Source organism: Epilithonimonas arachidiradicis (assembly GCF_003610695.1).
GTDB lineage: Bacteria > Bacteroidota > Bacteroidia > Flavobacteriales > Weeksellaceae > Epilithonimonas > Epilithonimonas arachidiradicis.
The window spans coordinates 115,343-157,057 of record NZ_RAQH01000011.1; the positions used below are offsets into that span (position 1 = coordinate 115,343).

The following is a 41,715-nucleotide window of genomic DNA, read 5'->3' on the forward strand; positions in this document are numbered from 1 at the left end:
AAGTAAAAAAATGCGTTTCATCTTCCAAAGAACGTAAAAAAGTACTATATTTGCAAACCTTTAAACAAGGCCTCGTGGCGCAACTGAATAGCGCATCTGATTACGGCTCAGAAGGTTACAGGTTTGAATCCTGTCGAGGTCACAAATAGCCAAATGGCGCCAATTGAAGACAATTGGTGCCGTTTTTATTTACAATGTAATTAGCTTATACTGAACGCAAAATAATTATAAGGTAATTCTCTATGCGTTCCGTCGACAGACTGTACGGTTCCGAAACTTCTGTTGTAATGCCACTGATTCCAGTCGAATGCACCAGGTTCTGAGGTTTGGAGAGCAATGTAAATCCCTCTTGCCATTTTGAGGTGGGAAGCAATATCATCAAAGTACAAACCCATTTTTGGTGAAGTGATCTCCCTGTTTCGATTACGACCTGCAATCAGCTTAGTAATACCAGTCGCATATTCGGATAAGATGGGGATTACTGGATTTAGAGTACCTAGAAGTGTGATGCCATTCTTTACAACGCCTTTTTCCATAGTATCGAGAAGTTGGTCATCGTTATCATTAGAGACATTGATAATCTCTACATCAAACTGCATCAGCTGTTTACCTGTATTTAAGCCGATGAATATAGGATAACCTGATATAGGAGCATTTTGACCTTCCTGAATAGCAAAAGTCTGATTAAAGCTCAAGTCCTGTTCAGCAGAATCTTTGAGATAATTCTTAGCATTGAACTTGAATAGGACACGATGTTTTCCTCTTCCTGGGTATTCATAAGCCCGGAAATAATCTAATGATATATTGATTTTAGCATCTTTGAGGGACTGGTCTGCAGTAATGCTTCTAGCCTCATGGATTTTAAGTTCATTGTCATTACTTCCGTTGGCTGGGATAAAGCCAAAGGCATAAGAACTGTGTTCCCAAGCTCTGGGTTTTCTGTTCCAGGGCCATGCAACAGTCTCCAGATCGGCAGCCTGATTATGCTCAAGAATTTCTTCGGCTTCTGTTTTAAGGTCCAAGGATTTGTAAAGCGTGACAGCTTCCAAGGCATTTAATTGTGAAAAGTCTTTCATAAAATGATACTTATGGATTTCGGGTAGGTAGTGTAATGATTTTGTCTTCTTTTCCAAATGTAAGTTACTGAAATTTCACTGAAGTTCAGTTAATGATTTAGGGTGAGAAATGTATCTTTGACCCATCTTTCATCGATGCTTATCTGTGACCAGCCTTTATCCTGTTTGTAGATAAAGACTTCCGTCCCTTTGGTAAGTGTTCCTGTTTTGGGGAATGTTGTTCCGGCACCTGATCTGACATTGAGAACATCAGCATTAACCAAAGCTCTTTGTACTGATGTGGTATAACGTGCTGCTACCCAGTGTTGAGCTGATGATGAAATCTTGTACCAGCCATTTTTTTCTTCATAAACTCTCAGTACATTGCCAAACAAGGCCGGGGTTCTATCTTTGACCTTGGCTTGTGATGCAGAAGGTCCTGTTCTGATATTAAGCGTATCGGAGGTAACTGATACATATTTTAAAGCCTCTTCTGAAGTATTGATGCCTGTTAGTTTTAATGCTTGATTGATTAAGGGAATTAAGTTCTTCTTGCAGTCTTCTATTTTATTACCACCAAAGAATTGGGTTCCGGGGCATGATTTGTTATTGCTGCTGCCGTTGTTTCTAGCACCTGTTGAAAGGTTGAACCAATTATGGTAAAGTATGGTATTGATGTTGGGGCTTAAACCAAACTTTTTAAGCAATGCCGCAGTTACTGTAATAATAGCTTCTTCCTGCTGGGCGGTCATCTGATCACCCCCCTTATCAAAATTACCTACATTTTCAATGCAGAAGCTATTGGCATTGTTTCCGTAAATGCACGCAGGAGATTTTTCGAAGCTTCGTCCTGTGACCACTGAGCCATCCGGGAATATGGATAAATGCTGCCCTATATCTGCCCAACCGTTGGCATTGATATGAGTATTCTTCATACTTTTCTGCAGTTCAAAGTGGTTACTGCCGTTGAAATGGATGTAAGATGGGATATAAGTATGGTGTTGCTGGACCGATAATACCGTTCTGGCTATTTTTAGTTTTGAAAAATAGGTTTCAAATGCTTTGGCGGTCATTTTTGTAAATCCATACTTGGTTTCCATGATGGTTTTATTTTAGCAGTTTATACTTGAATAGTTCTTCGATGATAATATTTGTCAGCTTATTGGACACTGTTCTGGCGATAAAGCGGTTACCGACTGTCTTCATAAATGTGTAACCCAGAATTTTCCAGATCTTAATTTTAAAATTCTTGATAAAGACAAGTTCGTTTCTTTTCTTGACAATAGGGATCGTAGCTTCATCATCTTTTTTTCTTAAGTAATCATAGGATATATCGACAATAGCTTTAACTCTTTGATTAAGGCTTTTTTCTAATGGGAGGATATCCTTATGGTAGTCTATGTTTGGAAATGTCAGTCCTTTGGTATTTTCTTCGTTGATATAAGGATAAAAGCGAGCTCTGTTGTTTTCAGTCTGCTTGTACTCAATCCTAAAATCAGGAATGATCGGTAGCATCATTTCTTTGGTCGAAGCATCTGTAAAGGCATATCGGTCTTTCAGTTCCGTGGTCCACTCTGATGATGAAGGGTGCTGCGCTTCATTGAGATGGAAATAATACCTGAGGAAACTCTGACAGTTTTTTCTTCCCAGCATATAGTCGTGAATCCTAAAGGATTTGTTGATGAAGCCTGCAAAGCCTGATAATGCACCACAGGCAATGGTATTTTTTAAAGGTTTATTGTTTTCATCATAGCGTGTCGGCCAAATCATATTCTTATCCGTATTGTCATCGAACATATCGCTGATATCCTTTTCTTTAAACGAGGCCTGTTGTCTTAATGTTGAAATCAATTGGGGAACAATATGAAATAAATCTTCTTTGACTTCTTTATCCTTAAATGGATTTTCGGGGATGTAATTGGGGAAAGGATCAATCATAATTAGTTTATAATTTTTGTTGAACTCCTTCCCAATAACGCTTAGGGCTTCTGCTATAGGTTCATTATTGGTCATTCCTCCATCTACAGCTATAAAACTGTAGTCATCCTCTACCCTTGGAATAAATTTAAAACCATCTCCGAAGATACGTTTAAGATTCGCACTGATATAGTCTTTGGGAATATTACTGAAGGAAATGCTTTTAAGTCCTATAGGAAAAGCGCCGCTGGCTCTGGCACATTTTAAAAAGAATCTGACCGAATGCTCATCACTCAGGTCAAGATTAAGCTTGGATAAATCGGAAGCAGGTTTATTATTTTGAAAGTAAGCAAATGCTTTGTGGTAGGACATTGTATGCGCTACCTTTCTTTTGTCTGAATCGAAGTATAAATCGATAGGAATGCCTTTTAAATTGCTAAGTGTGAAAAGCACGTCCAAATTAGGATTGATAAAGGTGGGAAGAATATTGACTTCTATGGATCGGGTTTTCATGACAACTTTATCTATCAGATGATCCATAAAGTCAACATTAAGCAGAGCATCCAATTTACCGGCTTTCAGATCTTCAGCAGAAAAAAGATGTTGGCAGATATCTTCTTCATTATTTAGTCCGAAATTAACCCAAGTATCAAAAAGAAGATTGTTGCTTGCTTCATCTGAGTAAGGGTCATTAACTTCTTTGAGAGAATCCTTAGCCAGTCCTATCAGCGATACTGCAGAAGCAATGCTTCCAGCTGATGCACCTGTGAAAATATCAATAACTACATTGGGTTGGGGTATATTTTCAGAATCTTTGAGGTATTGTTCTTCCCAAATGAATAATGTGTTGAAAAGATAATCCAGCACACCAGCGGTATAAGCACCGGCAGTTACAGCACCTGCCAGTACCAAACCGATATGGATTTTGTTGTCTGAATAATGATTTTTCATTAAAAAATATTAAAAATATTTTTTTTATTTAAAAATAAATGTACATTTGTGGTCTAGGATTGCCCTCCCATTTGGGAGGGTTGTCTTTTTTACAGCAAAAGAATCTCTTCTCGGGTGTAATGAGTTATCTCATCATTTACTATCAGGCTGATTCTTTTTATACCATTATCATTTCCTGACAATAAAGCTATTTTTAATGTTTCAATATTATTTTCAGCGGGATTGTTTCCAAAATTTATTATACATTCACTTGCTTCTGTTTTTCTGGCTTTCTTTACTGAATTCCTTAGAAAGCTATCAGAAGGAATGTCGTTAACCCAATTTTTTAAATAAGTGTAGTAACATGCAAACTCTTTAGTTCGTAAATTATAAGTATGAGGATTTTTGTCGCCATCTGTATTGATTTCAGGTAAGATTAAATATCGATCAGGCATCTTTTTATAAATTTCAAGATCTTCATCTTTATTTGATCCATTATGTTCGTTATTTCTCCTTCCGTCTGGACTTACAAATCTATATGGGGGTATTAAAAGATTCTGGTCTTTTATTAAATCTGATGTTTTTAAATAATTCCTGTATCTCTCTAATTTTGAATCTGTTTCAATCAAGAAAGGAAATTCATCAAAAACCTTTATTTCAATTGGCAGATTATAAAATTCGGGTCTAGCAGTTGGGTCTGGAAGTGTCACATCATCTTCCTTTATGGTAAACTTTAATCTTATACTATCGTCAGAGATTCTTGCGGACTCGGTTATCGAACTGAAGTTGAAGTCTTCGCGGATGGTTCCTAATATTATTAATCTTCTCTCGAAGGTCAACCTATTTTCACCTGAGAGGTCTGATATGATAATCTCATTCCCTCTTCCGAACTCAAAATTCAGTTCCCCGATGGTATTTTCCTCCAATAGCGTATGAGTAATTATATAATTAGGATTAAAAGGATCTAGGCTGTTATTCTCTACACTTAGCATTGCAGAAAACACTTTATAGGGTTTGTTTTCTATAGGTGCTGCCTCAGACTTTAATGCTACGCTGTCGATAAGGTCTCCAAAATTTGATTCGGTTGGACGCTTATTGGTTTTAAAATATTCTTTTAATTGATTTCTATCGTTGATTTCCATATGATGTGGTGTTTTACTTGATTATAAATGTTTTGCCGATGATCATGCCGTTAGTCTCTCCGTCTGAGGAGATTCCTGTAAGGGTATTCCAGATATCGTCTGTAAACAATGTAAGAATGTTCTCTTCTTTACTGAACATTGAAGACGTATTCTCTGCTAATACCTTGAAGTGATAATATTTCCTGTTGTTGGCAGAATCAAACAGTGGATATTCTGTATAATCAGCACCCAAAAGATCTGTTGCCAGAGTTATTTTCGAATCGATAATATCCAAGACCGCTTTGTTCTCCCACAGATTTTCCTCTGCCTCAGGATTGTAAACCTGAAGCTGGACTTTATCTTGAGTCTGGTTTGTAACCAAACGTGCAATCTCTTTCCAGTTGCCTTGTCCTGACATACTGTACAGATGATAAATTCCTCTGTAACATGTAACATCCCATTCAAAAACAACATTGCTTACAGAATCGGCATCATTATCAGGCCGTGTACCGGTACCTTTTAAAATAGGTGATACAGGATTCTGTGTCTCCACAAGCATCAATGCCAGAAGCTTTGATGATTGTGAGGATACGTAATCGATCACTACTGTATTCTCTCCATTCTTATATTCTGCATATTCAACCTGCTTATCGGCTGTAACCCGGTAATACAAAGTATCTCCATAAGGGATCTGTTCAAAATCGAATAACTCGTCATACAGTGTCCAGACCGTACCATCTGTCATCTCAAATTCTGACACATCAACCTGCTTTACCAAGGTCATCGACAGCACTGATTCTGCATCCAGCCTGCTGACAGACCTGTAAAGATTCAATCTTTTAATTCCCGCAAAAGAAGGATAGGCATGGACATCAATCTGAATCTTTGCCGTGATATCAAGTAATCTGTTCTCCAGAACAGGAAGACCGCTTAAGATTTTAGGAGCTTCAGGAGCATTAGTGCCAACCAGCTTAACAGGACCAAGAACGGGACTTAAGTCACTTACAGTCATCTGAGAGCCTACCTCACGTGAGGCATAAAAGTAAACATTATCGGTCGTTCCGTTCAGTGTAAAATCTGTAAATAATACAAGATTGTCGCTTTCATTTAAAATCGTCATCATAGGAGCCATATCAAACTCCTGATCCAGATTAGGATCTGATGGTGCTTTTAAAAGATAGCCTGAACCATCACGGATATTCTGCTTCTTATCCAAAGGCTGAACATAAGGGGCTATCTTATGGTGGTACCGCTTGATATGCTGATAAAGAACTGGAACCTCGGTCAACGGCACAAAAACCTGATCAAAAACTTCCTGAATGAAGTCAATGAGATACTTGGTCTCCGTATTAAGACCAGCTATAGGCGGCAGAACAATATGATTTAATTTAACTAATCCAAAGTCTGATTCGTCTATTAAATACTCTGAACCTGCATTTCCTATATAATCTTTGATAAATGTATTGATTCCTTTAAAAAATTCTTCTTTATCTGGAAGTGGTAATCTATATCTTGACTCGCCAGGGCGTACTATTTCAGGGTATTCTTTATACTGCTCGTGATCTTCAAGCGGGTCATTTGGATTATTCGGGATTCTATAATATTCAAAATCAAAGAAGTTCTTCCATCGGTTGGTCAGATATTCTTCATTATTACCACCATAAACAGACAAATTTTCATAAATCTCTTTCAACGTATCAGGTTGATACAAAGCATTCAACAGTGCATTATTGTCTGCCCTGCAGAACTGAACACCAAAAGGTCTCTGGCTGAACTTTGTTGTAAAGCTGTAAGTCGATCTTCCGTAAAAATCAGGACGGGTCGCATAAAGACTGCCTTCAGGAAGTTCAGGAATACCCGGTACAATAATCTTCTGTCCCAACATCAGACTCGGAGAAGAAAACTTCGATCTGTAAGGGGCTGAATTGGGAACCGGTGAAGATGCCACTGTTCTCAATCCAAAAACAGAATATTTCAGATGCTGGTCGCCTGTCGGAAGAACACTGCTTGCAACTAAATCATTGGACGCATCACTGTAAAGATAAAGATTGTATGATGGGTAATAATTAACCTTAATTTCACCGCCATCCTTAACCGGGAACACCCCGTCTGACGCATAAAGTTCATCATAAATATACAAAGTGAACGGATTGCGGTTTAGGAAACCAAAGTTCTCGGCTTTGATAACCTTAAAGTTATCTCTGGTTTTTTTAGGCCGTTCGTCTTCGCCTGTGAAACTGTCTGTCCTGAAAAGACGAACCATACCATTTGTAATATCCATAAAACCGGTCGCATCGCCTAAAACCTTCTGTTCAAGCTTGAGGTTATCAAATGTAATCCGGTAAACACCTTCGAAAACTCTACCGTTCCAGACTTGTGTTATATTAGCAGTATCCCAGTAACCTCTCGATTTTTCCAAGTAACGCTGCTCCTGACCTTTCTCGGATACAGAGGTAATAACTTCACGATGGATTCCCGGGAATATTAATGGAACTCTGTGTGAGTTAGGATTTGTAGCCTTACCCCACACGTCTACTGACTGCATATTCTCCATTACCACAAACAGATCATTCCCTGAAGTCTCCGGTAGCGTCAAAGAATTGAATTGCACGGAGATAGAACCTCCCGAAAGAATCGTATTGCTCACTTCTTCCTTGTATACCGTAAACTCTAAACCTGTGTAACCCAAACCTTGTCTTACTGATTTTATTACATAGGATTTATGGTTCACAACAAATACAGAACCTGTAAAATGTTCATAGCCTGTTCCGTCAGGAAGTTCCGATTTACCCTTATCTCCATTGCTAAAATCATAATTTCTGGTCTGAAAAACAGAGCACAACCTGTCATAATCCGGCAATATATTAAATAAGCTTGCCGTAATTTTCCTTGGCGTATCCTTACGGAAATAAACTTCTATATTACTTGCAAACACATCATACACATCCGGAAAATAAGCTGGGTCGCTCTCGTAGGTTTCATCTTTAATCCCCGCATCAAAAGGGATAGAGTGAACTACCATATCCTGTTTTGAATCATATCCAAAGTTGAGGCGTATCAAAGTCTTATCTTCTCCCAAGATATCTTGATAAGTATTCTGTTCAAACGCAGAAGTGAACATCAAAGGCTCTTCCGGCTGGATAAGCCAGGCCTTGATATCCGAAGGCGGCAGTAAGTTATTGGCTGGCTTAATATCCGTAACAATACTCAAACTGCTTTGGCTGGATGCAGCACGCGAGAATATATTAATACCATAAGTAGAATAAATATAAGTCCCGCTTTCAGTATGCCTGTGCACATATAAAGGATCCCCAAAGTTTTCAGGAAGCATAATAGCTGCCGTCTCAAAGCTGCCCTGCTCTAATCGCGAGTTAACATTATAATATTGATCTGAATGCGACAGCTCTGGCTTCTTCCAGCTTCGTGGAATTATCCCTCCCCTGGCAACAATCTTATGCTCCAAACCTGCATAAACAGGAAGCGTATAAAGTGAAGCATTCCAATAAACTTCATTCGGAAAAAAGGATGGGTTAACCTCTGCGGAAGGAACCGGCTTATTGATGATACTGATAAAACGGCTCTTACCGTCTAACGAATAACCTTCTTCGTCATATAGTATCGGTATATCCTCATTCTGGGAACGTGGCACCCCTTTATAAAGCTCATAAATCTCAATCGGTAAAGGAAGACGCTCTGTATTGGTCGATGTCGGTAAAGACATCGAGATCAGCTGGCAATCTTTAGCTTCCTTAACATTGTTCGGATCCCTGAAGGTTCTGTATTCTGTTAAGTAAATATATTCTGCTCCGGAAGCAGGATCGATATCCATAGCTCCCAATCCTAATAAACGTGCAAGATGATAATCCAAAGAAGATGCATTCAGCAAGTCTAGATAGGATACCAAAGTACCTTCCTCTTCTCCGGGCTCATCATCCCCACCTCCATCATCATCTTCGGTTTCTTCAACAGCAAAATTGATATCAATATATTCCTCAGCCCTAACATTAATACCATCTTGACTTAGTCTAAGATAATTCTCAACTAAACTGACAATCGGTAGATCAAACGGATTATCATCCCCTGATGGTTTACGCCATTTATCAAAGTAATTCAACTTGTTAACATACTCACCATCATTATAACGAAGCCATTTACCATGGATATTATCTAGCATACGATCAAGATATTTGTCCGTTGTCACTGTCGTAAGGGCAAAATCACTGTAATATTCCCAAGCCTGCCATGCGGATGCTGAAGCGATGAAGTCACTATAAAACTCAAAATCAAATGAGTATACTTTGAAATTAACTGCCTTATAACGGATACTTCTACCATTCTCTGATAAAATATTCGTCGAATTAAGCTCAACCTGCGTCATCTTACGGCGGAAAGAAAGGTATTTGGAGATAACCAGTTTGTTCTCCTCTACAGATAAAACTTCAAGGGATAAAGTACCGCGCTGCTTGGAGCCTACAACCGGGGTAACTTTAAAAAACAATTCTTCCTTACATTCTATTTCTATGATGTTTTCGCCATAAGAATCTATAAAGTTCTGAGTCTCAGTTCGTGGATCAAACCTGGCACGAACTTCATTGTAACGGGTCTTGTTTCGGAAATAAACATACATAACCCGTTTATCTATCTCAACTTTAGAAGAGCTGCCTGTGTCGGAACTCATACTTCCTGATATCCTGTAAAGCCAACGCTGGTTATCATCATCCGCAATAAAAGGCGTCTCCAATAAATTAAGACGGCATTTGGATACGACTTCAGATGTATAAGGAACCCTGTATAGCTTTACGTAGTCCTGATGTTTATTATAATGATCTCCATCCGTTATCATTTGATTCTCATCAAAATAATCACCTTTAGGAATATGCAGCCTCCCAAGATCTCCCGAAAATAACCAACGTAGCTGAATGCTCTTCGGACTGTCTGAACCACTCGACCCTACTGCCTGTAAAGTAAAATTAGGAGACTGTAATGAATAACCTTCATCGGTATCTATAGGTACCCCATTATTCAAAACATCAAAATGGATCATATAGGGATAGATATTCTTAACGCCTTCGATCCGGATAGGAACCTCCTGTCTTCCAAAACCGGTCGGAGTAACAACAGAAGGATTCAGGTAAATATCTATTTTCTTCGTTTCTCCTGCCGCAATCGGAGTAACTGTATTAATTGCTAACCTCAGACCTAATATATTATCTGCAGAATGAATCTTTGTATTAGCTCCTATCGAAGTAGGGGTAGCTTTGCTTTTATTTTCTATCCAGATATGCCCTACCTCTGTCTGTTGGGATACGGAAACACCTTTTTTCAATTCAGGAAAACTGAATATTGCATTGACTACTTCCAACTCCAAAATATCTGCTGCTACATTAAACGATATCGAATAATGATCAGGATTAGAAGCCACAGGAAGCATATCAATCTCAAAATTAAATCCGTTTCCTATATTCAATGCACCGCCTGTGGAATAGCCCTTGATATAAACTGCATACTCCTTAACTGCACTGCCTGCCGGTGAAGGTTCAATAGAAACCCTGCCTCTCGTTGAAAAAGAAACACCATTATAAGGGTCGCCAGGATTATCCGGAATAAGACTCATCCCATCTTCAATAACTACCCCCCGAGTCTCCGTGTAGTTTCTGACATAAATAACCCCAACAGTACTCGCAGTCTCCGGAAAAATAACTTCTCCCTGTGTGAAAGTCAGCGAATCAGGATATAACTCAACTCTTGTGATACGTACATCTAAAGGCTCTTCTATAACATTAAAACGAATAACATGACCCAGATTGGATACATTATTGATATCTATCAAACAGGAATAGCTTTGCAAAAATGTCGGGGTAATATCTGCATTGAGAACAATATTGATTGTCCTGCTTTGCTCAGGTCCTATTACTATCTTTCCTAAACCATTATTGAATACACTGAATGTAAATCCGGCAGCGGAAAATAAAACATATCCCTCTCCTATCTCTATAGATCGCGTTTTTGTATCATTCTGAATCGTAAAACTGCCATAAGAGTAATTGTTAAAAACATAATGCTTGCCACTATAAAAATTTAATACCGGAAGATCACTCCCCACTATCCTGGCATTATAGTCCTCCAACTTAACATGAACTGTTATTTTATAACCAGCATCACTAACATGTAAACTACTAAGATTTATACCTCCAGTTTGCCACATACCTGTAACTTCAGGTTTATGCTCAGTTGTGGAAATTGTCACATTCACAGGTATATTACCTTCCCCCCCCTGAGGTGGAATTCTTATCAACTCCTGATTCGAAGTAGTAAAAACAAAGTTATTGCTCTGCGTCCTACCTAACTCAATAGAGGTAGTAGGAATTTCCAAAACCTTATACTTACTATTATTTACAACCGTAATATAACCATACTTTTGAACCACAGGATCCATTGCGATTCCTTTAAAATAGGTTTTCTCATCTAATAAATCTATATTTTTAATTTGAGCATTAACATACTCATCCCTCACAGTAAAAAAAATCTTAAAAGTATTATTTGGATTTTCGACTTCAGGACCAGAAATGTTAATTATCGGAGAAAAGGTATTAATCTGTGTGGGTTTTCCACTTGCAACAATTTTAACAGCTACAGTCTGACGTGAGCCAATGAATGTATTTTCCTTGACAACAAAAAAAATACCCCCAGTTGCTGAATTTATAACTTCAGTACCTTCCAAAATAGTCACATGTGAAATTCCTGAATTATAAATCATTATACTTCCGACATCTAGCTTATCAATTGTTTCATTGACAACAATCTCAAAAGGCGGAACCGTCGCAGATATTATCAAATTTACATCACAAACATCATAATTGAAATAACCCGGATCAGACAGAACAAGTAGACCGTGATGATTATTAACCGTAAGTTCAGTGAAATTGTAAGTGTTAAGACTATTAGATCTCAATAATAAATTAAGAGTTTTTTTATTAACATTTACAGCAGAGTTACTACTGAAGGTTTTACAAGAAATAAATTCTGATTCTAATATACCAAATGATGAAGCATAAAATTTGGACTGAGAACTATGAAACCCTATGAAGTTACGATTGGACACCAAAACCATTCCCAAATGACTTTTGTCTACATATCTTTTTCTCCATATTAAGTTTAAAGAGCTATTATATTTTAAGATTTGGCTTTCATCTGTTTTTGTCTGTTTACTTATAGAACAATAATAAGACCCGAAGTTATATGAAAAGGTCGTAAATTCTTCATATGTCTGCGAACCAAACAAAGTTTGAATATTACTATTCTGACCTAAAGTTATTGGTTGAGATATAAAAGCATTATTAGAAGTAACGTTAGATGACATAGAGGTCTGATTACCACTAATTATTAATTTATTATCATTTGATAGCTGTAACCTAACATTACTGGGAGATCTGTAATTTATATCATTGCTATTAAGAATAAACCATCGATAAAAATTTAAATTCAAATCGAGTTCAATTATAATTGTACTACCAAATGAAGACGAAGAATTTTTCACGTGTTCAATAAAGCTTCCTGCAATTATAATTTTTGAATTCAAAAAAACAACAGAATAAATATCATTAAAAGCATACCAACCACCATCACTAATTATTTTCGCTTTTTCAATATTTCCATTACTATCAAAAATACAAATTGTATTATTTGAGAAAGTAACACAAAATTTATTATCAGGAAGAATACAAGCTGCTAAAGGGATACTATAATACTGGTTACCTGATTTATTAAAATAACAGGATTTTTCGAATAAAACAGTTGCATTAGTGTCGATTTTTGCTATTAAACCCGTATAATAATTATCATATCGCCTAGCAACAAGCAAGATATCTCCATTTGCGAATGATAACAAATCGACTGATTTATAACCAGAATTTGCAGAGTCAGAAATTTGTTTTTGCCAGATTAATTCTCCATCAATATGAATTTTTGTTAAAAGAATCTTATATCCATCTGATATTGCTGAAAATATATAATCACCAACTTTTACAGTAGCACAATTTCGAACATATAAATTATGAATTCTTTTTATAAATGACATTGTTGTAAATTCTATTTAGTAATTATTATAGATTCTGTATTTAAAGTATCCTTTACTATATACCTCCTTTCATTTCCATCCCAGGTTTTATAACTAAATTGTAAGGTTATACTATTGAAAACTATTTTTTTGCTTTGATGCATCAAAATAACCTGAGAATAATCTTTGCTAAATAGTGTTTTAAACTGCGACGATATATTCCCTCTTCCAATGACTTTTAATGTATCTTCAATTTCATCTATAGGTATTCTAGGATCATTAAATGGCTCTGGGTTACGGACAATTATGGCGACCACATCGTTGGTATTACTATTGATAATTTTAATAAAGTCAGTATTTACTGGTGGGGTTAATGGTTTCACATTAAGAATAGTTTCCACTGCCTGATCAAATCCGTTAACGATTACCTCTGAATCTGAAGTTGCGCTTACAGAAGTTAATGCATGAAGCTTATCTATTTGATCTGAAGACAGATCCATCTGTACATCATAAACTGCTTGTTTGGTTTCTATAATTAATCCCTCACCATTAAGATCATTAAGTTGGTAACTCAAAACTTGTTCGTTAAAATTCTTGTATCTCGACGTTACAAATCCGAATTCATGAATCATTTGTTTTTCAGCATATATAATGTTACCTTCACCATCAACTTCGTCCATTATATCCCCATCTTCATTAGCATCGTAAGCGCTATATACTTGTGCAGTATATAATTTCTGCGGTTTTAAATCAGTTAAAACTGCAGTTCTCATTTTTGAGGTTGGCGCTATTATATCTCCGGCTGAAAAAGTACAAGACATCCCTGGCGGATATGCAGCTGCCTTTGTCCAAAAATCAATGTAGGTTTTGATACTCGCCGGAAGATTGACAGGAGAATCTTCATCCCAAGAGTATTTAACTCCCGGTACATCTTCTTCATTCCAATCAATAGGTAAAGGATAAGGTACTATAGCTTCTGAGACAGGGTCTTTTATAACAATCGGCATATCCATTGGGACTTCCCTAGCTCCATTGTATGTTTTCCATTTATTGAACATATGATGAAGATATGGTTTTTCAAAAAACAAATTAATCTTGCATTCGTCATTGCCATAGAATAATGGCTTAGACCCAAGAAGGTTTCCGTCAGGATTTGGATAAGAACGTTTGTAATCTAAATATGTGCGCAAGGAAGTGAGCGGCTTCTCATCTTCTTTATAGTACTTATCAACGCCATTCTCTTTATATTTAAGATAATCCAAATTTTGTCTGTGAAAATGTCCTACAGGCCCCTTTGTTTTAAAACCGTAAAAATAATCAAAAGCCGTAGACTTAATATTGCCATTTTGCCCCTCAACATCATCCCTCAATCTGAAGTGGAGAAGATATTTGGTATTTGGTCTCCATATCGGTTGAATAGTTTTTTGAAATGCAGCAGAGGTTTGCTCTGCGCTTTCTGTAACCACATCTTGACCTGGGAACGATTGTTCATATTCATAATCTACCATTGACCTCCATTGTATTTCCTGAATAGACGTTTTACAAACGGTTATAACATTACTTGAATTATCATTATCTGAACATCCGCAATTGTAATCTAAAGTAATACTCTTAGCAGGGGTTTTATCAATTTTTATGATTGAGTATTTATAAAGAATGTAAGGCAATTGGCGCATTGGATCAGATGGTTCTTCTGGATACTGAGTACCATCAGGTTCTACACTTTCTTCTACTATCTGAAAACATAAACTATCTTCTTTATTGGTCACTTTAGTCACAGCATTAGTGACTAACCCATAATCTGCAACATGTTCAGTTAAGCATAAAATTACTATACTGTATTTACTAAAATCAATATTTAATAGTTTTTTATATCCTAAAGAAATAAGGGTTTCGCCTAAAGTTACCTGATCATTGACAAAATAAACCAACTCAAGAGGAGCATTCTCGACATAAACATTATCAGCTATTTGGAAATAACCACCTTGGCATCCCACTTCAGAACAAGCTTGCTGCTTAAGAATTGACAGCTGCTGCTCCAAAATGCTCAGACGTTGTGCCTCTAGGCGGGTTAATCTTATAGTGCCTGTCTCAGTGGCTCTAGCTTCCGCTCCAGCCCAAATGGCAGCAATTTCCTGATTAATTTTTTCTATATCATCTTTAGCATTAGCTTCAGGCTTTATAATCATTCTAGAAACAGGTCTGATTGGTTCTTCATTACCATCAAGATATCCTATATCCATTACCACCCCTATTTCATCTTTTGTATAAGGTCGTTCATATAAGAAATTGTAATATGGCTTATTATTACTATCGAGTAACTTTTCGTAGTACTCAATAGTCACTGAAGGTGCATAACTTGACATTCTCATATAACCATATGACATTGGTTCAGGAAAAGTTACGATGAGATTATCTCCGTTGCTAAATTCTAAAGACTTTTCAAAATCAAATGGGTTAGTAGAATTAGCAATGACCATCTTGGAATCGGAAATAATCTGGATACTATTTCCATCTTCGTCTGTTTCAATAATTTGTGAATAAGTTCCCTCAATATTGTAATATAGACCACAAATTTTATAAGCATCAAATCCATAAGGAGGCTGATACTCAGTCCCCAAAGCGATATTTATAAAATTAGAATAATTCCATTTGAGCTGTGAACCAACACAGAACAACGAAGAAGGCGTTATACCATATTGTTCTGGAATAACCCAACCAGGTTCTCCTCCATCCATATAAGAAAATGGTGTTGTTGCAAGCAACCTAATCGTGTCATATCTTTCACCATTCCTCTGCCAGTGACCTTTTTTTAAAGTTTTTACACTAGGATCCTCATCAGAGTTAAATAATGCTTCATAAGGATGATAATCTTCCCAAGACCATCTATTTAATCTTGCATTATAATGAGCCATCATAATGCTTATAGAATCGATGAAGTATTTATGTTTAACCTGTCTCAAATTTAGTCCACCGTTGACAGTTCCCCTTGGCGGAATAACATCTGTGAATCCAGTACCATGGCCTGAATTACTGCCTATAAGACCATCTACTAAATTAGAAGGTATAACTCCTTTTTCAAATTTGATATCGATAAAAGTATCCATTGGAAGTATGGTAGTAAAATCACCAGAAGGATCGGGGTATGATGGTTCAATACTTAAATTTTCAACCGAATCTGTTCTCATATAATCCAATTTAAAGACTTCACCAGTAAGCATGTGGATACCTTTAACATAATCTTCGGTATTAGCTTTTTTAGGATAATCTACATCATCAGAATCTGCATATGTAAGCGGAGCAATAGGATCATACTCCACCTTTTTGCTTTTCTCCCATTTAAAGGTTAGCAATACATTAAACTTAATTTTTATGATGAAAAGTTTTATCCTGAACTGAACTCGTAATTGAGCAAAAATTAAGAATGGTTTAACGAGTTCTACACTGAAGAAAATACTGACTGCTATGCTGATTTCAATAGCTCTGAAGATACTGATTTTGGCCCCACCTTCAATATACATATAACCACCAACTTGGGGTCTTTCAAAACTTACTTGTGCACCAACTTCTACAATTACCCAGGCTCTTGCAATATATAAATCAAAATCAAAGCCTACTCTTGCCCCAGCTTCTATCCCGGCAGCAGACAGCATCAGGTAAGATTCAGCACGGATATTGAGAATATCTTTAAAAATGGTAGCTGTAATCGGTTTCTGTTTAGTTCCAAAGTTGACGTACCAAGGCTTTTGGTTTTTAAAGAAGAAACCTGCCTGGATTTCTGCTTTAATCTCAATGAATGAACCTTTGGAACTATTGAGCTGATAATTAGCCCCTGCTCCGAATTCTAATGAATTATCTCCTATAATAATAAATGCGTAAAAAGGAGCTGTTCTACTGTCTGCTAATCCAAGACGCTCAGTCAAAATAGCTAATCCGGCATCAATAGCAAACATATTTGGAATTGACAGTAGCATCATTGCTCTCAATGATAAAGTTTTACCTCCATCCATTGTTGCTATTGAGGCTCCTAAACCAATAGAAAATGGGTTTTTATAATCATCAGTTTTTGGCGGACCTACAAACTTTTGAACGTTAATTCCTCGTTCAGGAGCCATATAATAATCATACCAACTTTTTTGATCAGCACCTTCCCCAAAATATGCTTTTTTATCCGCTACATATTTTTTTCCAATCAAACCTGCAAAACCGTAAATGCCTACTGGTCCTAATGGAATGAGAGGACCAGGAAAGTCTACAGCTGCTGTGACTAAAAATGATTTTCTTTTAGGATTCAACCTTAATGACGCAGCCCCTGCAATACTAGCTTGAGGAATTTTTATGCTGACACTTCCTGCAAATTCGTCAGAAATACCTGGGTCTGGCAATGTCAAAGATCCCTTTATTACTGCTACAGCTTGCTCTTCACTAGCTGAACCTGGTATTACCAGATCTACTTCTAAAGTAGTGATATGAATGTAGTGATCTCCAGTATTTCCGTTCTCTTCATTATCAACAGTGTAATAATATTTTACACCATTTCCCTTAACTTCAACACCACCAGGATCAATACTAATGGAACCATCAAATCCAATATAGTTATAGTTACGTATTTTATGGCCATGTTCTTTCTGTACAGATCCTAAATGGATGCCTGTTACCGCCATTTCAACCGGACCTAAAGGTAAAGTGATATTTACTGGGATATAGCCTACTCCACCTGAAATCTCAAAACGTCCGTTACTATAAATTCTGATAGCAGGTAAGTCGATTTCTTTCCCTTTAAATATTTTACCAACCACACTATCATCAGGAAACTTTAGTTTGGTATCTGCACCAATAAAAAAGTTACCATCTACATTGCCCAGTTCTGCTGTCTGAAGATTTAATGTAACATAATTAAATAGTGTGATGGACATTTGATCCGCAGGAAAATTTGCAGAAAGTTTGAAATTATTTTTACTTTCCCATTCTCCATACAAATCTATGAGTAACGGGGTATTATCATCCGGGGATGTACCACTTTTCTTGAATTTTGGAACCTGTAGAGCTGCTTGTAAATGTGAGGATGTAACCTGACCATGGAAAAATGAGATGTCAAATTTTTTAAATCCTATAGCCCAACTATTTTTTTCTTTTCCTAGATTCAACCACATATAGTCAGTATCACCAATATAGGAGTTGATTAATGCACGAAATTCATCTTGAGAATTAATGATTACTATCTGATTATTGCTTTTTGTTATACTCAATGGATACTTAAAACGATATTGGTTTTTATCCTTTAAAGAATTAATATAACTAAGTAAGCTATTATTATTGTTATCGTCATAACTGGTGATGTTTACTTCGATAATTTCCTCCCCACCAATAACTTTGAGACCTGTTACTGGATAGTTGAAACTAAAATGATTATTAAAGAATGAAGTCACGGCTCCAGATCCATTAGAAACAGGAACAGATTCTAAGGCAAATGTTCCATTCAGTCCTCCTGAGCCAATTAACATATTGTAGCCGCCCAATCGAAGCGTTGACTGGCGTGTGCTTTTACCACTAAACCATTTTGGAGGCAAAGTTATTGATAACGCATCAGCATATACGCCAATAAAATCATTGGGATAACCGTAAGCATCTGCTTCGGGAATATTTTTAGTTTTGCTTAAATCCAGTTTTAGCCTCTCTATCTGAATTAACAGCCCAGTATTTCCTATTTCAGAATACTTTGGATCTAAAGTTCCTGCTAATTCCACATTGTAACCCATCCCAGCATCAGTATCTGCATACAATAAACCTTTTGCAAATTCAAAAAAGGTTTTTTTATCCTTATCCGGATCTTCAATAAGGACTCCATCACCATCAACAAACCATGGCTTTAAGATATTTCTTGGAAATTCTATTGAAGCTGTACTTTCAAGGGTAATTAAAGCATAAGGTTTGATGATACGAAGAATATAGTCGTTTATATCTTCTGGAAGTATATTCTTAAAAAAACGTTTTAAATTATTTTTTGTTTCAGAAAGATCAGCTTTGCTTAAAATGTAAGACCCAAATACAGCAAATGCAGAACCTTTTCCATATGCTGTATTAATACTTGAAACCAATTCACTTATTCTATCATTAGAAATAGGATACGGTATTGGAGCACTTAAATCATCACCTAATTCTCTATTGACATCATCTACAAATTGTCTGATCGGATCACCAGTTGAGTTAACAAAAACATTAATAGCCTCATTGATAACTCTTTGTTCAGAAATATTGAGACATACTAAAGCAATATCGAAAATATCCTCTGGTGTAAAAGAAAAGTTCTCTAGGTCAAATTGTTTTAAATAGGCTAATATCGGCCAGTTATATTGAACTGTCACAGGAAAAGATGAAATACTAGCAAAATCTCTGTTCAGTACAAACTTCATCCCGAATACCAAATTAAAATCAATTCTGGTTTTAGAAACTATAGCTAAACTGTAAAAGGCACTTTCTCCCGAAGGACTAACACTCGCTTGATAGTTTTTATAGTAAATCTTGCTGAACATCTCGCTAGCAATATTCTTCACAAAATCCAGGGAAGAAGGGATGCTATCCAAAGTTATCAGATTCGATAGACTTGGATAATATGGTAACTGTTGATTTGGCATAATAGTGAATTAGTTTTGATGTTATATTAAATAAAATAGTTATTACACTTATTTTACTTTTCTATAACTGCATTTCTTTAATATGTGTCTTTTCCAAATTTCTGATTTAAACATTATAGAAACAATACGTATTTCTACCTGATTTTTAACTAATAGGGATATGCTTGTAATTGATTACTCACTTACTGAATAATACTCTACATTTTCTATATTACCCTTTATTGGATTAATCCTAAATTCCCATCTGCTTCCGCCAGTATTCATAATCATTCTATAATAAGCTATATTTTTATCATCGTATTGCTTAGAGATCGAAGTTGCAGCTCTCGCTACCAAATAAGAATGATCATCTTTGCTATAAAATCCAGATTCTGTTTTTTCACGCTCACTAATTAATTGTTTGAATACTTCTTTCACAAATTTAAGATCATCATTACCAAAGTTTCTATCAATTTTACCATCCCTATTATACGGTTTATCCTTCATCAGTAAAATTCCTTGCTCATTAAAGTTTTTCAGAAAAATTTTATATATATTTTTCTCATGAATAGGAAAGTCTTTATCATAGAACTGCTCTTTAGCAACATCATTACTATCTATTGACAATGAATAAAGTATATCTCCAAATTCATTATTTGAACTAACATTCGAATATTTAATATATTTATACTTATCAGTGCATTTTTTAAGATTATTATTACACGCCTGATAATTTACTTTGTTTACAAAATCTTTTTTATCATACATTTCATATTCTGGATATGACTCTAGGACTTCTATAGATTGTAATTTTCCATTTAGATATTTATAGAACTTCGAATCGGAGCTTGTTTCCAAGACATAGTATTCATCTTTGCTTGTAAATAGCTTTAATAAACTTTTGTCTAATACAATTGAATCGGAGATTCCTGTTCGCAACAAAGAATCATATTTGGTTTTTGAATAATATGATTTCTTCCCATCCTTATTTTTGTCATAGATTATATATTTGTTGGAAGTAATAAGATCATAATATTTAGTCTTAATGCTTCTTAGATCATCACAATAACTATTTATATCACTAGTAATTACGTCCTTATCCTGAGTAAGAAATAAAATAGGCATAAAAATTAACACTAATATTTTAAATGAATTAATCATACTTCTATTGATTAGTATTTTTTCTTAATCTTTTAAAAGTCCCCAAAATTTCAGTTTAATTATATTCCCGTATTCGGATCTAAATCAATCTCCCAAACTCGCGGTTCAGCATCAATCGATACAGAATAAAAAGGACTATTATCATTGGTTGTATATCTTTTTTCAAGGGTAATTTTTTTTCTACTGATTAAAGATTTGATATTTTCACTTTCAAACTTTGCCTCTTTAACTGTAAAATCTTTCTTTAATGAAACTTCCAAAGCCAAAGTATCATTTTTACGATTTTGACCTGTTATAAATGATGAAATAGAAAATAATAAGGTGAATAAAAAATATCTTAATACTACCATTCTTCTAATAGTTTATTGTTATTTGTAGTTTTCTTAACCTTCGAATCTTGCCAATACCACAATAGTTTTCTATCACTATCGAATGAATAATCCATTATGTTATTGGTTTTTTGATATTCAAAAGTATATTCACCATCATTATCAAAAGAATGATATAAACCCATTGAATGTAAAGTTTCGTGTGCGATAGTATTCTATTTCATTCCTTTTGCAAAAAAAGCTTAATCTTCAACTATTTTCGTCCATTTATCATAAACTTCAATTATTTTTCCTGTGTTTCCATTAATAATAATTCCGATTCCATATTCTACTATCCATACAGGCAAATTGAATTTATTTACAAAAGATTTTTCGAACTTTATTTCTTTTAAATCATTAGAATTTATCTTTTCTTTAAATAAAACTAACATTTTATCTAATTCATTTTCAGAGTTATTAATATCCTCTACAGTAAAAGTATAATTCCCAACATTCCTACCAATTATTTTTTGAAGTTTATTCTTTTGTAATTTAATAGCATCCATATACAATTGTGGCAAAATTTCCAATAATTTTTCGCTAGTTACTTTAAAGTGCTTATCCCAATCATAAAATATTTTTTTTTCTCCATTATATATTAAACTTTGACCTACAAAAACATTATTTATAAAAGAATCTTGAGTATAATATGAACATTTTAAAAGATTTCTTGATAAATTCTCTGTTCTTTTATATCTTCCGTTATACATTTCTACGGTAATATTGTTATCATTATGGAAATAGATTGTTTCTATTTTTTTTGTACCATCGACGATATTTAATGCATTTATCTTTTTACCTAAAGAATCAGAAGACACTCCATATATTTTAAAATTTTTGTATTTATAAAAAAACTGATATTTGTAATCTAGCCATAAACTATCATTAATCTTTTTTTTATTTTTAATGAAACTAATACTATCTAACTTGTTTTTCAAATAAAATGAATTATAAAAACTTTTATAGACAATAGCCTCTGAGCTTAAATCTGTTAAGTAAAGTTTCTTTATGTTTTGGTATTCATCAAAAGATTCTTTTGAACAGTTTTGCTTAAAAATATTAGACATAAATTTATATGTTTGTCCTTCTGACAAAACAAAAACAAAAAAAAATATAAATAATATTACTTGTCTCATTTTTCTTTAATCAATTTTGAATTTCCGTAATCAATTTTTAATATCTTTTTTATCTGCCATTTCCAAATCAATTTCCGAAGTTTATCATTATCTGTGGGCTTGAATTGAAAATAATCCATTAGATTATCTGTAGGATACGGGGAAGGAATTGCAATAATACCAGAACTTAGCCAAGATATTCTGTATGTATAATCTCCATCATTATCAAAACTGTGATATAATGCAATGGAATGTAACGCCTCGTGAGCTATAGTATTCCTTTTCAATCCATTAGAATATACCCTAGCGCCTTTTAGACCTCCAATAGAATCTGCAATTCCCGCTGTAGTACCGCTATTTCCCCCTTCTTCATCAAAAAAGAACAAAACTAAATAATCATTAACATTCGTAATTTGATCTTTAATCTTTGTTATACAATATTCAAACACATCGTTGGAATCTTTTATCGTATATTTTTTAGTTCCAGCATCATCTATATATGAATTTATATATTTGCCTAAAGTTCCACCAACCACTTTAAAGTCAGAATCATTTGTTAAGTCTAAAGAAATTGTCTTGATATAATCGTCCTCAACTTTTAAATATGCTTGATTTAAAAAATTATTAAGAATTTTTTTTGTTAAAATTATATCACTAGTAGGCAGGCCATTTTTTATTATACCAGAAACATTTGTTTGAACATTGACTAAAATAGTCTTCAAAATATAGGTTTCTGAATTTTTTAATATCCAACATTTCCCGGCTAATAATGTTTTGGAATCCTCAATTGAATAAATTTCAATTGGTATATCAAAACTTGTTGGTTGAAAAGACTTTACTTTTATCGTAAAATTAGGATTAAGAGAAGTTAAATAATTAGAGCTAGGTATTTCATAATCTGCAAATTCATCAATTTCCGATGAATCAGAATTATTTATCGAAATATATTTTCTGTTATACCTTATAAATAGTTTTGTTGGATTTCTAATTTTTGTAAAATTCAATCTTATTGTGGTTTCCTTAAGTGGATAAAGAGTTATAAACGAATCAGTATGAAATGGTGGGTTAGTTCTCCATAACGTAGGCTTATGATTATAATTTCTACTTAAAAGCATTAAATAATCATTAATTTTTTTTCTGAATTCATAATCTGTTGCCTTACTTACATCCAAGTTCTCGAGCTTACCACTAGACTTATTGTAATATTTTCCAATTACCTCATTATAATTTTCTCTTCCCTCAAAGCCAATATAATCAAAGCCGCATTCATAACCATTATTAGTTGTAGATAAGTTTATAGGTAAAAAATCAACTGCAATCTCAGCAAACTCTTTAAAATATTCTTTAGTGATAAAGTGAGTAGAATAATCTATCGTAAAGAAAAAATAATTATCTACAGTATATAATGATAGAGTCTCATCTGAAAAGTCGGAAGCTCCATTCTCCGTATCAAATTGTATTTTAACATCATAAATTATAAAAGAACTATTACCAGAAACTTGATAATTTTCAAAATGAAAAAATAAATTTGTAGCATTGTTATCTTTCCTATAAACATCATCTATAAGTGCTCTATAATCTTTTTGAGTAATTCCCAATTGATAAATTGGCATTCCTTCATCATTGTCTTTTCTTCGGTAAAGCAGACTATTTACATCAACACTATCTTTAATAATACCTCTCCAAATTTCGCCTTCTCCATAAATGTTTTTGCAATAATCTTCTGCATCTTTGGGAGTGTTATAATATCCTGCAGATAATTTAAAACTATCATTGCCTAATGTTGTAATTTGTGGGAAAAGAATGTAGGTTCTTAGATTTGTAGAAAGCTGCTCTAGAGTTGGAGTTGTATTTTCCGGATCTGTACTCGATATATACTCTCCATCCAAAACAAGCTTAGTCTGATAAAAACCGATATTATCACCTTCTTTAATAAGTATAGGCCTTAAATGGTTAACGAAAGATCCTGTGCCTCCTTTAAAATCTTCTTTTTCAAAAATTGTTTTGAGATTGATATTTCCAAATAATTTATTTAAAACATTTGTTTCATCCGTATATGACAAGTATATAATTGATGAAAATGGTATATTAGCAGAATTAGGAATAGTAAATAAAATTGTTGATTTTGATGTAGGATCTTTGGAATCAATTAATAACTCCTTCGCTCCGTAAAGACCATTTCCGTTAGACGAATTAGGTATGCCTATATTACAAAATACAGCACAATTTATTGTACTTATATTTTCAAAGCTAATTCTATAAATAAACTCCTTCTCCAGACATTTTATAGGCCATTCAGAATAATTAAAATTTTCCTCTTTACCATTTATTTTCAATGGTTTTAAAGCTTTTTTATAAAAATTATATGACCTGTTATTACAATTTTTTATATAAAGATAAGTCTTTTTACTGTTAAAAAATTTAATAATAATTTTTTCATAAATGATCTTTGGATCAGAATACGATTCAGATTCCTTAATAAAAATAGTTCCTTTATTTGTAGCGCTGTTAGCTGTTATATGTGAACCATAATATGCAACCGGATCTAAAAATTTGTAAACACTTTCTCTGAAAATATTTATCGACATTCTTTTTGGTTGCTCATTTTGTATTGGGAGTACAAATGGGCGATCTCCATATTCATACTCCCCATTGTCACTATCTATATTAAGAATGCATTTTTTTGCTGTGAAAAAATCGTCTTCAAACTCAAACCCAGTATCATTTTTATCTTGTGCGAAATCACCTTCATCCACTACAATTTCAAATCCAAATTCAGTATTAAAATTACCAATATGATCTCCTCTATTGATAATTGGAAGTGAAAATTTATCTTTGGTGAAAAATGAGGAATAATTAGAGGTTTCTTCTTGACTTATTCCTAATTTTTCAGAATAGATAATTAAATTTGGATCAGTATCATTTAACTGATGAAATTCTTGAAATTCATCCCATATTTTTTTAATAAAACCAAGGGTTTTTTCGTCGTTTTTTCCAATAATTTTCTTAAAATCGCCACTATCAATAATATTTTCAGCTTTAATTGATCGATAAACATAATATTTAACCTTGAGACCAATATCTACCGGCGTAATTGGTTTTAAAAACACATTTACAAGATTTGCATTTCCTTTCTGAGGAACTATAAATAAAATACCTTTTGTGACAGCATAAGCTTTTGGTTTAGTATTTTCCTTAGCTTTAAAAATATTGGTTAAAAGAAATTTTTTCTGCTTTTCTACGTCCGTATTTCCTTGTGGTCCAAAAGCCATATCTGCAGTCTGATTATCAATTAAATCAGGCTCTGTAAAAAAGTGTGAGAAAGGTTTTTTAGCAATTGCGCCAGAACCTGTATAACCATATGAAGAACCATTAGCAGGAGAATTAATATTACTTGAGTTATCAACTATATTAAAATTAAAATCGAAAAAATTTGACATCTGATAGTGTTTTAGGATTGTGTTACATTAAAATTGATCTCTTTATCTGTATTATCATAGTTGAATTCATAATTCAGAAAAGCATTTTTGTATTCTGCGCCATATAATTCTGAATTTTGAATATCCATATTAACAGATAACCAATTGTTACTTGGTGTTGTGTCCATCTCCCAATTATTACCATTTTTCTTAAAAATGATAGATTGCTCTACCTGCCCGGTTTTTCTGCTTACTAGAGAGAAGCTGAATTTCATTTCATCTAATTCGGTTTGTTTGATATTGATGTTGTCAAAAGAGAATTTTTCATTTGTCAAACCGTCTTTCACCAGCAAATTGTACTTATTTTGTTGATGGGATATGCTGACTTTATCACCCGAAGCTCCTTTTGCGTTATTGCTTGTTTGCGTTACAAAAATTTCTCTAAACGTAAGATTCTTATTTAGCGACGCATCTTCTCTATTAAGTTCTGAGTCAAGACCATCAAAAGGAGCAATGTGGGCTAATAAATAGACCCTAAAACCGCTTAATTCTCCTAGCTTATTGTCATTCCAAAACTTAGATAATTGTTTCCATTCTATTTTAACAATGCTTTCAGAATTAGGAGCTATGGGAATGACCTCTTTGACATTTAACAGAAATGTTTTCATTGTAGAACTTTCTGTGTTTTGATACCAACAATGGGGAAAAGGAAATTTTGGATCAGCCTCAGTTGTAAAGGCTATTAAAACTCTTAGATCTGTCTCCTGAAAACTATTCCTATTCCCTTGATTTCTTACTCTGATCGAAATATTCTGGTCTTTGGAAGTATTAAGACTATTATAAGGATTTGAGGAATCTGGATAGACATTTGCTTTGTCCGAAATCCAGATATCAATAGTGTTGAGTTGTTTAAGAAAACACATCTTAGGTTTGTCAGTAAAAAAATCTGAATGCCACTCCAATGCTAATTGAACGGCTGCTTCAGCATTAACCCGACCAGCACCAAAATACGGGTTTTTAAAGTAATTATAGTCATATTCATTTCGGGCACTTTGTAAAGTATAATTATTCTGTCCCGTAATTTTCTCAGCAGTATTTTTTAGAATATGCTTTATTTCTGCAGCGTTTAGTAAGGGATTTGCAGATAGTAGTAATGCTGCAACACCACACACAATCGGAGATGATGCAGATGTCCCACCAAATTTTGATGTGTAGTCCCCATAAGAAAGTGACTTTATTTCTACTTCTTCACCATTCTCTAAAAATCCTTCTGCTACATGATCGAAATTTCCTCTATTATAATTTCCATTTTGTCCCTTGAAACCTACTTTCCCTAATGATAGGTTATTTATATCGTTAACTAGCACATATTGTCCCGTGAAAAATGATTTTGCAGCATCCTCATCTAAGAATCGAAATCCTCCTTTCGAATTGATCATTTTAATCTTAGTTTTCATTTGTCCTGGAATAATTTTTAATACATTTCCAAGATTTTCAAATGGGGTTTGAACTGTTAAAGTTTTCGAGTTGTAATCAATTCCAGTAATAATTGTGGTCAGTCCATTTTCGTAATCGTTTTCATCAAATACATAGATTTCCTGTTTTACTTGCAAGCCAAGCAAATCATCCGTTTTTAATCTATTTCGGGTGTTCTGTACTCTAATTCCGGATTTTTTCCATACAAGAATCCTTGCGATCTGATTTACTAAATTGAAATTAGGAATAGAATATGTATAAATTAATGGTTTATCAAAGGTAATATCCAAAAAATTCTGATTACTAACATTAACGATTTGTGCATTCTTGATGTGTCTTAGCTCGTGGTTGTAGCTATTAAATCCTCCCAATTCTATTGACTGGCCAGGAAACACACCTCTGATATTGCCTGAAAGTCTAATTTTTGTTCTACTTAGAACTTCTGTTATTGTTAAATTAATGTAACTTTCATTGTTTGCTCCAATATCTCCACATTTTAAATTAGTTGATGCATAAATAGAATTGGCATCTGTTAAATATTGACCTGTTGAATTACTGGGCGCACAAAGGTCTACTCTTAATCCATAATTTGAATATTTGGAATGGTCTTCCTTAGGATCGGGATTATTTCCATTATAGTCACTTGGAAAAGTTATGTCTAGTTTTGAAGCTGCCACCAATAAAGTTTTATTGGTAAATGCATTGTATCTGTTATTCTTAGTAATTTCTTCACCTACAGCATTATCGCCATTTCCAGCTGAACCAATAACTAAAATACCACGTCCCTGTCTACCATATGCAAATAACTCATTGTACATAAAATTTATGACTTTTCTACCTGCTACGTTATTTAATTCTGGACTATTTATGCTTGTATTAATTATTGCAACAGAAAAGTTATTATAATTATCAATAATGTCGCTAGGAATAATTGGAACTGTATTTTCATTAAAAAATGTTGCATTGTCCGTGCTTGTTTTAAAGTAAAGTGTGTTAGCATTTGCCTTAACAAATTTATTAGTAAGCGTTATAATGGGAATATCTTTTATATCACCAGCATTTAAAATATTACAATTAGATACAATCCCCTGTATATTTATATTATTAGAGTCCAATCCTACTAATATTGATGCAACGGAAGTAGCGTGGGCTGAATAGTAAAGATGCGAGTATTCCGGAGAGGTAATATAATTTAGCTTAACGTCTTGCGTATATTTATTGTCAAATTCTTGTCTAAAAAAACACATTTTATTTTCACTGAGACTACTATTTGCAGCCCTATATTCTGAGGCTTTGAATCTTCTTTCAATATTTGTATCAGATATTAATGGTAAATATTCCAAAAAACCTTCGACAACTCCTATAAATAAATTACTGTCTCCATTTTGCAATTGCGGAGATAACAATAAACGAGCTTGAGGGATACGAATTAAGGTGTGATGCCAGTTTCTCATACTATTTTATTTTTTTGTGTTTATTGTCAAATGATAATTTTCGTATAAATCAAGAATTCCTAATCCTAGCCCCATGTATAAAGTAAAGTTTTTTGAACCCAGAGTATTTAATTCTGTCTCATTATTTTGTAATAAACACGGTGGTGGTGAATAAAATCGATCCATTATATAGATAGGGTTGCAATTATTTTTTTCCAGTAAAGTATAATGTATGATGCAACCATCATTTGCTTCTTGAGTACCTCTATACATATTTTTATTTTTCAATTTAAAAAGAGGAAAGCTATTATTATAAAAATAAATTGCTGATGAGTCTATCTTGTTTGTTGAATTAAATTTATTATTTGCCAAATCTCTTTCCTTATAAGGGTTTGAATCACTAATTTTCGAGGATGTTAGATTATCAAGCATATTAAATTTGTTATATAATACTGTGTGAGTAATAAATTCTTTATTTTCTTCCAACTTTTGTATTATAGGGTCATTGAATCTTTTGAATCGTTTTTTATTCATTTTTCTAAAAAATAAAACTGATGTATTTATCTTAGGAGTATCCATTACATTTTTTCTACAATCATCTTCTTGATCATATCCATAAATATTTGGTGAAACACCCTTATCATCTGAATATTTACTTTCCGGATCGCTTACTTTATTGGAATTCTCTCTTTGATGAAATTCAAGAAAAGGATCTATAGGTTCAACTTCAATATTTTTTTTTTCTAAAAAATCAAATAGCCTTTTTTTAAATTCAGAAAATGATATTTGATTAGTAGATCTTATAACAATTTTATAAGGATCTTCTACATAATAATTGTGAGGAAATGAACTATTGAAATTTAGACCTTGATTATCTACAAAATCATAATAATTTTTTAAAGGCTTATTTAGCTTAAATATAATTTCTTTGGGCAAACCTTTGACATCCTGAAATCCTTTTTCATTATATCTCTTGTGATATACCATCACAGTGTTATAATTAATAGGGATTTCATTGGCATAATAATATTTTTCCTTCTTATTATATTGCATCTTAATCGAAGGAATTTCGAAACCTTCTAAACAAACTTTCGCATTAGAAACATTTTTCCCTGTTTCAGCATCTTTAACATAGATTTTTATTTGTTGTGCGCTTAGTTTTAAAGTAACTAAAAAAGAAAATACTAGAAAAATCTTAAATATTTGATGATTACAATTTCTCATTGTCTTGTTTTTTATAAAATTAGCTTTTTTATTAAAACTATGCTTTTCTCAAATTTCAAGGTTTTAATTAAATTAAACAACACGTATTTTTACTTGTTTTTATTAAGGATTTCTAATAGGATCTGACGGATTCGGGAATGGTACTCCGGGGCTTACTGGACCTCCTGGAAATGGTAATTGGTCTTCCATCCAATCATAGATTCGAATTTCAATTGGCAGATTATAAAATTCGGGTCTAGCAGTTGGGTCTGGAAGTGTCACATCATCTTCCTTTATGGTAAACTTTAATCTTATACTATCGTCAGAGATTCTTGCGGACTCGGTTATCGAACTGAAGTTGAAGTCTTCGCGGATGGTTCCTAATATTATTAATCTTCTCTCGAAGGTCAACCTATTTTCACCTGAGAGGTCTGATATGATAATCTCATTCCCTCTTCCGAACTCAAAATTCAGTTCCCCGATGGTATTTTCCTCCAATAGCGTATGAGTAATTATATAATTAGGATTAAAAGGATCTAGGCTGTTATTCTCTACACTTAGCATTGCAGAAAACACTTTATAGGGTTTGTTTTCTATAGGTGCTGCCTCAGACTTTAATGCTACGCTGTCGATAAGGTCTCCAAAATTTGATTCGGTTGGACGCTTATTGGTTTTAAAATATTCTTTTAATTGATTTCTATCGTTGATTTCCATATGATGTGGTGTTTTACTTGATTATAAATGTTTTGCCGATGATCATGCCGTTAGTCTCTCCGTCTGAGGAGATTCCTGTAAGGGTATTCCAGATATCGTCTGTAAACAATGTAAGAATGTTCTCTTCTTTACTGAACATTGAAGACGTATTCTCTGCTAATACCTTGAAGTGATAATATTTCCTGTTGTTGGCAGAATCAAACAGTGGATATTCTGTATAATCAGCACCCAAAAGATCTGTTGCCAGAGTTATTTTCGAATCGATAATATCCAAGACCGCTTTGTTCTCCCACAGATTTTCCTCTGCCTCAGGATTGTAAACCTGAAGCTGGACTTTATCTTGAGTCTGGTTTGTAACCAAACGTGCAATCTCTTTCCAGTTGCCTTGTCCTGACATACTGTACAGATGATAAATTCCTCTGTAACATGTAACATCCCATTCAAAAACAACATTGCTTACAGAATCGGCATCATTATCAGGCCGTGTACCGGTACCTTTTAAAATAGGTGATACAGGATTCTGTGTCTCCACAAGCATCAATGCCAGAAGCTTTGATGATTGTGAGGATACGTAATCGATCACTACTGTATTCTCTCCATTCTTATATTCTGCATATTCAACCTGCTTATCGGCTGTAACCCGGTAATACAAAGTATCTCCATAAGGGATCTGTTCAAAATCGAATAACTCGTCATACAGTGTCCAGACCGTACCATCTGTCATCTCAAATTCTGACACATCAACCTGCTTTACCAAGGTCATCGACAGCACTGATTCTGCATCCAGCCTGCTGACAGACCTGTAAAGATTCAATCTTTTAATTCCCGCAAAAGAAGGATAGGCATGGACATCAATCTGAATCTTTGCCGTGATATCAAGTAATCTGTTCTCCAGAACAGGAAGACCGCTTAAGATTTTAGGAGCTTCAGGAGCATTAGTGCCAACCAGCTTAACAGGACCAAGAACGGGACTTAAGTCACTTACAGTCATCTGAGAGCCTACCTCACGTGAGGCATAAAAGTAAACATTATCGGTCGTTCCGTTCAGTGTAAAATCTGTAAATAATACAAGATTGTCGCTTTCATTTAAAATCGTCATCATAGGAGCCATATCAAACTCCTGATCCAGATTAGGATCTGATGGTGCTTTTAAAAGATAGCCTGAACCATCACGGATATTCTGCTTCTTATCCAAAGGCTGAACATAAGGGGCTATCTTATGGTGGTACCGCTTGATATGCTGATAAAGAACTGGAACCTCGGTCAACGGCACAAAAACCTGATCAAAAACTTCCTGAATGAAGTCAATGAGATACTTGGTCTCCGTATTAAGACCAGCTATAGGCGGCAGAACAATATGATTTAATTTAACTAATCCAAAGTCTGATTCGTCTATTAAATACTCTGAACCTGCATTTCCTATATAATCTTTGATAAATGTATTGATTCCTTTAAAAAATTCTTCTTTATCTGGAAGTGGTAATCTATATCTTGACTCGCCAGGGCGTACTATTTCAGGGTATTCTTTATACTGCTCGTGATCTTCAAGCGGGTCATTTGGATTATTCGGGATTCTATAATATTCAAAATCAAAGAAGTTCTTCCATCGGTTGGTCAGATATTCTTCATTATTACCACCATAAACAGACAAATTTTCATAAATCTCTTTCAACGTATCAGGTTGATACAAAGCATTCAACAGTGCATTATTGTCTGCCCTGCAGAACTGAACACCAAAAGGTCTCTGGCTGAACTTTGTTGTAAAGCTGTAAGTCGATCTTCCGTAAAAATCAGGACGGGTCGCATAAAGACTGCCTTCAGGAAGTTCAGGAATACCCGGTACAATAATCTTCTGTCCCAACATCAGACTCGGAGAAGAAAACTTCGATCTGTAAGGGGCTGAATTGGGAACCGGTGAAGATGCCACTGTTCTCAATCCAAAAACAGAATATTTCAGATGCTGGTCGCCTGTCGGAAGAACACTGCTTGCAACTAAATCATTGGACGCATCACTGTAAAGATAAAGATTGTATGATGGGTAATAATTAACCTTAATTTCACCGCCATCCTTAACCGGGAACACCCCGTCTGACGCATAAAGTTCATCATAAATATACAAAGTGAACGGATTGCGGTTTAGGAAACCAAAGTTCTCGGCTTTGATAACCTTAAAGTTATCTCTGGTTTTTTTAGGCCGTTCGTCTTCGCCTGTGAAACTGTCTGTCCTGAAAAGACGAACCATACCATTTGTAATATCCATAAAACCGGTCGCATCGCCTAAAACCTTCTGTTCAAGCTTGAGGTTATCAAATGTAATCCGGTAAACACCTTCGAAAACTCTACCGTTCCAGACTTGTGTTATATTAGCAGTATCCCAGTAACCTCTCGATTTTTCCAAGTAACGCTGCTCCTGACCTTTCTCGGATACAGAGGTAATAACTTCACGATGGATTCCCGGGAATATTAATGGAACTCTGTGTGAGTTAGGATTTGTAGCCTTACCCCACACGTCTACTGACTGCATATTCTCCATTACCACAAACAGATCATTCCCTGAAGTCTCCGGTAGCGTCAAAGAATTGAATTGCACGGAGATAGAACCTCCCGAAAGAATCGTATTGCTCACTTCTTCCTTGTATACCGTAAACTCTAAACCTGTGTAACCCAAACCTTGTCTTACTGATTTTATTACATAGGATTTATGGTTCACAACAAATACAGAACCTGTAAAATGTTCATAGCCTGTTCCGTCAGGAAGTTCCGATTTACCCTTATCTCCATTGCTAAAATCATAATTTCTGGTCTGAAAAACAGAGCACAACCTGTCATAATCCGGCAATATATTAAATAAGCTTGCCGTAATTTTCCTTGGCGTATCCTTACGGAAATAAACTTCTATATTACTTGCAAACACATCATACACATCCGGAAAATAAGCTGGGTCGCTCTCGTAGGTTTCATCTTTAATCCCCGCATCAAAAGGGATAGAGTGAACTACCATATCCTGTTTTGAATCATATCCAAAGTTGAGGCGTATCAAAGTCTTATCTTCTCCCAAGATATCTTGATAAGTATTCTGTTCAAACGCAGAAGTGAACATCAAAGGCTCTTCCGGCTGGATAAGCCAGGCCTTGATATCCGAAGGCGGCAGTAAGTTATTGGCTGGCTTAATATCCGTAACAATACTCAAACTGCTTTGGCTGGATGCAGCACGCGAGAATATATTAATACCATAAGTAGAATAAATATAAGTCCCGCTTTCAGTATGCCTGTGCACATATAAAGGATCCCCAAAGTTTTCAGGAAGCATAATAGCTGCCGTCTCAAAGCTGCCCTGCTCTAATCGCGAGTTAACATTATAATATTGATCTGAATGCGACAGCTCTGGCTTCTTCCAGCTTCGTGGAATTATCCCTCCCCTGGCAACAATCTTATGCTCCAAACCTGCATAAACAGGAAGCGTATAAAGTGAAGCATTCCAATAAACTTCATTCGGAAAAAAGGATGGGTTAACCTCTGCGGAAGGAACCGGCTTATTGATGATACTGATAAAACGGCTCTTACCGTCTAACGAATAACCTTCTTCGTCATATAGTATCGGTATATCCTCATTCTGGGAACGTGGCACCCCTTTATAAAGCTCATAAATCTCAATCGGTAAAGGAAGACGCTCTGTATTGGTCGATGTCGGTAAAGACATCGAGATCAGCTGGCAATCTTTAGCTTCCTTAACATTGTTCGGATCCCTGAAGGTTCTGTATTCTGTTAAGTAAATATATTCTGCTCCGGAAGCAGGATCGATATCCATAGCTCCCAATCCTAATAAACGTGCAAGATGATAATCCAAAGAAGATGCATTCAGCAAGTCTAGATAGGATACCAAAGTACCTTCCTCTTCTCCGGGCTCATCATCCCCACCTCCATCATCATCTTCGGTTTCTTCAACAGCAAAATTGATATCAATATATTCCTCAGCCCTAACATTAATACCATCTTGACTTAGTCTAAGATAATTCTCAACTAAACTGACAATCGGTAGATCAAACGGATTATCATCCCCTGATGGTTTACGCCATTTATCAAAGTAATTCAACTTGTTAACATACTCACCATCATTATAACGAAGCCATTTACCATGGATATTATCTAGCATACGATCAAGATATTTGTCCGTTGTCACTGTCGTAAGGGCAAAATCACTGTAATATTCCCAAGCCTGCCATGCGGATGCTGAAGCGATGAAGTCACTATAAAACTCAAAATCAAATGAGTATACTTTGAAATTAACTGCCTTATAACGGATACTTCTACCATTCTCTGATAAAATATTCGTCGAATTAAGCTCAACCTGCGTCATCTTACGGCGGAAAGAAAGGTATTTGGAGATAACCAGTTTGTTCTCCTCTACAGATAAAACTTCAAGGGATAAAGTACCGCGCTGCTTGGAGCCTACAACCGGGGTAACTTTAAAAAACAATTCTTCCTTACATTCTATTTCTATGATGTTTTCGCCATAAGAATCTATAAAGTTCTGAGTCTCAGTTCGTGGATCAAACCTGGCACGAACTTCATTGTAACGGGTCTTGTTTCGGAAATAAACATACATAACCCGTTTATCTATCTCAACTTTAGAAGAGCTGCCTGTGTCGGAACTCATACTTCCTGATATCCTGTAAAGCCAACGCTGGTTATCATCATCCGCAATAAAAGGCGTCTCCAATAAATTAAGACGGCATTTGGATACGACTTCAGATGTATAAGGAACCCTGTATAGCTTTACGTAGTCCTGATGTTTATTATAATGATCTCCATCCGTTATCATTTGATTCTCATCAAAATAATCACCTTTAGGAATATGCAGCCTCCCAAGATCTCCCGAAAATAACCAACGTAGCTGAATGCTCTTCGGACTGTCTGAACCACTCGACCCTACTGCCTGTAAAGTAAAATTAGGAGACTGTAATGAATAACCTTCATCGGTATCTATAGGTACCCCATTATTCAAAACATCAAAATGGATCATATAGGGATAGATATTCTTAACGCCTTCGATCCGGATAGGAACCTCCTGTCTTCCAAAACCGGTCGGAGTAACAACAGAAGGATTCAGGTAAATATCTATTTTCTTCGTTTCTCCTGCCGCAATCGGAGTAACTGTATTAATTGCTAACCTCAGACCTAATATATTATCTGCAGAATGAATCTTTGTATTAGCTCCTATCGAAGTAGGGGTAGCTTTGCTTTTATTTTCTATCCAGATATGCCCTACCTCTGTCTGTTGGGATACGGAAACACCTTTTTTCAATTCAGGAAAACTGAATATTGCATTGACTACTTCCAACTCCAAAATATCTGCTGCTACATTAAACGATATCGAATAATGATCAGGATTAGAAGCCACAGGAAGCATATCAATCTCAAAATTAAATCCGTTTCCTATATTCAATGCACCGCCTGTGGAATAGCCCTTGATATAAACTGCATACTCCTTAACTGCACTGCCTGCCGGTGAAGGTTCAATAGAAACCCTGCCTCTCGTTGAAAAAGAAACACCATTATAAGGGTCGCCAGGATTATCCGGAATAAGACTCATCCCATCTTCAATAACTACCCCCCGAGTCTCCGTGTAGTTTCTGACATAAATAACCCCAACAGTACTCGCAGTCTCCGGAAAAATAACTTCTCCCTGTGTGAAAGTCAGCGAATCAGGATATAACTCAACTCTTGTGATACGTACATCTAAAGGCTCTTCTATAACATTAAAACGAATAACATGACCCAGATTGGATACATTATTGATATCTATCAAACAGGAATAGCTTTGCAAAAATGTCGGGGTAATATCTGCATTGAGAACAATATTGATTGTCCTGCTTTGCTCAGGTCCTATTACTATCTTTCCTAAACCATTATTGAATACACTGAATGTAAATCCGGCAGCGGAAAATAAAACATATCCCTCTCCTATCTCTATAGATCGCGTTTTTGTATCATTCTGAATCGTAAAACTGCCATAAGAGTAATTGTTAAAAACATAATGCTTGCCACTATAAAAATTTAATACCGGAAGATCACTCCCCACTATCCTGGCATTATAGTCCTCCAACTTAACATGGACCTGAATGCCATGCTGCTGCGGATTCTTTACCCCTAAAGAATTTTCAATGTTCAAAACTTCTCCAAAATCTCCAACTAAAGAAGGTTTTAAATCAGACGCCTCTATCGTAATACTGACTGGAATAACCCCCTTGCCACCACCTTTAGGTATTGTGATAACTCCAGAATTAGAAGTTCTAAACCTAAATTTGTTCCCTGGCTCATACCAAATCTCCTTAGGAGCAATCGGTATAACAAAATCACTATAAACATTATTGTTGACAACCTCAATCGATCCGTAACCATTCGTCTGAAAAGGTAACGGCAAATCTTTTATGTAATAAACTTTATCTAAATTAACTTTGCTTATACTGGCCTTGGGAACTTCGTCTTTAACATGTACTTTAATCTTGTAATTATATATATTATCAATTACGGGGTCAATAATATTATTAATTATAAACTCAAAATCTCCTTTTTTGATTACTAAATTATTATTATTTTTTCTTGCAGATAAAAATAAATATACCGGTATTTCTTGAAGGGGCTCGATATCATATCTAGAGTTAGTTTTGAAAACAAAACCATTATCATCTACTTCGGTAAAAAAAATAGTATTTACGGGTATTGTTAAAGTATTGGATGGTGAATTATTTTTTATTTTTATATTACCATAATTAATTGACTGTACGACTTGCCCTATTTCGAAAAATTTTTCTAAAAGTGAATTATTGTTAATAATTATCCCCCTAGGAATCTCTGTATAAACACTAAAATTAAGCTTTATAGTTTCATTTTTAACACCTGAAACTCTAATAACAAAGTCAAAATTACCTGCCTGGTAAGGGGTTCCTGAAAAGATAACTTTAAAGCCAATAGTTGACCTAGGAGGGATAGTTTTAGTTTCTGCTAGTTTAAAGTTCATTCCATTGACATACGGATAAATCAATTCAAAATTTTTGTAAAGAGTAGCAGGTACTATAGATGTATTAGTTATCAATAATTCTCCAATTGTTGGAGTATCTTCATAATTTTTATTAATTAATAAATTAGGAACCTCAATAGTAGAGGAAGACAAGTTTAATTCTGAAAAGCATATATCTAAACTATACTTCCATAGTTCCCGATTTCTTGTCGAAAAATCAATGATATTTATGGTATTCGTAAAATTTGCAGGAGAAATCGACAAAGTGAATGGCGAACGACTAAGCGAACGATTTTCAGTAGCAAATGGTAAAACAGTAGGAGCACTTCGACAACTATAAAATTCATTATCTAAAAGACCCAAAGAAAAACTATGCGCAGAAGATGAAGCAACTAAAATATTATTTCCGAATTTAGTAATACTCCTACCATCGGTAATAAACAAATTAATTCCTTTACTCCATATCAATTCAAAGTTTTTAGTCAATTTATGTACACCCGATCCTACAATATAAATGAAATTTCCTATCTCAAAATAATTAATAATAGTACCAAACTTAGTAGATCCCTCTGTCACGACCTTAATTTCTAAAGCTTGTATAGTTGTATCATTAAACCCAAATGATTTTAATAAGAAACCATTTCCATTATCAAGTCCTCCGACCAAAATAATTTTATTTTGATTATCAATATATATATCCCCTATTGATTGGATGTTGAAATTTAAATTATTTTCTAAATTGACAAAGTATCTATTAGATATGGAGAGATTTGTCTTATTAATCTCTAAAATAACAGGAATAAGTTTTGGATATAATGTATAGGATGTAAGTAAATATAATTTTGAATTAAAATATTTAAGTTTACCGCCTTCTAAATTTGTTGTGTTATAAGATTTTCGGAGTATTACATTATTACAATCTTTATCAAATAAAATTATAGATATTCCTGATAAAAAACAAACTCGATCACCATCGATTCCTACAATACCTGTAACAATTCCACCGTTGGGAAATGATATTAATTTTGAGACTAAATTAATTCCTGTTAGCGGGTCTATTTTTAAAAAGTATGCATTTCGGGTTAAATAACTACTACCTTCCAAACAAAATATTAATCTTAATAAACCGTCACTAGACATATCAAAATAAATAACTGGGTCATACCCAACCGTTGGAGGATAACCAGAATCTGATAAGCTAATACATTGTGTCCAAATTAAAGCACCATCATTAGAAACTTTCTGCCAAATAAGACCTATTGCTTGATTAAATCCATTATAATAATCGTCATCAAATCCACGATAATTAATTGATACTATATAGATAGATTCATCTATTACAAATGATCTACTTATAAAATTTGTTGCGCTGGTCTCTAATACATTATAACTAAAACTTTTAAGAAATTCCATTTCACATACTATGATTTAATTACTATTGATTCGCTTTTTAAAGTTTCTTTTATAATACACCTTTTTAAAATTATTTCAGTGAGTAATTATAATATTGAAGAATATTTAAGTTTAAACTTTCAATTAGAAGATATAATCAAAACCATAAAGCATTCTCAAATATGATTGTTTCAAATGAACTAATCAATACGTATTTCTACCTGTTTTTACAGGTTGAAAAGTTCAAAATCACCATACATAGAAATTAGCCTTAGCTCCATAGCAAGTAAGATAACACCAAGGAAACTTTTACAGTTTGTTTTTTTTATAAGGTTATTCTTATGGCCTTCTACTGTTCGTGGACTTATATTCAGTTTACTAGCAATTTCTTTACTTTTAAGTTCGATGGCAGTAAGATAAATAATCTCAAGTTCCCTTTTAGAAAAATCAAACCTTGAAATATCTTCATCAGGATTTTTTCTGATATAATCCGCTATTTTTTCAACCTTAGTCTTCAGCTTTTTTTCGTAGTAGAATTCTCCGTCATCATATTGTCTTATGGCTTTTAGCAGATCACGGGACTCTGAATCTTTTGTGAAATAACCGTGAAGTTTTAGCTGAACAGCATACTTGAGAAAATACGATCCTGAAAGATGGGATAAAATGATTATACTAATATCCGGTCGTTTTTTCTGCAATGTTTCGCAACAACTTAAACCGTCTATTCCCGACATCTGTATATCCAAAAGCAATACGTTGACTTGCAAATCTTCATTAATCTGTTGCAACAGTTCTTTTCCGTCAGAGCATTCCAGAACTACATTGATATCCTTTGCAGATTCAATCCACTTGGCGAGACCACGTCTGAAAATCTGATGACTGTTGGCTATTGCTACATTAACTCCCATACATCATTATTTGAGTTAAACGGATTCTATTAGACAAAACAGTCAGGTAATGACTTTTTATTATAGATAAGCTAAGTAAAAGATTGTTGGGGAGAAGACAAAAATAAATCGTCCGAATACTTTGTGTTTTCATTTTTTTTGGTGGTTTTTAGTTTTTCATATTCATAAATAATTCTATTTTTGGAACATTTTATTTATAATATAAGAACCAATAATTTTATAATTTATTATGGCTGTTTTAAAGTTAGTAAAAAAATCAATAATCCAGTATTAATAGAGTTTTAATTTGTAACACTTTACTTAAAATATTTTTTTTAATTTTCTTATTGCAATAAATATTACGTTTTGTATCAATTTTTATTATATTTGTTGATACAAACAATATCAATGTCATACTTAGCAGATAACATCAGATTTTTAAGAGCGAAAAAGGAATATTCACAACAGAAGCTTGCTGACGAATTAATGATTACAAGAGTCCGTTATGCCAAATATGAGGATGCTACTTCTGAGCCACCAATTGAGCTGTTGTTGAGGATATCCAAATATTTTGGGATTGGTGTTGACCTATTGATTTCTGTTGATATTCGGAAATATCCTGTTGAGGATATGATTAAACATCCTGACAATCGGGTTCTTATTCCTATTACTGTAGACACATTTGGGCATCATCAAATTGAGATTATTCCACAGAAAGCTTCTATGGGCTACTTAAATGGTTACAGTGATCCTGAGTATATAGAAAGCCTGCAGACGATTTCACTACCATTTCTGAAAAATGGGAAATTTAGAGCTTTTCCTGCTGATGGTGATTCTATGCCACCCTACAAAGATGGGACTTATATTGTTGGAAAGTATATCGAGAATCTTTCCGATCTTAAGACAGATAAAACCTATATTTTTATTACGGTTAATGATGGTATTACTTATAAAAGGTTTCAGTTTCACGAATCTGACGCCATCTGTGTTAAAGCTGATAATAGTTTTTATGAACCATACAGGATACCATTAACAGAGATTAAGGAAATATGGGAATTTGCTTGCAGCATATCAACTCAGGAATATGAACCTGATGAATTCAGTTCACAGAATATTCAGAATCTTATTGTAGAAATTAAAAAGGATATTAGTATGATTAATTCAAAAATATAGAGAAATGCTAATAATAGATTTATTAATAGTGGTGGAGCCAGCTCTTTTTTATTAGGTTCAAAAATACCATAAATTTATAAAGGTATCTGAAAATATGTTTATTATGTTACAATAGAATTTTTAATTCTATAATTCTTTCTAAATCTTGCACTAAATGTTTCGATTTCTTTGATTTGAAACAAGACTGAAATAGCCAATTAACTACTCATTATTCCCACGTCGAATTTTGACAAGTTTTGAAAATTAAATTGTATCAAAAAAGGCTACAAGACTTTGTTTGTTAAAATTGAGGGATATAATTCCTTTTTAATTTGACTCAATCGAACCAAATCATCGATAAAAGTGTTTGAAGATAAGCTCGTCTTGGTCACTTAATGAGACAACTATTTATTAGTTGTCTCTTTTTTTATAGACATAACAAATTATTTATCAAACTGTTACAGCTTGACATTTTATGGTTTGAATTTTTTCAGTTGAAATCTTTAGACTATCTAAAATATACAGCCTAAAAGTGCTACATCAGAGATTTCATCGGCATTGAAGCGTGGTTTGAAATCTCATTAAGTGTAAAGTATCAATAGATCCGCTACAAAAATGACTTAAATTTATGGTGTAAAGTTTAAAAATTTTATCCATGAATAAACAGCAACAGCAAATAAA

Annotated in this window: 18 protein-coding genes and 1 tRNA gene (1 of these 19 running past the window's edge); 2 read left to right on the forward strand and 17 right to left on the reverse strand. The window is 34.2% G+C overall.

From position 1 onward, the window contains the following. Window positions 1–21, reverse strand: partial view of an ABC transporter substrate-binding protein gene (locus BXY58_RS15740; protein WP_120214826.1) — the start only. It extends 1,032 nt beyond the left edge of the window; the window shows 21 of its 1,053 coding nt (coding positions 1–21); it begins with the start codon at window positions 19–21; its stop codon lies off the left edge, out of view. A 47-nt stretch (window positions 22–68) separates the two neighbouring features. Here BXY58_RS15740 and BXY58_RS15745 point away from each other — a divergent pair. Continuing rightward, window positions 69–142: transfer RNA gene (locus tag BXY58_RS15745), tRNA-Arg, on the forward strand. A gap of 58 nt (window positions 143–200) precedes the next feature. Here the strand turns inward: BXY58_RS15745 and BXY58_RS15750 are convergent. The 16 genes from BXY58_RS15750 to BXY58_RS15825 all read right to left on the reverse strand — a co-directional run bounded on the left by BXY58_RS15750 (window position 201) and on the right by BXY58_RS15825 (window position 39,903). Then, the gene (locus tag BXY58_RS15750; RefSeq protein ID WP_120214827.1) at window positions 201–1,076 is read right to left on the reverse strand and encodes a hypothetical protein; all 876 of its coding nucleotides are present in this window, start codon (window positions 1,074–1,076) and stop codon (window positions 201–203) included. Window positions 1,077–1,165: 89 nt separating this feature from the next. After that, window positions 1,166–2,155, reverse strand: a complete 990-nt coding sequence (locus BXY58_RS15755; RefSeq protein ID WP_120214828.1) for an SH3 domain-containing protein — start codon at window positions 2,153–2,155, stop codon at window positions 1,166–1,168. A gap of 7 nt (window positions 2,156–2,162) precedes the next feature. Then, complete coding sequence (locus BXY58_RS15760) at window positions 2,163–3,923, reverse strand: patatin-like phospholipase family protein (RefSeq protein ID WP_120214829.1); 1,761 nt, start codon at window positions 3,921–3,923, stop codon at window positions 2,163–2,165. A gap of 89 nt (window positions 3,924–4,012) precedes the next feature. Further along, the gene (locus BXY58_RS15765; RefSeq protein ID WP_120214830.1) at window positions 4,013–5,044 is read right to left on the reverse strand and encodes a hypothetical protein; all 1,032 of its coding nucleotides are present in this window, start codon (window positions 5,042–5,044) and stop codon (window positions 4,013–4,015) included. A 13-nt stretch (window positions 5,045–5,057) separates the two neighbouring features. Then, window positions 5,058–13,100: a hypothetical protein gene (locus BXY58_RS15770; protein WP_120214831.1), complete on the reverse strand. Its 8,043-nt coding sequence runs from the start codon at window positions 13,098–13,100 to the stop codon at window positions 5,058–5,060. A gap of 11 nt (window positions 13,101–13,111) precedes the next feature. Beyond that, entirely contained in the window at window positions 13,112–19,714 is a 6,603-nt protein-coding gene (locus tag BXY58_RS15775) for a DUF6603 domain-containing protein (protein WP_147366861.1), read from the reverse strand. Window positions 19,715–19,888: 174 nt separating this feature from the next. Next, window positions 19,889–20,854 (reverse strand): hypothetical protein, encoded by a 966-nt coding sequence (locus BXY58_RS15780; RefSeq protein ID WP_120214833.1) that lies wholly within the window; start codon window positions 20,852–20,854, stop codon window positions 19,889–19,891. Between the two features lie 59 nt (window positions 20,855–20,913). Continuing rightward, window positions 20,914–21,204, reverse strand: coding sequence for a hypothetical protein (locus BXY58_RS15785; RefSeq protein ID WP_147366862.1), 291 nt, complete (start codon window positions 21,202–21,204; stop codon window positions 20,914–20,916). Beyond that, window positions 21,198–21,368, reverse strand: coding sequence for a hypothetical protein (locus BXY58_RS15790; RefSeq protein WP_120214835.1), 171 nt, complete (start codon window positions 21,366–21,368; stop codon window positions 21,198–21,200). The genes BXY58_RS15785 and BXY58_RS15790 overlap by 7 nt, the downstream gene beginning before the upstream one ends. A 57-nt stretch (window positions 21,369–21,425) precedes the next feature. Beyond that, window positions 21,426–22,358 carry a hypothetical protein gene (locus tag BXY58_RS15795; protein WP_120214836.1) on the reverse strand — a complete coding sequence of 311 codons (933 nt, stop codon included), beginning with the start codon at window positions 22,356–22,358 and terminating at the stop codon, window positions 21,426–21,428. Further along, window positions 22,355–25,777, reverse strand: coding sequence for a zinc metalloprotease (locus tag BXY58_RS15800; protein ID WP_120214837.1), 3,423 nt, complete (start codon window positions 25,775–25,777; stop codon window positions 22,355–22,357). The genes BXY58_RS15795 and BXY58_RS15800 overlap by 4 nt, the downstream gene beginning before the upstream one ends. A gap of 11 nt (window positions 25,778–25,788) precedes the next feature. Beyond that, a complete protein-coding gene (locus tag BXY58_RS15805) occupies window positions 25,789–28,686 on the reverse strand; it encodes a S8 family serine peptidase (protein WP_120214838.1) in 2,898 nt (965 codons plus the stop codon). 6 nt (window positions 28,687–28,692) lie between these two features. Beyond that, window positions 28,693–29,889: a hypothetical protein gene (locus BXY58_RS15810; protein WP_120214839.1), complete on the reverse strand. Its 1,197-nt coding sequence runs from the start codon at window positions 29,887–29,889 to the stop codon at window positions 28,693–28,695. 102 nt (window positions 29,890–29,991) lie between these two features. Continuing rightward, a complete protein-coding gene (locus BXY58_RS15815) occupies window positions 29,992–30,582 on the reverse strand; it encodes a hypothetical protein (RefSeq protein WP_120214840.1) in 591 nt (196 codons plus the stop codon). 13 nt (window positions 30,583–30,595) lie between these two features. Then, window positions 30,596–38,269 carry a hypothetical protein gene (locus tag BXY58_RS15820; protein WP_147366863.1) on the reverse strand — a complete coding sequence of 2,558 codons (7,674 nt, stop codon included), beginning with the start codon at window positions 38,267–38,269 and terminating at the stop codon, window positions 30,596–30,598. Window positions 38,270–39,222: 953 nt separating this feature from the next. Next, on the reverse strand, window positions 39,223–39,903 hold the full coding sequence (locus tag BXY58_RS15825) for a response regulator transcription factor (protein ID WP_120214842.1): 681 nt from the start codon (window positions 39,901–39,903) through the stop codon (window positions 39,223–39,225). A 387-nt stretch (window positions 39,904–40,290) separates the two neighbouring features. Here BXY58_RS15825 and BXY58_RS15830 point away from each other — a divergent pair, with 387 nt between their 5' ends. Continuing rightward, a complete protein-coding gene (locus tag BXY58_RS15830; protein WP_120214843.1) occupies window positions 40,291–41,055 on the forward strand; it encodes a LexA family transcriptional regulator in 765 nt (254 codons plus the stop codon). The last annotated feature ends 660 nt before the right edge of the window (window positions 41,056–41,715 follow it).

Excerpts from the sequence above, each read along its gene's own strand:
- BXY58_RS15750 (WP_120214827.1), bottom strand. The coding sequence starts at position 1,076 with ATGAAAGACTTTTCACAATTAAATGCCTTGGAAGCTGTCACGCTTTAC.
- BXY58_RS15755 (WP_120214828.1), bottom strand. The coding sequence starts at position 2,155 with ATGGAAACCAAGTATGGATTTACAAAAATGACCGCCAAAGCATTTGAA.
- BXY58_RS15760 (WP_120214829.1), bottom strand. The coding sequence starts at position 3,923 with ATGAAAAATCATTATTCAGACAACAAAATCCATATCGGTTTGGTACTG.
- BXY58_RS15765 (WP_120214830.1), bottom strand. The coding sequence starts at position 5,044 with ATGGAAATCAACGATAGAAATCAATTAAAAGAATATTTTAAAACCAAT.
- BXY58_RS15770 (WP_120214831.1), bottom strand. The coding sequence starts at position 13,100 with ATGTCATTTATAAAAAGAATTCATAATTTATATGTTCGAAATTGTGCT.
- BXY58_RS15775 (WP_147366861.1), bottom strand. The coding sequence starts at position 19,714 with ATGCCAAATCAACAGTTACCATATTATCCAAGTCTATCGAATCTGATA.
- BXY58_RS15780 (WP_120214833.1), bottom strand. The coding sequence starts at position 20,854 with ATGATTAATTCATTTAAAATATTAGTGTTAATTTTTATGCCTATTTTA.
- BXY58_RS15785 (WP_147366862.1), bottom strand. The coding sequence starts at position 21,204 with ATGGTAGTATTAAGATATTTTTTATTCACCTTATTATTTTCTATTTCA.
- BXY58_RS15790 (WP_120214835.1), bottom strand. The coding sequence starts at position 21,368 with ATGGGTTTATATCATTCTTTTGATAATGATGGTGAATATACTTTTGAA.
- BXY58_RS15795 (WP_120214836.1), bottom strand. The coding sequence starts at position 22,358 with ATGAGACAAGTAATATTATTTATATTTTTTTTTGTTTTTGTTTTGTCA.
- BXY58_RS15800 (WP_120214837.1), bottom strand. The coding sequence starts at position 25,777 with ATGTCAAATTTTTTCGATTTTAATTTTAATATAGTTGATAACTCAAGT.
- BXY58_RS15805 (WP_120214838.1), bottom strand. The coding sequence starts at position 28,686 with ATGAGAAACTGGCATCACACCTTAATTCGTATCCCTCAAGCTCGTTTA.
- BXY58_RS15810 (WP_120214839.1), bottom strand. The coding sequence starts at position 29,889 with ATGAGAAATTGTAATCATCAAATATTTAAGATTTTTCTAGTATTTTCT.
- BXY58_RS15815 (WP_120214840.1), bottom strand. The coding sequence starts at position 30,582 with ATGGAAATCAACGATAGAAATCAATTAAAAGAATATTTTAAAACCAAT.
- BXY58_RS15825 (WP_120214842.1), bottom strand. The coding sequence starts at position 39,903 with ATGGGAGTTAATGTAGCAATAGCCAACAGTCATCAGATTTTCAGACGT.
- BXY58_RS15830 (WP_120214843.1), top strand. The coding sequence starts at position 40,291 with ATGTCATACTTAGCAGATAACATCAGATTTTTAAGAGCGAAAAAGGAA.